72 protein-coding genes (1 of these 72 only partly in view) are annotated in these 56,145 nt (G+C 48.3%); 67 read left to right on the top strand and 5 right to left on the bottom strand.

Annotated features, from left to right (window positions below):
• On the bottom strand, positions 1–1,194 hold the 5' portion of the coding sequence (locus IEY53_RS14860) for an ABC-F family ATP-binding cassette domain-containing protein (RefSeq protein WP_189026431.1). The gene continues 762 nt to the left of window position 1, outside the view; 1,194 of the gene's 1,956 nt are visible here — the first part of the coding sequence; its start codon is at positions 1,192–1,194; its stop codon lies off the left edge, out of view.
• Between the two features lie 289 nt (positions 1,195–1,483).
• Between IEY53_RS14860 and IEY53_RS14855 the strand changes: the two genes are divergently transcribed.
• The 7 genes from IEY53_RS14855 to groL all read left to right on the top strand — a co-directional run bounded on the left by IEY53_RS14855 (position 1,484) and on the right by groL (position 6,791).
• Positions 1,484–2,116, top strand: a complete 633-nt coding sequence (locus IEY53_RS14855; RefSeq protein ID WP_189026171.1) for a 5-formyltetrahydrofolate cyclo-ligase — start codon at positions 1,484–1,486, stop codon at positions 2,114–2,116.
• A 3-nt stretch (positions 2,117–2,119) separates the two neighbouring features.
• Positions 2,120–2,596 (top strand): cyclic pyranopterin monophosphate synthase MoaC, encoded by a 477-nt coding sequence (gene moaC / locus IEY53_RS14850; protein WP_189026168.1) that lies wholly within the window; start codon positions 2,120–2,122, stop codon positions 2,594–2,596.
• A gap of 55 nt (positions 2,597–2,651) precedes the next feature.
• Positions 2,652–3,137, top strand: a complete 486-nt coding sequence (locus tag IEY53_RS14845) for a MogA/MoaB family molybdenum cofactor biosynthesis protein (protein ID WP_020429419.1) — start codon at positions 2,652–2,654, stop codon at positions 3,135–3,137.
• Between the two features lie 131 nt (positions 3,138–3,268).
• A complete protein-coding gene (locus IEY53_RS14840) occupies positions 3,269–3,517 on the top strand; it encodes a twin-arginine translocase TatA/TatE family subunit (RefSeq protein ID WP_189026166.1) in 249 nt (82 codons plus the stop codon).
• A gap of 130 nt (positions 3,518–3,647) precedes the next feature.
• On the top strand, positions 3,648–4,433 hold the full coding sequence (tatC, locus tag IEY53_RS14835) for a twin-arginine translocase subunit TatC (protein WP_189026164.1): 786 nt from the start codon (positions 3,648–3,650) through the stop codon (positions 4,431–4,433).
• 294 nt (positions 4,434–4,727) lie between these two features.
• A complete protein-coding gene (groES, locus tag IEY53_RS14830; RefSeq protein ID WP_189026162.1) occupies positions 4,728–5,009 on the top strand; it encodes a co-chaperone GroES in 282 nt (93 codons plus the stop codon).
• Positions 5,010–5,159: 150 nt separating this feature from the next.
• Positions 5,160–6,791 carry a chaperonin GroEL gene (gene groL / locus IEY53_RS14825; RefSeq protein ID WP_189026160.1) on the top strand — a complete coding sequence of 544 codons (1,632 nt, stop codon included), beginning with the start codon at positions 5,160–5,162 and terminating at the stop codon, positions 6,789–6,791.
• A gap of 79 nt (positions 6,792–6,870) precedes the next feature.
• Here groL and IEY53_RS14820 read toward each other — a convergent pair whose 3' ends face one another.
• The 4 genes from IEY53_RS14820 to IEY53_RS14805 form a co-directional block, all read right to left on the bottom strand.
• Positions 6,871–8,136 carry a tyrosine-type recombinase/integrase gene (locus IEY53_RS14820; protein ID WP_189026158.1) on the bottom strand — a complete coding sequence of 422 codons (1,266 nt, stop codon included), beginning with the start codon at positions 8,134–8,136 and terminating at the stop codon, positions 6,871–6,873.
• Positions 8,137–8,283: 147 nt separating this feature from the next.
• Entirely contained in the window at positions 8,284–9,069 is a 786-nt protein-coding gene (locus tag IEY53_RS14815; protein WP_189026156.1) for an ImmA/IrrE family metallo-endopeptidase, read from the bottom strand.
• An 89-nt stretch (positions 9,070–9,158) separates the two neighbouring features.
• Positions 9,159–9,896, bottom strand: a complete 738-nt coding sequence (locus tag IEY53_RS14810; RefSeq protein ID WP_189026154.1) for a hypothetical protein — start codon at positions 9,894–9,896, stop codon at positions 9,159–9,161.
• Positions 9,897–9,925: 29 nt separating this feature from the next.
• Positions 9,926–10,282 (bottom strand): helix-turn-helix domain-containing protein, encoded by a 357-nt coding sequence (locus tag IEY53_RS14805; RefSeq protein ID WP_189026152.1) that lies wholly within the window; start codon positions 10,280–10,282, stop codon positions 9,926–9,928.
• Between the two features lie 167 nt (positions 10,283–10,449).
• Here IEY53_RS14805 and IEY53_RS14800 point away from each other — a divergent pair, with 167 nt between their 5' ends.
• The 60 genes from IEY53_RS14800 to IEY53_RS14510 all read left to right on the top strand — a co-directional run bounded on the left by IEY53_RS14800 (position 10,450) and on the right by IEY53_RS14510 (position 56,133).
• Positions 10,450–10,701 (top strand): helix-turn-helix transcriptional regulator, encoded by a 252-nt coding sequence (locus IEY53_RS14800; RefSeq protein WP_189026150.1) that lies wholly within the window; start codon positions 10,450–10,452, stop codon positions 10,699–10,701.
• On the top strand, positions 10,702–11,025 hold the full coding sequence (locus tag IEY53_RS14795) for a hypothetical protein (protein WP_189026149.1): 324 nt from the start codon (positions 10,702–10,704) through the stop codon (positions 11,023–11,025). It abuts the gene before it with no gap.
• Positions 11,026–11,153: 128 nt separating this feature from the next.
• Positions 11,154–11,669 carry an XRE family transcriptional regulator gene (locus IEY53_RS14790; protein WP_189026147.1) on the top strand — a complete coding sequence of 172 codons (516 nt, stop codon included), beginning with the start codon at positions 11,154–11,156 and terminating at the stop codon, positions 11,667–11,669.
• A 9-nt stretch (positions 11,670–11,678) separates the two neighbouring features.
• A complete protein-coding gene (locus tag IEY53_RS14785) occupies positions 11,679–11,951 on the top strand; it encodes a hypothetical protein (RefSeq protein WP_189026145.1) in 273 nt (90 codons plus the stop codon).
• A complete protein-coding gene (locus IEY53_RS14780; RefSeq protein WP_189026143.1) occupies positions 11,948–12,223 on the top strand; it encodes a hypothetical protein in 276 nt (91 codons plus the stop codon). The genes IEY53_RS14785 and IEY53_RS14780 overlap by 4 nt, the downstream gene beginning before the upstream one ends.
• Before the next feature lie 318 nt (positions 12,224–12,541).
• Positions 12,542–12,778 (top strand): hypothetical protein, encoded by a 237-nt coding sequence (locus tag IEY53_RS14775; RefSeq protein WP_189026141.1) that lies wholly within the window; start codon positions 12,542–12,544, stop codon positions 12,776–12,778.
• Positions 12,779–12,875: 97 nt separating this feature from the next.
• Entirely contained in the window at positions 12,876–13,106 is a 231-nt protein-coding gene (locus IEY53_RS14770; protein ID WP_189026139.1) for a hypothetical protein, read from the top strand.
• Complete coding sequence (locus IEY53_RS14765) at positions 13,103–15,091, top strand: coiled-coil domain-containing protein (protein ID WP_189026138.1); 1,989 nt, start codon at positions 13,103–13,105, stop codon at positions 15,089–15,091. The genes IEY53_RS14770 and IEY53_RS14765 overlap by 4 nt, the downstream gene beginning before the upstream one ends.
• 259 nt (positions 15,092–15,350) lie before the next feature.
• The gene (locus tag IEY53_RS14760) at positions 15,351–16,427 is read left to right on the top strand and encodes a recombinase RecT (protein ID WP_229696169.1); all 1,077 of its coding nucleotides are present in this window, start codon (positions 15,351–15,353) and stop codon (positions 16,425–16,427) included.
• Positions 16,427–17,134 (top strand): MBL fold metallo-hydrolase, encoded by a 708-nt coding sequence (locus IEY53_RS14755; protein WP_189026136.1) that lies wholly within the window; start codon positions 16,427–16,429, stop codon positions 17,132–17,134. The genes IEY53_RS14760 and IEY53_RS14755 overlap by 1 nt, the downstream gene beginning before the upstream one ends.
• 198 nt (positions 17,135–17,332) lie before the next feature.
• On the top strand, positions 17,333–18,364 hold the full coding sequence (locus IEY53_RS14750) for a helix-turn-helix domain-containing protein (protein ID WP_189026134.1): 1,032 nt from the start codon (positions 17,333–17,335) through the stop codon (positions 18,362–18,364).
• Entirely contained in the window at positions 18,303–18,641 is a 339-nt protein-coding gene (locus IEY53_RS14745; RefSeq protein ID WP_189026132.1) for a replicative helicase loader/inhibitor, read from the top strand. Before IEY53_RS14750 ends, IEY53_RS14745 begins: the two co-directional genes overlap by 62 nt.
• On the top strand, positions 18,616–20,016 hold the full coding sequence (gene dnaB / locus IEY53_RS14740) for a replicative DNA helicase (RefSeq protein ID WP_189026130.1): 1,401 nt from the start codon (positions 18,616–18,618) through the stop codon (positions 20,014–20,016). Before IEY53_RS14745 ends, dnaB begins: the two co-directional genes overlap by 26 nt.
• A 13-nt stretch (positions 20,017–20,029) precedes the next feature.
• A complete protein-coding gene (locus tag IEY53_RS14735) occupies positions 20,030–20,191 on the top strand; it encodes a DUF6906 family protein (protein ID WP_189026128.1) in 162 nt (53 codons plus the stop codon).
• Positions 20,191–20,406, top strand: a complete 216-nt coding sequence (locus IEY53_RS14730) for a hypothetical protein (RefSeq protein WP_189026126.1) — start codon at positions 20,191–20,193, stop codon at positions 20,404–20,406. Before IEY53_RS14735 ends, IEY53_RS14730 begins: the two co-directional genes overlap by 1 nt.
• A gap of 119 nt (positions 20,407–20,525) precedes the next feature.
• A complete protein-coding gene (locus IEY53_RS14725) occupies positions 20,526–20,945 on the top strand; it encodes a RusA family crossover junction endodeoxyribonuclease (protein WP_189026125.1) in 420 nt (139 codons plus the stop codon).
• 25 nt (positions 20,946–20,970) lie between these two features.
• Positions 20,971–22,047: a hypothetical protein gene (locus IEY53_RS14720; RefSeq protein WP_189026123.1), complete on the top strand. Its 1,077-nt coding sequence runs from the start codon at positions 20,971–20,973 to the stop codon at positions 22,045–22,047.
• A gap of 56 nt (positions 22,048–22,103) precedes the next feature.
• Positions 22,104–22,301 carry a hypothetical protein gene (locus IEY53_RS14715; protein ID WP_189026121.1) on the top strand — a complete coding sequence of 66 codons (198 nt, stop codon included), beginning with the start codon at positions 22,104–22,106 and terminating at the stop codon, positions 22,299–22,301.
• Positions 22,298–22,747 (top strand): hypothetical protein, encoded by a 450-nt coding sequence (locus IEY53_RS14710; RefSeq protein ID WP_189026119.1) that lies wholly within the window; start codon positions 22,298–22,300, stop codon positions 22,745–22,747. Before IEY53_RS14715 ends, IEY53_RS14710 begins: the two co-directional genes overlap by 4 nt.
• 647 nt (positions 22,748–23,394) lie before the next feature.
• Positions 23,395–23,667 (top strand): hypothetical protein, encoded by a 273-nt coding sequence (locus IEY53_RS14705; RefSeq protein ID WP_189026117.1) that lies wholly within the window; start codon positions 23,395–23,397, stop codon positions 23,665–23,667.
• On the top strand, positions 23,664–24,020 hold the full coding sequence (locus IEY53_RS14700; protein WP_229696168.1) for a hypothetical protein: 357 nt from the start codon (positions 23,664–23,666) through the stop codon (positions 24,018–24,020). Before IEY53_RS14705 ends, IEY53_RS14700 begins: the two co-directional genes overlap by 4 nt.
• A 159-nt stretch (positions 24,021–24,179) precedes the next feature.
• On the top strand, positions 24,180–24,671 hold the full coding sequence (locus IEY53_RS14695) for a hypothetical protein (protein WP_189026115.1): 492 nt from the start codon (positions 24,180–24,182) through the stop codon (positions 24,669–24,671).
• 275 nt (positions 24,672–24,946) lie between these two features.
• Positions 24,947–25,498 carry a hypothetical protein gene (locus tag IEY53_RS14690; RefSeq protein WP_189026113.1) on the top strand — a complete coding sequence of 184 codons (552 nt, stop codon included), beginning with the start codon at positions 24,947–24,949 and terminating at the stop codon, positions 25,496–25,498.
• Positions 25,499–25,576: 78 nt separating this feature from the next.
• Complete coding sequence (locus IEY53_RS14685; RefSeq protein WP_189026111.1) at positions 25,577–26,254, top strand: hypothetical protein; 678 nt, start codon at positions 25,577–25,579, stop codon at positions 26,252–26,254.
• A 208-nt stretch (positions 26,255–26,462) separates the two neighbouring features.
• Complete coding sequence (locus IEY53_RS14680) at positions 26,463–26,888, top strand: hypothetical protein (RefSeq protein WP_189026109.1); 426 nt, start codon at positions 26,463–26,465, stop codon at positions 26,886–26,888.
• Between the two features lie 160 nt (positions 26,889–27,048).
• Complete coding sequence (locus tag IEY53_RS14675) at positions 27,049–27,435, top strand: hypothetical protein (RefSeq protein ID WP_189026107.1); 387 nt, start codon at positions 27,049–27,051, stop codon at positions 27,433–27,435.
• 181 nt (positions 27,436–27,616) lie between these two features.
• Positions 27,617–28,921: a site-specific DNA-methyltransferase gene (locus IEY53_RS14670; protein WP_189026105.1), complete on the top strand. Its 1,305-nt coding sequence runs from the start codon at positions 27,617–27,619 to the stop codon at positions 28,919–28,921.
• Between the two features lie 69 nt (positions 28,922–28,990).
• Positions 28,991–29,266 carry a hypothetical protein gene (locus IEY53_RS14665; protein WP_189026103.1) on the top strand — a complete coding sequence of 92 codons (276 nt, stop codon included), beginning with the start codon at positions 28,991–28,993 and terminating at the stop codon, positions 29,264–29,266.
• Between the two features lie 185 nt (positions 29,267–29,451).
• Positions 29,452–29,661, top strand: coding sequence for a hypothetical protein (locus IEY53_RS14660; protein WP_189026425.1), 210 nt, complete (start codon positions 29,452–29,454; stop codon positions 29,659–29,661).
• A 328-nt stretch (positions 29,662–29,989) separates the two neighbouring features.
• A complete protein-coding gene (locus tag IEY53_RS14655) occupies positions 29,990–30,508 on the top strand; it encodes a hypothetical protein (RefSeq protein ID WP_189026101.1) in 519 nt (172 codons plus the stop codon).
• A 177-nt stretch (positions 30,509–30,685) separates the two neighbouring features.
• Positions 30,686–31,585: a phage terminase small subunit gene (gene terS / locus IEY53_RS14650; RefSeq protein WP_189026099.1), complete on the top strand. Its 900-nt coding sequence runs from the start codon at positions 30,686–30,688 to the stop codon at positions 31,583–31,585.
• A complete protein-coding gene (locus tag IEY53_RS14645) occupies positions 31,572–32,888 on the top strand; it encodes a PBSX family phage terminase large subunit (protein ID WP_189026097.1) in 1,317 nt (438 codons plus the stop codon). The genes terS and IEY53_RS14645 overlap by 14 nt, the downstream gene beginning before the upstream one ends.
• Before the next feature lie 3 nt (positions 32,889–32,891).
• Entirely contained in the window at positions 32,892–34,370 is a 1,479-nt protein-coding gene (locus IEY53_RS14640; protein ID WP_189026096.1) for a phage portal protein, read from the top strand.
• Positions 34,363–35,193, top strand: a complete 831-nt coding sequence (locus tag IEY53_RS14635) for a phage minor head protein (protein WP_189026094.1) — start codon at positions 34,363–34,365, stop codon at positions 35,191–35,193. The genes IEY53_RS14640 and IEY53_RS14635 overlap by 8 nt, the downstream gene beginning before the upstream one ends.
• A 74-nt stretch (positions 35,194–35,267) precedes the next feature.
• Positions 35,268–35,840, top strand: coding sequence for a hypothetical protein (locus IEY53_RS14630; RefSeq protein WP_189026092.1), 573 nt, complete (start codon positions 35,268–35,270; stop codon positions 35,838–35,840).
• Between the two features lie 55 nt (positions 35,841–35,895).
• Positions 35,896–37,137, top strand: coding sequence for an XkdF-like putative serine protease domain-containing protein (locus tag IEY53_RS14625; RefSeq protein ID WP_189026090.1), 1,242 nt, complete (start codon positions 35,896–35,898; stop codon positions 37,135–37,137).
• Positions 37,138–37,158: 21 nt separating this feature from the next.
• Positions 37,159–38,106, top strand: a complete 948-nt coding sequence (locus tag IEY53_RS14620) for a phage major capsid protein (protein ID WP_189026088.1) — start codon at positions 37,159–37,161, stop codon at positions 38,104–38,106.
• Entirely contained in the window at positions 38,106–38,411 is a 306-nt protein-coding gene (locus tag IEY53_RS14615) for a Rho termination factor N-terminal domain-containing protein (RefSeq protein WP_189026086.1), read from the top strand. The genes IEY53_RS14620 and IEY53_RS14615 overlap by 1 nt, the downstream gene beginning before the upstream one ends.
• Positions 38,389–38,775, top strand: coding sequence for a hypothetical protein (locus IEY53_RS14610; protein WP_189026084.1), 387 nt, complete (start codon positions 38,389–38,391; stop codon positions 38,773–38,775). Before IEY53_RS14615 ends, IEY53_RS14610 begins: the two co-directional genes overlap by 23 nt.
• On the top strand, positions 38,772–39,098 hold the full coding sequence (locus tag IEY53_RS14605; RefSeq protein ID WP_189026082.1) for a hypothetical protein: 327 nt from the start codon (positions 38,772–38,774) through the stop codon (positions 39,096–39,098). Before IEY53_RS14610 ends, IEY53_RS14605 begins: the two co-directional genes overlap by 4 nt.
• Positions 39,085–39,579, top strand: a complete 495-nt coding sequence (locus tag IEY53_RS14600; RefSeq protein WP_189026080.1) for an HK97 gp10 family phage protein — start codon at positions 39,085–39,087, stop codon at positions 39,577–39,579. Before IEY53_RS14605 ends, IEY53_RS14600 begins: the two co-directional genes overlap by 14 nt.
• Positions 39,576–40,052 (top strand): hypothetical protein, encoded by a 477-nt coding sequence (locus IEY53_RS14595; RefSeq protein WP_189026078.1) that lies wholly within the window; start codon positions 39,576–39,578, stop codon positions 40,050–40,052. The genes IEY53_RS14600 and IEY53_RS14595 overlap by 4 nt, the downstream gene beginning before the upstream one ends.
• A gap of 98 nt (positions 40,053–40,150) precedes the next feature.
• Entirely contained in the window at positions 40,151–40,546 is a 396-nt protein-coding gene (locus tag IEY53_RS14590; protein WP_189026076.1) for a VOC family protein, read from the top strand.
• A 98-nt stretch (positions 40,547–40,644) separates the two neighbouring features.
• Entirely contained in the window at positions 40,645–40,890 is a 246-nt protein-coding gene (locus IEY53_RS14585) for a hypothetical protein (RefSeq protein ID WP_229696167.1), read from the top strand.
• Positions 40,871–42,223: a phage tail sheath subtilisin-like domain-containing protein gene (locus IEY53_RS14580; protein WP_189026074.1), complete on the top strand. Its 1,353-nt coding sequence runs from the start codon at positions 40,871–40,873 to the stop codon at positions 42,221–42,223. Before IEY53_RS14585 ends, IEY53_RS14580 begins: the two co-directional genes overlap by 20 nt.
• Before the next feature lie 3 nt (positions 42,224–42,226).
• Complete coding sequence (locus IEY53_RS14575; RefSeq protein ID WP_189026072.1) at positions 42,227–42,670, top strand: phage tail tube protein; 444 nt, start codon at positions 42,227–42,229, stop codon at positions 42,668–42,670.
• 64 nt (positions 42,671–42,734) lie between these two features.
• Positions 42,735–42,872 (top strand): hypothetical protein, encoded by a 138-nt coding sequence (locus IEY53_RS35135; RefSeq protein ID WP_229696166.1) that lies wholly within the window; start codon positions 42,735–42,737, stop codon positions 42,870–42,872.
• A complete protein-coding gene (locus IEY53_RS14570; protein ID WP_229696165.1) occupies positions 42,851–43,144 on the top strand; it encodes a hypothetical protein in 294 nt (97 codons plus the stop codon). The genes IEY53_RS35135 and IEY53_RS14570 overlap by 22 nt, the downstream gene beginning before the upstream one ends.
• A 635-nt stretch (positions 43,145–43,779) precedes the next feature.
• The gene (locus IEY53_RS35745; RefSeq protein WP_189026070.1) at positions 43,780–47,571 is read left to right on the top strand and encodes a glycine zipper domain-containing protein; all 3,792 of its coding nucleotides are present in this window, start codon (positions 43,780–43,782) and stop codon (positions 47,569–47,571) included.
• Positions 47,534–48,226, top strand: a complete 693-nt coding sequence (locus IEY53_RS14560) for a hypothetical protein (protein ID WP_229696164.1) — start codon at positions 47,534–47,536, stop codon at positions 48,224–48,226. The genes IEY53_RS35745 and IEY53_RS14560 overlap by 38 nt, the downstream gene beginning before the upstream one ends.
• Before the next feature lie 13 nt (positions 48,227–48,239).
• Positions 48,240–49,220: an XkdQ/YqbQ family protein gene (locus IEY53_RS14555; RefSeq protein WP_189026068.1), complete on the top strand. Its 981-nt coding sequence runs from the start codon at positions 48,240–48,242 to the stop codon at positions 49,218–49,220.
• A 23-nt stretch (positions 49,221–49,243) separates the two neighbouring features.
• Positions 49,244–49,564: a DUF2577 domain-containing protein gene (locus IEY53_RS14550; RefSeq protein ID WP_229696163.1), complete on the top strand. Its 321-nt coding sequence runs from the start codon at positions 49,244–49,246 to the stop codon at positions 49,562–49,564.
• Positions 49,554–49,994, top strand: coding sequence for a GPW/gp25 family protein (locus IEY53_RS14545; RefSeq protein ID WP_189026065.1), 441 nt, complete (start codon positions 49,554–49,556; stop codon positions 49,992–49,994). Before IEY53_RS14550 ends, IEY53_RS14545 begins: the two co-directional genes overlap by 11 nt.
• Complete coding sequence (locus IEY53_RS14540; RefSeq protein ID WP_189026063.1) at positions 49,991–50,821, top strand: baseplate J/gp47 family protein; 831 nt, start codon at positions 49,991–49,993, stop codon at positions 50,819–50,821. The genes IEY53_RS14545 and IEY53_RS14540 overlap by 4 nt, the downstream gene beginning before the upstream one ends.
• On the top strand, positions 50,818–51,360 hold the full coding sequence (locus IEY53_RS14535) for a hypothetical protein (protein WP_189026061.1): 543 nt from the start codon (positions 50,818–50,820) through the stop codon (positions 51,358–51,360). Before IEY53_RS14540 ends, IEY53_RS14535 begins: the two co-directional genes overlap by 4 nt.
• A 5-nt stretch (positions 51,361–51,365) precedes the next feature.
• Positions 51,366–51,689, top strand: a complete 324-nt coding sequence (locus IEY53_RS14530) for a hypothetical protein (protein WP_189026059.1) — start codon at positions 51,366–51,368, stop codon at positions 51,687–51,689.
• Entirely contained in the window at positions 51,679–54,657 is a 2,979-nt protein-coding gene (locus IEY53_RS14525) for a hypothetical protein (protein ID WP_189026057.1), read from the top strand. Before IEY53_RS14530 ends, IEY53_RS14525 begins: the two co-directional genes overlap by 11 nt.
• A 3-nt stretch (positions 54,658–54,660) precedes the next feature.
• Positions 54,661–55,407 carry a hypothetical protein gene (locus IEY53_RS14520; protein ID WP_189026055.1) on the top strand — a complete coding sequence of 249 codons (747 nt, stop codon included), beginning with the start codon at positions 54,661–54,663 and terminating at the stop codon, positions 55,405–55,407.
• Positions 55,408–55,569: 162 nt separating this feature from the next.
• On the top strand, positions 55,570–55,848 hold the full coding sequence (locus tag IEY53_RS14515; protein WP_229696162.1) for a hypothetical protein: 279 nt from the start codon (positions 55,570–55,572) through the stop codon (positions 55,846–55,848).
• Between the two features lie 15 nt (positions 55,849–55,863).
• Positions 55,864–56,133 (top strand): phage holin family protein, encoded by a 270-nt coding sequence (locus tag IEY53_RS14510; RefSeq protein WP_189026053.1) that lies wholly within the window; start codon positions 55,864–55,866, stop codon positions 56,131–56,133.
• Positions 56,134–56,145: the final 12 nt, after the last annotated feature.

Raw genomic sequence — 56,145 nt, 5'->3', positions numbered from 1 at the left:
ATAAGCAACCTTCACTTTGGTCCCCCAATTGACCGTTCCGGCCGAAGGCTCACGGCTCCCCGTTAAGCATTGCAACAGGGTTGATTTGCCGATTCCGTTCGGCCCGATCAGCGCTGCAGTCTCTCCGCGGCGTAGCTCAAAGGAGGCCCCCCGGAACAATGGCTGCCGGGCTTCGTCAAAAGCGACGGCCACCTCGCGAACCTGCAGCACTTCTTTGCCCGACATAAAATCGGGTTCAAAGGAGAAGCTCGCTTTTTTGAGATCGCCCAGCGGCTTGTCGATACGTTCCATCTTGTCCAGTGCCTTGCGTCTGCTCTGGGCCCGTTTGGTGGTGGAAGCCCGTACAATGTTGCGCTGTACAAAGTCTTCCATTCGCGAGATCTCTTCCTGCTGCTTCTCATACTGCTTCATGCGAATTTCGTATTCAGCAGCCTTCAGCTCCATATAGCGGCTGTAATTCCCTGTATATCTGCGGGACTGATGGCGTTCAATCTCCACAATCGTAGTCACAAGACGGTCTAGAAAATAACGGTCATGGGAGACAACCAGGATGCCGCCGGGGTAACTGCGCAGGTAATCCTCCAGCCAGGTTAGCGTCTCGATGTCCAGATGGTTGGTCGGCTCATCCAGCATCAGGAGATCCGGGGCCTGCAGCAGAATGCGGGCCAGTGCGAGCCTCGTCTTCTGACCGCCGCTGAGCGTGGAGATAGGGGTATCCGGTGCGAATTCGCCAAAACCCATCCCGTGCAGCACACTGCGGATCCGGGTGTTCATTTCGTAACCGCCATGATCCTTGAACCAGTCCGAGCGTTGGGCATACCGCTCCAGCAGCTCTTCATACCGTTTCGGATCTTCGGCCAGGCGCGGATCGGCGATGTTCTCTTCCAGTTGCCGCAGCTCCGCTTCGGCCTGGATCAGGGGGGCGAAGACAGACAACATCTCTTCCTCTATAGTCTTGTCTGATTGCAGGCCGCTGTTCTGGGCCAGATACCCAAGCGTAGTTTCTTTGGATTTATGAATTTGCCCGCTGTCAAATGACATTTCACCCGCGAGAATTTGCAGAAATGTGGATTTGCCGGCTCCGTTGACACCAACAAGCCCGACCCGCTCTTTCTCATTGACCTGCAGGCTGATGCCATCCAGCACGCTTTGTATTCCGTATGATTTCGTAATTCCTGTCGCTTGAAGAAGCATAACGATGAAACCTCCACCCAACGTATTTCGCCATGGCGCAAAGGCCTTGGCCATTTGAATTTCTAATTAGGATACACCTCCTAGTTTACATGAAAAGCGTTTGCGGCGCGAGAGCAGGGGAGGGCAGGGGAGGGCAGGAGGAATATATCGCAGTCTGGGGATAAAAGAGCATAATGGAGTACGGCCCAGAAATAGTGATGCTGAGTGATCTTGGCTAACCGGGGAGAAGAGTGGTAAACTGGACTTACAAACTATGATAGACTAAGGGCAAGATGAGGAGGCGGCCGTCATGAGGGCTAACAGTGCAGGACCCGGCGCCCTCAAACGGGAGCTGCGTGCCGAACAGGCCGCTGCCCGTGACCGGTTGTCCGCAAGCGAAAGAGAGGTTATGTCGGCTTTGGCCTGCAGGCATGCCTGGGAGTGGGTGGAGCAGCAGGGAGCCATTCCTTTCATGGCTTATGCTCCCTTTCGCTCCGAGCTCGACTCACGCCCGCTGCTCCTGCAGGCCTGGAAGGGCCGGCATGAAGTGATATTGCCCCGTGTCGTTCCCGGTACCTGGGAGATGACGCTGCATTCGGTTCGTTCATGGGAGGAGCTTGCGCCGGGAGCCTACGGCATTCTTGAGCCGGCTGCTGCCCATGAAGAGATTAGGCCCGGAGAGCCATCGCTTCCGGCAGCGGTTTTTGTGCCTGGCTTGGCCTTTGACCGGAGGGGCGGCCGGCTGGGTTATGGCAGCGGGTATTATGACCGCTTGCGGGAGGCATGGACACAGGTTCTTCCGGTGTCTGCGGCACCCCCGGTATGGATCGGGCTGGGTTATGGCATGCAATTGGTTGCCGAAGTGCCGATGGATGAGCATGATGCTTTTATGGACATGCTGATTACTGAGAATGGCATACTTCACTGCCGAAAAGGAGAATGAAGCTTGGAGTTAACTCATTTTAATGAGCAGGGCAGAGCCCGGATGGTAGATGTGAGCGACAAGGAAATTACCAAACGGACAGCTGCTGCGCAAAGTATGGTGAAGATGGATTCCGAGACCATGCGTGCAATCAAGGAAGGCCGGATTGGCAAAGGGGATGTGCTCGCTGTTGCCCAGGTTGCCGGAATTATGGCGGCGAAGAAGACGGCCGATTGGATTCCAATGTGCCACCCGCTGCCGCTGACCGGCATTGATATCAGCTTCTCGGATAACAGCGAAGATGAACTATATATAGAAGCAACCGTTACAACCACCGGAAAGACCGGAGTGGAGATGGAGGCGCTGACGGCTGTTTCAGCGGCAGCTCTGACGGTGTATGACATGTGCAAGGCTTTGCAGAAGGACATGATTATTGGTCCGACGCTGCTGGTCTCCAAAAGCGGCGGCAAGAATGGAGATTATGCAAGAAGAGACTCCTAGCCGGCCGGGCTTTGGGTCAATTGGGATATAGTACATAGAGAAGGAGGGCGAACCTATGGCGTGGAAAACAGCAATCCTGACAGCCAGCGATAAAGGGGCCAGGGGCGAACGGGAAGACACGAGCGCCCAGGTGATTCGGGAGCTGGTGGAGGAAGAGCTTGGCGGTGAAATAGTGGAGTACCGGATCGTACCGGATGAACAGGATGAAATTATTGCGGCATTGATTGAGCTGACGGATTATTTCCAGGCGGATCTTGTGCTGACCACGGGAGGAACGGATCTGGCGATCCGCGACGTTACGCCTGAAGCAACACGGCGTGTGATTGAGCGGGAGGTACCCGGACTTTCGGAGGCTATGCGGAGCACGGTCATGCAGAAGAACCGGGCAGTGATGCTGTTCCGCGGGATTTGCGGAATCCGTGGACGGACACTGATCGTCAATTTGCCCGGAACGCCCAAAGGCGTGCATGAGAATCTGGCGGCCATTATGGATCAGCTGCCCGAAGCACTGCTGATGGTCACCGGTCAGTACCGCCAATAAGAAACGGGTTTCCTTGTCTGATGTTTGAACATTAGTCCAGTATAATGCATGGATGTGTGATATAAGTTATGGTATTATAAACTTAACGTCAATCATAGCATGCACGGACAAAGGGACAAGGAGGAATAACAATGTTTAGTGGAATTGGTACTCCCGGGATTATTTTATTGGTGATATTGGCACTGCTGCTCTTTGGTCCGAACAAGCTGCCGGAGCTTGGCCGTGCCGTTGGAAGAACCTTCCGTGAATTCAAGGAAGGTGCGCGGGATATTATGGGCGACTCGGACTCTGCCAAGAAAGGCGAGACACCTGTGCCGCAAGCTCCTGTGCTGCAAAAGGTAACTTCGGATCTTCCGCAGGACAGACGTCTGCCTGAATAGCAGGAATAGGTTAATCATGGGGCTGCCTCTAAAGTCTGATTGCAGACTTCGGGGTACCCCTTTTTTTTGACGCACAAGTGGGACCCGTAGGGTGTACTTCTACATATATGTCATTTGGGATGGTGTCTGCATGTCTCTGGAATCTCAAGAAATGTCGGTGGTCGATCATCTCACCGAGCTGCGCAAACGGATTATTTATGTGCTGATTATCTTTCTCCTTGGATTGGTGGGCGGACTCTTCTGTGCCAAACCGATCTATGATTATCTGATTCAAGCCGATCTGGCACAAGGCTTTGTGCTGCATGCGTTCTCCTTCTGGGACGGGATCGGCATGTATATGAAGATTGCCATGGCTGTATCGCTCGCCGTTTCCGTGCCTTTTATAGCGTATCAATTGTGGGCTTTTATCAGTCCGGGGCTCCGGTCTGAAGAACGGAGCGCCGCGCTGCGTTACGTTCCTTATGTATTTGTGCTCTTTTTGCTTGGGATGGCTTTTGCCTATTATATTGTATTCCCGATGGCGCTTTCCTTCACGATTTCCATTACCCGCAGCATGGGACTGGAAGAAACCTATGGGATTGCCCAGTATTTCAACTTCATGTTCAGCCTGGTGCTTCCGCTGGCTTTGCTGTTCGAGCTGCCCCTGCTTGTCATGTTCCTCACCAAATTAAGAATTCTGAACCCCCTGCGTCTGCGCAAAATGCGCCGGTATGCTTACTTTGCATTGGTTTTTATCGCGGTAGTCATTACTCCGCCTGATTTGATCTCCGATTTCCTGGTGACGATTCCTCTGCTTGTCCTGTATGAATTCAGTGTGTTTCTGTCCGCTTTTGTGTATCGCAAGCAGCTTGCGGCGGATGCGGCGCTGGAAGCACGGTATGTGAAGCAGGAGGAGAAAGAGGAGACGGGTAATTAAAAAAGAGTTGCGGATGTGAACCCGGTCTTAGGAGAGCCCGGGTTTTTGGCACAGCGGAAGTGGAGGCATATTTTGACCGGGAGTGGATAGAATGTAGAAGGGTTGTAACGGACAACCTCCCTCTAAACCATATTTTTGCCAAAAGATATGCGATTTTGTGTAAAAGGACTTGAAATCCGCTCTCAAGTTGAGTATCATAAAAATTGTTGTTAGCACTACGAGCTGTCGAGTGCTAATAGACCCCAATCTCTGTTTTCAAGGTAAACAACATAATTCAAAAGGAGGCTATTTTTCATGATCAGACCTTTAGGTGAACGCGTTTTGGTACTACCGAGTGAGCAGGAGGAAACCACTTCTTTCGGGATTGTGCTTCCGGACTCCTCCAAGGAGAAGCCACAGGAAGGAACAATTGTTGCAGTAGGCAGCGGAGCTTTGAAAGACGGAGTACGCACTGCGCTTGAAGTGAAGGAAGGCGACCGTGTTCTTTTCTCGAAATATGCCGGAACAGAAGTGAAGTATGAAGGTAAAGAATATTTGATTATGAAAGAAAGCGACATTCACGCGATTCTTGACTAAGGGCAAGAGCCGTTTATAAGTTTCAACTCCATTACTTAGAGATCAATCGTAAACGCAAATAAAACTAAGGCGATGCTTTCGAAGCGAGTGTTGTTCGAGGAGACTCATGGAAGCAAAAGCTAAACAAAACTTTGGGAGGTTAATTACACAATGGCAAAAGAAATTAAGTTCAGTGAAGATGCTCGCCGCGCAATGCTGCGTGGTGTAGATGCTTTGGCAAATGCGGTAAAAGTTACACTTGGACCAAAAGGCCGCAACGTGGTGCTGGAGAAGAAATTCGGCAGCCCGCTGATCACCAATGACGGTGTGACCATCGCTAAAGAAATCGAGCTGGAAGATGCATTCGAGAACATGGGTGCCCAACTGGTTAAAGAAGTAGCTACCAAGACCAACGATGTTGCCGGTGACGGTACTACAACTGCAACGGTTCTGGCTCAAGCCATGATCCGCGAAGGCCTGAAGAACGTAACTGCCGGTGCGAACCCTATGGTTATCCGCAAGGGCATCGACAAAGCAGTTAAAGCAGCTGTAGCTGAACTGCAAAAAATCGCTAAACCAATCGAAGATTCCCAAGCCATCGCTCAAGTAGCTGCAATTTCCGCTGCTGACGAAGAAGTGGGCCAACTGATTGCCGAAGCTATGGAAAAAGTGGGCAAAGACGGCGTTATCACCGTTGAAGAATCCCGCGGCTTCCTGACTGAGCTTGAAGTGGTAGAAGGTATGCAGTTCGACCGCGGTTACATTTCCCCGTACATGATCACTGATACGGACAAAATGGAAGCTGTTCTGGAGAACCCGTACATCCTGATCACTGACAAAAAAATCAGCAGCACTCAGGAAATCCTGCCACTGCTGGAGAAGATCGTTCAACAAGCGCGTCCGCTGGTTATCATCGCTGAAGATATCGAAGGCGAAGCCCAAGCGATGCTGATCGTGAACAAACTGCGCGGAACGTTCAATGCTGTAGCGGTTAAGGCTCCTGGCTTCGGCGACCGCCGTGAAGCTATGCTGCAAGATATCGCAGCTCTGACTGGCGGCCAAGTGATCACTGAGAAGCTGGGTCTGGATCTGAAGAGCACTTCCATTGAGCAACTGGGTAACGCACGTCAAGTGCGCGTAACCAAAGAAAACACTACAATCGTTGACGGAAGCGGCGACAAAGCGGACATCAATGCACGCGTTAGTCAAATCCGTTCCCAACTGGAAGAAACCACTTCCGAGTTCGACAAAGAAAAACTGCAAGAGCGTCTGGCTAAACTCGCAGGCGGCGTAGCCGTTGTCAAAGTAGGCGCTGCTACTGAAACTGAATTGAAAGAGCGCAAACTGCGCATCGAAGACGCCCTGAACGCAACCCGCGCTGCGGTTGAAGAAGGTATCGTATCCGGTGGGGGTACAGCTCTTGTGAACGTATATAACGCTGTTGCTGCTGTAGAAGTAACTGGCGACGAAAAAACTGGCGTGAACATCGTATTGCGCGCTCTGGAAGAGCCAGTTCGCACTATCGCTGCAAACGCTGGTCAAGAAGGTTCCGTAATCGTGGACCGTCTGAAAAAAGAAGCTATCGGCATCGGCTACAACGCTGCTACCGATGAGTGGGTGAACATGTTCGAAGCAGGGATCGTTGACCCTGCCAAGGTAACCCGTTACGCGCTGCAGAACGCAGCATCCGTAGCTGCAATGTTCCTGACTACCGAAGCGGTTATCGCTGACAAGCCTGAGCCTGAAAAAGCCGGCGGCATGCCTGACATGGGCGGCATGGGCGGTATGGGCGGCATGATGTAACAATTTTAAAAAAACCCTTGAAGAGCCTGCTATTACGGGCTTTTCAAGGGTTTTTATTTTGCCTGAAATCACGTAGAAATCACATTCCTTGCGGTTTTTCTAGTTTCAGTAGATTTCCAAAGTGAATTTTCAGCTTGTCTGCATCATTTTGTTTCATCTTGTTGGTGACATGTGTGTAGATCTTCATAGTCGTCTTTGCATCGTCATGGCCAACTCGTTTCATGATGTTCACTAGATCCACACCCGCTTCCGTCAGCATGCTAATATGCGTATGCCGAAAGATATGAGGTGTTGCATGTTTGGTTATGCTGGTGTACTTCAAAATCCGGCTCATCCTGTTGATGATGCTTTTCTGAATGTAGGGGTAGCCATTCGGTCTGCAGAATACGAAATTAGCCGCGTGATAATCATCAAACTCCGCCTTGTATCGGGCATGTACTATTGCTTGGCGATCTTTCAACGATTCCAACATGTCGATAATAAATTCATCCATATTGAAATTGCGAATAGAACCTTTTGTCTTTGGGGGCGTCAATTCATATTTTTTCATGTTATTATCAGGGTTGTATAATGTCTTAGTGATTCGGATCTCATTTGTTTGGAAATTAATATCTTTCCATTTGAGCGCACAAACTTCACCGGATCGTGTCCCACTGAATGCGAGGAGATAAAAAGTTTCGAGGTCTCGCTCCAATCCGTGCTCCTTAACTGCATTCAGAAATTCTTCCAGTTCATTACGTTCTAAATATGAGGCTTCCAAGTCTTCTTCTTCGATTTCTTCAACGGTTAATACTTTTTCAGGTATGACTGCCCCTTTGGTTGGATTATCCTTCCGCAAACCTTCAGCGATGGCCCATTCGAATATCATCCCAGCTGTAGTGTGTACTCCTTCAAGTGTTGTTTTGGCGTAGGGCTTGTATACGAACTGTCCTTCGTTATCTTTGTCTTTTACACGATACCCAATCGCATACATATCATTAAGCATTGTCTGATATTGCTTGCGAGATATACTACCAATCAGAGACATACCCATATATCCAGAAATGATTTTTATTTCTTTTTTTCGTACACGAATAGTAGCGCCTTTAACCTTTCGTTTAGAATATACCTCTAGCCATTCCCAAGCTGTAACTTCAAAAGTTGTGACCTTTGCCTTTTTGACATCTATTCCAGCTGCTAAGCGATCATACTCGGCTTGTGCGGCACTAATAGCTTCTTGCTTTGTATCCCTAACGCGAGGTATTTGCTGACGTTTTCCAGTAACCGGATCAAGTGGACCTTCCATAACACATCGCCATTTATAGCCTTGTTTATTTTTGGCAGGAATCTTCTTTATGCTGGCCATGATAAGTCCTCCTTAATAACAGGTGTTTATTGTAACTTTGTGTCATATTTGATTAAAAGTTTACGGCATCGTCAACCGCCTCCATAGGCAGAATCAGCCTCGTCACGTCCTGACCGTGACGCCAGGCAACACGGGTCAAGTTAATCGTCACATACCTCTTTGATCTGGAGGGATGGAAAGATCTCCAGGCAGTACAGTAGCATCATGTCTGGAGCGATAGAAGGACGAATTATGAACCTTATAGTTTCGATCCACATTAAGGAGCAATGGCTCGTCCCAATTAAATCCCTGGCGTTGCTCAATTACTAAGGCATGTGGGCGGGAGAAGTCATCCATACCGTATAAAGAATGAATCCGGGGCTGCTGAAGGTAGTCGAGGCCTGAAGCGGCGGATTCGTTAATCGTTGCTTCATCATTTTTTGGAGCCATGCTTGCATATGTAAAGGTTGATCTTAATTCTGAATCAGTTATCCTATCTTCAATTTGTTTTAGGCGAATCTCAGCAAAATCCGTAAAGGTCTGGAACTCACTGGCTAGGAAGCTTAACACTTCCCTTCTGTTCACTGGTAGCTGTTTCTGTTCAAACATAAAGAACGGGATCATTGCATATAGTGCGAATCGGTTCGCATCATTCTCCTGTGCTTCGCGGAACAGCTCAGGCATCCACCGCTGATCGCCGGAGTGACGGATGACATGACAAAGCTCGTGGAAAAAGATTCTTCGCTGCTCTATGTAGTCGTCGCGACGATCGATAAAAATGACCTTGTCTTCATTCTCGCTGAATGGGCTGTTGTCGTAATAAATTATATCTACTCCGAAGATCATCGCGATCTTATCTATATCGAGATCGATAGGTGTATGTATATCATTTGACTGGTATTGTTCCTCAATCCATTGTTCCAGAGGAGTTTTGAAATAGTTGGAAAAGTTCATGTGATTACCTCCATTTTACGTACGTATGTTCTATTTTCGTGTTAAAAGAAAAGCCATTTCTGGCTTGTAAGATTAATGGAAATATTCTATTATTTTGCGGATCGAGCACCAAATGATAATCCAATCGAAGGTAATGCCAAAACGTAATATTTAATCCCATTTAAAACTGTTGAATTATCAATTTTCGATAAATCTACACCTTTGTCGTAAAAACCTAATTTTCCGATAACGTCATCGCCAAATTCAACAGAAGCATTTGTTTGTGTTGAAGTAATTAACAAAGAAGCAGCTGCAAGTATGTCTTCTGCTGTTTCTGTCGTCCCATCATTTCCTCCTATAATGCCTACCTCTCTTAATTCCCCTGTATTTTTGTTTATTGTTCCTGTGAGAATGAGGGTATCTGTAAAATAGTACTGAAAGGAATCACTGCCAGGCCCTTCATTGGTATCCAAATGAGTTATTCTTAGCTGTGTTTGCATCATTGGTGCCTTTTCATTAAATGTTTTTACAAATTGTTCAACAGAAACACCGATGGAACTATCCAGTTGTTCTTGTATTGTTTCATCAGATGTACTAACTGTTTGATTTGAGTTTACTTCATTTGTAACTACATGTTCCTGTGTATCTTCCATTTTTTCACCATGCTCAGATGAACCGATCTCATATGCACCAATCAAAAATATTGCAAGGAATAAAAATGCAAGGAAAAATTTCTTTTTACTATCGGTGCTCTTTTTTCGCAGTAGAAGCATTCCCATAATGAATGCATATAGAAAGCCCATAATACCTACTGATAGAAACGCATAACCCATTATTAAATACTCCATAATCGTTCCCCATCGGCTGGGGGATTTGCTTATTCTTTTTTTCCTTCAATCTCTTCCCTTACTTTTTCTTTTGTTCTTCTATACCTAAGTAGAGCAGCTTCCATCTCTTCAATTTCATCTGGAGTGTAATTACCTGGCCCCCCATAAAAAGACATGTTAGTTTCTTTGCGAACAGGTGACGGATCGTTGGTTCTCCCAAGAAGATAGTCTCCAGATGTATCAAGAGCATCAGCAATGTTTTTTAATGCTTCAGGATCTGGTTTCCTATCATTCGTTTCATATCGTGACAACTGAACGATAGTGAGTCCGCAAAGCTTTGCCAGGTCTTTTTGTTTGATGTCCTTCTTTTCTCTGAGGTTTTTAATTCTTCCACCAAGAGTAAGCATAGAAACTCCTTTCTAAAAAATAAGGATAAATAATAATGCTATTTTATCATTACCATATTGGTAAATAAACAAAGTTGCCATAATGGTAATAATATCGTTGACATTACCGAAATGGTATTTTATAATCAAATCATGAATTACCTAATCGGTAACTTGGAGGTGGTGAAATGAAAAAAGTTGATTTAGATAAGATGAAGGGTTTACGCAAGAATTCAAGATTATCTTTAGAAGAGATGGCACTGTTATTGGGCTATGAGAGTGCAAATGGTTATTATTACTTGGAGGTTGGTCGAGGGAAGTTCCCAGCTGAAACACTTGCAAAAGTAGCTATGATTTTTAATGTTTCAATAGAGGAACTTTTTTTTGAAGATGGAGTTACCAATACGGTAATTATAAATCAAAAAAAGGAGGTAATCTAAGTGTCTGTAGTCGTAATGGATAGTGACGATCTTGAACACCTGCTCGATAAAGTTGTTTCCCGAGCAATTGAAGCTTATGCCGTTCAAGTTCCAATTTCTTTACCGCTAGTACTGAATAGAGCACAATTCATGGAGCTTCTGGATATCAGTCCTCCCAAGTTCACTGAATTGATGAAGCGCCCTGATTTTCCGGTGAATCGTGAGTTTGGGAATCCCCGCATTCCAACAGGCTTACTGCTCCGCTGGATTGAGAAACATACCGATTGGGTTGAAGAGAACACTGGTGAAGGTTTCAAAGCTAGGCGCAAACATGCAACTGGATAGAAGAAACCCGCCGAGCTGTACCGGCGCCGGCGGGTGGGGAATCGGTAGGGGAATTGCTTAACAACATCATACATCAGGCCTCTGTCCGATAGCATCCCACTAAATTGGACAAAAGAGGTGGAATCAGATTGGCAATTGGACATTTTCCTGGAGCGCTGAAGGATGTTATGCAGCGTAAAGGTGACACTTTGGCAAAAGTAGGACGAGCTGCCCATGTGGACGGCTCACAGATAGGCAAGATCGTTAAAGGGAGCCGTAAGGCTTCCAAGCCAGTGATGAGGTCAACAATTGAGCATTACGATGATGGCCAGCTTTTCCTCGCTGCTGCTGCAGATGTAACAGGTGGTGCATTTGCTCCCTGGCTGGATAATGTCGATCTTCATAGGGCCAGCGTCCTTTTTAAGACGGTGGAGGAAATGAAGGAGGTGCTGGTTGCTTCTGGACAAGTTCCAATCAGTAAGACTAATGAGCAAATCAATGAAGCAGAACGGCATCAAATCAAACGATTGCTGATGGAAACTGTCGAAGCAATCACGGCCCTGAATCACTTGGCTGCTGTCTTATGTAAAGAATATTCCTTTAGTTGGCTCGGTACTTGGAAAGAACACCGAGCCGAATTAAAAGCAAAAAAATATATGAAATGAGGGAACGGAATGGAAAGAAGTGAATTGGTCGCAGAAGCACGGCGGGTTGGTGAGGCTGCACGGCATAATCTTCAGGTGATTCTCCAGAACCCCGAAGCTATGCTGCCGGGAGAACAGGATTTTGCAGAAGGGTACCTGAACAACATGATTCGGATAGCGGAAGCTGAAATGAAAAATGACCGCCGGTCAGGGCAGTCACGTGGTTTGAAATCTCGGTTAGAGAATCTCTTGGTGTTCATTTTAAACCCGAATAGTGAAAAACGCAAGGGGGGAGCAGCTTGACAGCTGAAGAGATCCGGGAATTCGGTGAAGCCCTCGCTGAGCGATTTGTCCAGATTGAAAAGGAGTACCTGTCGGCAACTGAGACTTTAAAAAAAGTGCAGATGATAGAAATTCCAGTACCTATAGAGTTAATGCAAGCAACAAAGAAACTTGATTTTTCATTTGCTCAGTATGAACTGTTTTCTGGAATTATTGATACGCTACCGCTTGATATCAGACTGACGTTTTTAAAACATTGCCAAAAAATAAGAGGAAATAAGGAAGGAATTTGAAACAGGCAAGGGCTTCGGCCCCTGTCTCCCAGCATCGAACCTTAGAAGTAACCTTCCTCCGGTTTGGTGTTGGGAGATGCGGCTGACGCATCCAAGGTGGTGGCAGAACGAGTATGCAGCGCCTTAACCTGCGAAGCGAAATAGGAGTGAAAGTCTCCGGCGCTTATAGGAGTTTGTACGGCACGATCGTGCAGAAAAATGCCCAATCAGCTTTCCGGTGAAGCTCGTCCGAAACATGGCGACTATAAACCAAGATGCAAACCGATGCCGGGTTCAAGTCCCGGCCTACCTTGATTCTACAGAGGAAGGAGGCAACTTATGCAAATCATTCAGAGGTTAACAGTGGTCAGTAATCCGACAAGAGTTTTTGAAGTCGGTACAGAACACGATGGCTGTGAAGTTATTGAAATTCGGCAGGTAGGCGCCAATTACGAGGATCACGTCCATTCTGAGTTCCATGTTGAAGACGAAAATGGTGACCTGATCGCAAGTGTCGAGAACGCCCCGGTGATCGTGGATTACAAACAGATCGCGGTAGACGACAACGAAGAATAGCCCGCGGGAACGGGCTACCAGTGATCTTTGACAATCAAATTTTACTTGCCCCCATTTTAACAGGTGGGGGCGCACTAAACAAGAGGGAGTGCTTGGAATGTCAACTGCCTTTTCTGCAGACATCAGTGGTCAGCGCATCGAGGTTGGAATTAAACCTCCTACTAATTACTCTCCGTCGGTGCTTACTATCCGACAACAATCCGGAACATTCCAACTGCATGCCGATCCTGATCAGCTTGCAGAAGTGGAATATGCTATCCGCTCTTATCTGGAAAGCATCAAATACCCGCAGCCGGTGGCACCGGTAGCTAAGGAGGAAATCGCTTGAAGAGTATCATTCTGGAGCGCCTGACGCTCCGTAATTTTAAAGGTATTAAAGAACTTGTCCTCGCCACTAACGGCGGGGACGCGGATGTTTTTGGCGACAATGCCACCGGTAAGACGACGATCTTTGACGGTTTTGTGTGGCTGCTGTTCGGTAAGGATAGCCAGAACAAGACGGATTTTGAGATCAAAGGGCTGGATACGATCGGCAAGGTGCTGCAGCATAAGCTGGAGCACGAAGTGGAGGGAGTCTTCTTGATTGACAGCCGCCGCCGGACGTTCCGCCGGGTTTATGCCGAGAAGTGGACGAAGAAGCGCGGTGCGCCGGTGGAGAGCTTCGAGGGCCACAGCACTACTTATTATGTGGACGGCGTTCCGCTGAGCATGCGGGAGTACCAGGCCGAGGTCGATTCCATCATTAAAGAGGATTTGTTCAAGCTGTTGACCAGTCCATCCTACTTCAATGAGCAATTGAAGAAAGAGGAGCGTCGCAAGACACTGCTGGAGGTATGCGGAGACCTGTCAGATGAAGAAGTCATCTACGGTAACAAGAAGCTGGAGCTTCTGCCGGCAATCTTGAGTGGTCGGGAATTGGATGCTCATAAAAAGGTCGTTGTCGCCCGCTGTGCCATGATCAATAAGGAAATTAAAGAGCTTCCCGTCCGGATCAGTGAGGTTCAGCGGCAGATGCCAGATGTAGCCGAACTGGACGAGGAATCGTTGAAAGAGGACATCGGCACTCTTCACAGCCGGATAGAGGCGCGAGAAGCTGAATTGTCCCGCATCCTGTCCGGTGGTGAGATAGCAGTCAAGGAAAAACGGCTCCGCGAGATTGAAAGTGAGCTGCTGGACATTAAAAACAAGCTTCAATCTGCTGTGTTGGGTCAGGTGGCAATCAAACGTGACGAAGTCAGTCGGATGCATGTTCAGGTTGACAAGTATCGCCGGACAATTGAGGACAAGCAACAGCGCATTGTACAAAATGAGCGAATGGCTGAGTCGCGGAGACGGGATGCAGACGAGCTGCGGAAAGAGTTTTCTGCTCTGAAGAATCTCACCTTCGAACATCTTGAAGGTCATGATGCTAATTGTCCAGTTTGCGGACAGTCTTTGCCGGAGGAACAAGTCCAAGCTACGCATGATAAAGCCGAGGCTGATTTTAACCGCAAACTGGCCGAGCGTAAGGAGCGGATCAACGCTTCTGGTAAGGCAGCTGTCGCTGAAGCTCAGAAATTCGAGGATGAAATCTCCCGGCTACAGGGTGAAATCACCAGCTTGAAGGATGCACTGAGCATTCTGGAGACGGAAGTCACTACTGCGGATGCTGAGCTGACAGATCTTCGCGCAGGCGTCAAAGACCCTGCTGCTGACCCTGAATATGCAGCCAAGCAAGCAGAGACTACGGACATACAACAGCAGATCGAACAGCTGCGCAATTCCGCAGATTCAGCGGCAGGAACAGTTCGAGTTGAGATCCGCCGGCTGCGGGATGAGGTTGCAGAGATGGAGCAAGACCGCGCCAAGTTTGACGGTATCCGCAAGGCTGAGGCCCGGGTGGCGGAGTTGGAAGGCCAGGAACAGGCCCGGGCTGCTGAGTATGAACGCCTGCAGCATGAATTGTTCCTGATGGAAGAGTTCACAAAGACGAAGGTTTCGATGCTAGATGCCAAGATTAACAGCAAGTTCCGCTTGGCGCGTTTTCGGTTGTTTGAAGAACAGATCAACGGTGGGCTGAAAGAGGTTTGCGACACGCTGTACAAGGGAGTTCCGTATGATGGCGGCTTGAACAACGCCGCACGGATCAATGTTGGCTTGGACATCATTAACACGCTTGGCGAGCATTACGGATTCTCGGCCCCAATCTTTGTGGACAATGCCGAGGCGGTAACCAAGTTGATTGATACTGACGCACAAGTGATCCGGCTGGTGGTAAGTGAAGCAGACAAACGGCTACGTGTTGAGACGGCAGCCATACAGGAGGCGATTTGAATGCACGACATTCAGGAAAGCATTAAGGCGCAGAGAAAGTATTGTGAGGAGCACCAAGATCCTCATTTCGCGCCAAACGATGGCCGCTGTTGGTCGTGTAATCAAAACATTTATGTACCTGGTCACCATGTATGGAAGGGAAAGTCCGATGGTCGCGAGTCATCGGGGATTACTGTTGAAAAAGCAGGTCGGGAGCTTGTTACCGGGTGCCCGCACTGTTTCCGATCTTACTGCGATTAACTTTCAGGAGGCGATTTAATTGAGCACTACAGATCAAGCAAAGCAGCAGACAACTCCGGCAGAGATTGCTAAAAAGGAGCCAACCTCTTCTGAACGGTTTATGAATAAGGTCGTTTCTGAATATGGTTCAGGTGTAGGCGAAGTGGCTCTTACTAATTTCCAGAAACGGCTTGCACAGAATTACTTCATTGCTCTGGATGCCATTCTGAAAACTACCGAGGAGAAACGGCAGAAGAAGGCCGCCAAGTATCAGGACCCGGTTCCGGTTACCTGGCAGCATGTGAATATGGAGAAACTCGCTCGTGATGTGGTGGCGATGGCCCGGGTTGGATTCGATCCTTCCCAGCCTAACCACATTAATCCGATTCCCTACAAGAATAAGAATACCGGAAAATACGATATCACCTTTATTGAAGGGTACCGAGGGATTGAGCTTAAGGCAAAAAAATACGGACTGGACGTTCCAGATCATGTAACGGTGGAGCTTGTTTATTCCACTGACAAGTTCAGACCGGTCAAGAAGGATACCAAGAATAAATATGAAGGCTATGAGTTTGAGATCGTTAATGCCTTTGACCGAGGAAAAATCATCGGTGGCTTCTATTATCACAGTTTTTCCAATGCTCCCGAGAAGAACAAACTCGTGATCATGACGAAGAAGGATATCGACAAACGCAAGCCGGATAAAGCTTCCCCTGAATTTTGGGGTGGTGAGAAGGACAAATGGGAGAATGGTAAAAATGTCGGAAAAGAAGCGGTAGAGGGTTGGCCTGAAAAGATGGCCTGGAAGACCATTTACCGCGCGGCCTATGGTGATATTACTATCGACTCCCAGAAGATCGATGACGATTACCTCCGCCTGAAACAGATGGAGAGTGAATTTGCTGAGGCTGAGGTTGATGAGGAGATCAGGGCTAATGCCAATGGATCGGTTATCGACATTACTCCGACTATCCCTCCGGTGGATGAGCCAGAGAGTCCCCCAGCAACTGCAGCAGAGCAACCAGCAAAGAAGTCTGTGGGATCGCCGCCGGCTGATGATGCTAGTGAATTTGCCGACGATGTTCCTCCCATTGAACAAGAGATGGAATTTTAATGATTGATACCTTACCACTCGGCTCCAGCAGCGCCGGCAATGCTTACCGGATTACGGATGGCCACACCGCGTTGCTGCTGGAAGCTGGGTTTCCTTATAAGTCGATTCAGCGGGCCTTACAGTTCAAAATGTCGGACATTGCTGGTTGCTTAATCACACATGAGCATCTGGATCATAGCAAGGCTGCTCCTGACATCATGAGAGCAGGCATCAACATTTATACCAGTGCCGGTACTGCCGCTGCCAGAGGGCTGTCAGGCCATCGTCTAAAGGTCATTAAGTCGCTGGAGCAGTTTACGATTGGCACTTGGACGATCCTGCCGTTTGACATCCAGCACGATGTAGAGGAGCCGCTGGGCTTCCTTCTATTAAATACAGCGGGGGATAAACTGGTCTTTCTGACAGACACCTATTACTGCCGGCATCGATTCAAGGATCTGACCCACATCATGGTGGAGTGCAATTACTCTCGGGATATCGTCAATGAGCGGGTGGCAGCAGGGCTGCTGCATCCGGCCCAAAAGAAGCGGCTGCTGCGTTCTCATTTCGGGCTGGAGCATGTAAAAGATTTCTTGAAAGCCAATGATACCCGGAATGTCGAAGAGATATGGCTACTGCACTTGTCTGATGGCAACAGCGACGCTGAGCGCTTTAAACGCGAGATACAGGAGACCACAGGCGCGCTGGTGCGGGTGGCAGACCGATGAACGGTCCGTTGGGAGAGCGTATCTGGGTGAGTATGATAAGTGATCGCATTTGGGCGCTCAAGGAGCAAGACCCGGAAGCATTCAAACAGGCAGTAAAGGAACACTTCGCACTAGGTCAACCTGGTTTTACGGTAATCCGTGCAAAGTATCCGCACATTTTCATTCAAGACGATAGAAAGCACTTTAGGGGATGATTTAATGCCCGATGGCAGTTACCCGTTTCCCATGTACTCCGGACTGTTGGAGCCAATACACTACAAAAAAATAGGCAGCGCGATATGGCTTTTCCTATGGTGCGTCAGTTCCACGACTTCTGAGAAGGAACGGGACGGAACTGTCTGGGGCATCGTCCACGGGAACAAGCCATGGAAGCTTTCAGAACTTGCAGAACCATTCGGAGCCACTGAGAAGACCGTAAGTCGTTGGCTGAATACTTTGGAAAGCCATGGTTACATCAAGGTTACCCGCGCTCCCTACGGACTCATTATCAACGTTCATAATTCAAAAAAATGGTCTATTGAGAGATCAGACAAAAATGTCCGATCTGATGAAGAGAACGGACAAAAATGTCCGATCTCTACCCCTAGTGATCAGACAAAAATGTCCGATCTCCAGGACAAAAATGTCCGATCTAATAAAGATATTACAGAGATATTGATTGATAGATGGATTAAAGGCTTGGAAGAAGATGATCAAAAAGAGTTGAGTTCAAGGTCCGGGGTTCTATCCGCCGCTGTGGGTGCCGTCTCCACAGGCCAAATAGACTTTGATAAACCGACAATCGAACAGCGTGTTCTTCAAATCGAGAAGTACTACATGCAGCGCAACGGGTTATTAAGTCCCGCTCCTGCCGATTGGGAACATGTTCGTGAGATTGCGAACGAGGCCATGCCGCTGGATCTCGTATACTTTTTCATCGATCTGGCAATCGCCCGAAAGAAAGCCAAACGGAAAAGGCCTTCAGATAAGATCCGAATGTTCTCGTATTGCAAAACAGTGATTTTTGGCTGCTGGGATGAATTGTCCGCATATCTTGAGCGGTACCTAACTCCCCCTGCATCTTCGCAGCAGGGAACAGTCGCCCTGGGACCCTCAAGAGAGCGTCCAAAGAGCAAACAGCAGCAGGAAATTGACGCTTTAGAAAAATTCATCAAGGAGGAAGAGCTCCGTGAACAAGCTGGAAGTCGCAAAGCTGTACAAGGACATCAAGAAGCGATATGGCAACTTTGACGCCAGCCTTCAGGCGGTGGAGGAAGACCTCGATATGCTGAAGGACATTCCTTACGAGGTCGCCCAATCCAATTTCCGTCAGCACATTATGACCAGTGATTTCCCTCCAAAAATATCGCAAATCCGTGGTCGCCTGGGGGAACAACTTGAACGAGAACGGATGCGAAAACAGACGGAGGAGCTGATGCATGAAATGGACTCATCACGATTAAGAGCTGTTCCACCTCCGCCAGGTCTGAAGGAGGAACTTTATGCAAAACTTAATGGCCGGCATTAAAATGCCCCAAAACCCGGAAGCTGAAACTGCTGTGCTGGGTGCAGTTCTGATCGACAAGGAAGGCGATGCTCTTGAAGCAATGCTGGAGCTGCCGATCGAAGCTTTTTTTAACCCAGAGCACCGGTTCATCTTTGAAGCAATGGAAGAAATCGCTGAGGAGGGGCAGCCGATTGACCTGGTCACCCTGACTTCCAGGATTCAGGATAACGGGCAGCTTGAGAATATTGGCGGAGTCAGCTATTTATCCAAGATCGCTCACAGTGTCCCTACCGCGGCCAATGTGGATTATTACATCGGGATTCTGAAGGAGAAGTATTTGCTTCGAGAACTGATTCGAACTGGACTTGAGCAAGCACAGATGGCCGCAGAAAGCGAAGATCCGGCACAGGTGTTGGCTTCCGCTCAGGTCAATGCATCACGCTTGTCTGATCAGGCGGCACCCAAACAGGAGTTCAAACGAATCGGTGAGGTGGCCGTCGCAGTTTACGAGGATATGGAGCACCGCTCCACAAACAAAGCTGAAAATGGCGTCAGTGGGGTTTCTTCAGGATTCGTTGACCTTGATCGCCTGACAGCCGGTTTTCAGAATAGTGACTTAATCATTGTGGCAGCACGGCCTTCCGTGGGTAAAACGGCGTTTGCTCTGAACGTCGCTCAAAACGTGGCGGTACGGTCAAAAGAGACCGTAGCGATATTCAGCTTAGAAATGTCGGCGCCGCAGCTGGTACAGCGGATGATCTGTGCGGAAGCAAACCTGGATGCAAATCATATGCGAACTGCGGACTTCGCGGAAGACGATTGGCGGAAGGGGGCGGAAGCGATCGGTATTCTGGGCAATAGTGATATCTTTATCGACGATTCTCCAACGCTGACTGTTCACGAAATCCGGAACAAGTGCCGTAGGCTGAAAAAGCAACATGGGCTTGGGTTGATCTTGATCGATTACCTGCAGCTGATTTCAGGAGCTGGGAAGCGTAACGAGAATAGACAGCAAGAGGTATCCGAGATTTCTCGGACCCTTAAGCAAATTGCTCGTGAAATGGATGTGCCGGTTATTGCTCTGTCCCAGCTTAGCCGCGGTGTAGAGCAACGCCAGGATAAACGGCCAATGCTTTCAGATTTGCGAGAATCCGGTTCTATTGAGCAGGATGCCGACATTGTAGCCTTCTTGTACCGGGATGACTATTATGACCAGCAGACTGACAAGAAAAATATAATTGAGATTATCATTGCGAAGCAACGGAATGGCCCACTGGGAACAGCTGAACTTATCTTTATGAAGGAATTCAATAAATTTGTAAACTACGAGCGGGGGCACGCAGCGCCGCCTGAAGCTGCGGCAAAGGACATCGAAAAGCGCAAATGGGCGCAGTAAAGGGGAGATTGGGATGAAGCAGGGGAAACGTCCAACCAAAAAACAGAAAATCATGATCGCAGCGGCAAAAGGCCTGGTGCTTGAGAATTGGCTGGTGGAACGGGAGACACCGTCAGAACTGGTATTGATTCATCGCAAGTCCGGTAAGGCCAAGACGATCCGGAAGGGTGCCTGATGAGCGGGAAGCGGAGTTATTGGCATGTGTATAACCGCATGCGGCGGCATTACATTGCTACTGGATTAATGCCGGAACGGGTGAATCTACTGGCTGAGTTTGCGGATTTGGAGCCGGCTGATGTAGACGAGGGCATCGCGGAATTTGAATTATCCATAGGTCTTCGTAAGAGGGGAGCGGAGCCTGATGGTAAAGCGAAAACGGAAACCGATTGATCCTTTCTTTCAGCGGCGGAACTATTTCACTATTTGGGACGACAGCGGGCGAGTGGCCGGGACAGTCTATGTGCTGGATACGGCTATGATGCCACCGCGACCGAAGGGAGGCAAACAGCATGATCCAATTCACTGTGTACGGCGAGCCCGTCGCTCAAGGTAGGCCGCGAGCTTCTACGGCCACTGGGTTTGTCAAAATGTATGATCCGGCGAAATCCCGTGATTACAAGGATTATGTCCGGTTGGCCGCTCGAGAGTATGCACCGGCGGCACTGTTGGAGGGGCCGCTTGGGGTTGCTGTCACGGCCTACCGCTCCATGCCGAAGTATCTCAGTAAATCTCCTGCCAAAGCTGCAGCTGCTGAGCGGGGCGAGATTTTACCAACATCCAAGCCGGACGCAGACAACTACCTCAAGGGCGTCAAGGATGCACTGAAAGGTGTGATCTGGGTTGATGACAGTCAGGTCGTGGATGCGTTTGTACGCAAGCGGTACAGCGCACGGCCCCGTATCGAAGTCAAAATCAAGGAATTATCATAAATCATAATAGAAAGAGCTGATAAGCATGAGTTATATCAATTTCAAAGGTACTGTTAAAAAAATCAACCTGAAATCTGCCGAGGAAACGGAGATTACAATCAGCATCCCGGCTTCCGAGCTGGACGGCCAATACAATACTCTTCAAAGCATGCTGGAGCTGAAGGTGATCGGTGGATTGGATTCTCAGATTGTGACTTACAAAGTGCTGAAGAATGCAAAGACTGGCAAGCCAATTACAAAGTACACCGTTGATGGCAGTGGGGTAGTATCTACGGCAGAGCCGGAAGGGGAGCAACTCTCATTGGATTTGGGGCTGCCAGCTGAGAAGGTAGAGGTTAAGGCAGATCCAGAGCAAATTGATCTTGAGATTATTCAGGAGTTTATTCTCAGCGGGCTGGCGCCGCGGTTCGACGACATAGATTATGACTTCCATGAGATTACGGAGCGCCTAGCCAGCGGGGACACCTACTTGAAGATCGCTGCTGATATCGGCATGGGAGTAGGCGTGTTTGTGGTCATGGTGGACGAATACCGGAAGCGGGTTGCTCCTATGGCTGCTAAGTGGAACGAATGGCGTGAGGGGCAGGGCCAGCCAGCGCCTGCAGCAGCGGAACCTACTGCCGAAACAGAGGGTGATCAGCCTGCCGCGGAAAAAGAAACAGAGCAAGACGAGGACGAGAAGTCTGACGGTAACGCTGATTTGGAACCGGAATGGCTGCAAGGTGACGGCCAAGTACCTCCTGCAGATCAATCCGAGCAAGAATCAAGAGGGGCTGAGGGCGACGGTTCCTCTGACAGTGGGGAAGCGGGCGATGGTGAAGAGGCTGATGGTACTGATGCCGTCGAAGCTAATGAGGGTGAAGTGAGTAAGGAAGAGCTGGATGCATTTATCCTTGCTGACCGTCCCATTTTTCCGGAGGTCGAATATGATGGCCAGCCTGTTCCATTCCCGGACCTGCTGGAGAAGCGCCTGAAGGAGAACAAGGTCTGGCGGGAAATTGCAAATGAGAACGGTATGACGAGCGGACAGTTGTCTTCACGGTATAGCGTTTACCGCAAGCTGGCGGAAAAGAAAATGAAGGGTGGCGGGGGAGCAGCTTAACAGCTGCTTTTCTCTTACCCAGGAGGTGGCTGCATGCGGTTGCGGGAGGTCATGAAATGAGTGAACCCAACAAACAAGAGCAAGAGCAGATTGAGTCCACTTTGCAGCAATTGGAGCGACTTCAGAAATCAACAGATTCTCTTTATCGTCGGATGGCCATTAATGGTCGGAGCCAGGAGTATTATTCCCCGATCCGCAAAGTTTCTGAAGGATTGAGCAACTTATCCGATCTTTTGTGCAAGAAAGGAATGTGAGTGAAATGGAAGGGGCATTGGAACTTATCGAATTACATTTGAAGAATAAACGCATTAGCGAATTTCAGGCAAAGTTGCTGCGAACGTATGTGGCTTGTGACGGAGATGTACGAAAGACTGCTTCACTTTTAGAATCGTCATACGATTCTGTATATACCGTACTCTCTCGGCTCAAAGGATCAGGAGTTTTAGAAAAGGGCGGCCAAAACCGCCCTTATATAATCCGGGACGGATCAGCCCACGAGCAGGCAGAAAGGGCAGCAAATAGACGGAAGCCTGGCCTGCTGCAGGAGTTAATCATTACTGATCAAGAGCGGGAGTGGATGTTGAAGAACTATCCAAGCTATAAGCATCGCCGTGGAGCGGCTGCGGCTGCTATGGGGTGTAATCGATGGCGGGTCTGCCAGTTGGCAATAGCTCTCAAACTGGACAAGAAGAACGCTTGATAAAGGTCTTAGTTCAGCCGGGGAAGCACATCGTTAGCAACGATAGCCCGGAATGTAGGAGTCACTACCGTCCGGGCAAACGCCTTGTCTTCAATAGAATATGTTAGGCCCTTTCGGGCTTGTACTAACTCAAAAAGAAACACAGCAGATTCATTACCTGATAGAAATGCTTGTACGAGTGGAGATTTACGAGAATGAGCAATTTTGTGAACATAAAAACACCGCCTTTCGTTCTTAGAATCTTATATCATAGGTGTTTTTGTTTGAGATATTCCATAGTAGTTGCTCTATCAACTTTTAAGAGGGCATAGGCCCATAAGGAGAGATAAACGATGGATGTGGTAAAAACGTATTTATGTATTTTTTTTAAAATGGAATTAAAAAGAACGCTCAAAAAGAGCGCCCTTTTTAATCATTTTAACAATGCCAACGACGCTTCTTATGCTTACAAATGACAATCGCTTTTTGACCAGGGTGCAGTTTTACGACAATTACTTTTTTTCGTTTCGGGCACGAGCACGACATAGTAGTTGCCTCCTTCTTGTTTGACATACAGACAGATTATGATCCTCAAAACAATATTGATTGGACGTAAGGAATGTGAAGTGAATAATGGGGCGGGTTAACCACCCTCTCCCCTAAACCCTATGAAGGAGCTGATAAGTGTGGCGAACGTGGAAGGCATGAAAAATAAATTTTGCGGAGTAATCAAGCATGATGATGCTGTTAAATACCTGAATGATAAAGATAAAGCCGATTTCAATTATCTTTGCAATAAAGTGGAGTGCGGCCGCCGGAAAGATGGGAAACGCCCTGTAAATGCTTATCTGGTCATCAACACAGATGAACCCTATGCAGATGAGGTAATTGAAATTCTCAAACGAAACGGCCATTGGGGCAAAGGGGAGGCACAGCCATGACACACGAACATCCATATGCAGGGCTCTCTGGATTCCTGGCACCAGATGGCGTATTTCATTCATGTGAGTATCAAGAACACCGCCATCTGGCGGTAAAACTGGTTAAGCAGTACGACGTTCAATTTTTCGACGGTGACAGCAACAAGGTTCCAAATTTCATCAAGTTCGGATGCTTCCCCTGGGTGGATAAGATAGGGAATTCCGGATGTCATGCATTCGGACACGACGAACCAACTGATGAGCAAGTGACTTGGCTGCTCTCTAACCTTGATCGTATGACCGATATACAGCGCCGCCAAATTCTCCGAGACTTGAATTCGTGGGATATTGACCTTTCGGGAGTGGAGCCATGACACAGGTACAGGCTATGACAAACCAGGCTCTTAATCGGGCGCTGGCGGAGAATGGTGATAGACATGCAAAGACCCCCATATCCTTGGCCGGGGCGGGGGTCCTTAATAGAAAATCATTCCTCTTGACATTATAACACATGAAAAAGGGGAATGAGGGGAATGGCGATGGCATACGAACAAGGGGAATTGTTCGCAGAAGCATCTGAGGTAGAGATTACTGAGACCGAGTTCTACCTCGAACGATATAAAGACATGATATTGTTCATGGATGATTTCGATAAATTTGAACAGGAGATGGCCCAGGTGGCTGTTGATGGTGAGTCAGCTCGCAGGCTGAGTGTGGCCGAACTGCATGCAGATAAGACAGCCAATGCGGTTATTCTGAATGAGAAGCAGAAGTGGATGTATGAGCGGTACCGCGTTTATACATACATGATTATTCGGGCGTTCAACCTGATACGAGATCCGGAAGTTAAGGAAGTAATGCGGGTTCGCTTCATCCAAGGGCATAGCCGGAAAGAAACGATTCTGTTTACTCGCCGTGGTACAGCAGCCAGCACCGTGGACCGGTATATTGAGAAGGGAATCAAGATGATTGCAAACTCCCTGCACCAGATGGGTTTCTTCGAGGAAATTCTGAAGAGAAACTGACGACAATATGAGGACAAATCGGGGAATGTTGACGACCACATGGGTATTTTCCCGTGGTATATTGATAACGTGGAAATCAGGCGAGAGTGACACGCACGGCTGCAGCAATGCAGCATTAACCGGGGCGTACCTCCTCTCGCTATTTGGTGAATAATTGTCGAAAAAGAAAGCTTTATAGGAGAAAAATATGATAATAAGGAACTATAGGATTTTCTGTAAAAATGTGTAACAATAGTAACTGTAAAAGAATAACAAATAAAGAGGAGATGATTTACGTGTTAAAATTTAAAGGTAAAAGTTTATTTTTAAGTTTAATCTTGCTCTTAATCTTTGCTGTCCCAGCCAGCGTTTACGCTGATGAAGGAGTTTACATAGCACCTGACTATGTGGATGTATCAGGTGGAGAAGTCCTTGCTTCATACGTTTTGCCAGTTATACTAAATGAAGAAACTAATGAGGTAACTATTCAATCTCCTAAAGATGAAAATGTTGCTAGTAGAGCTCCTCTAAAAGATGGTATTCATGTTGCTGATGTGAATGTTACTGTAATAAAGCAAGGGAACTATATATATGGAGATTTTAAAATAACCACCATCTCTATTTATGGGGGAATATTGTCTTATGCATTTGATGCCGCATGGTCTAATGGGTTCAACGATCCTGTTACAGGTTTCGGTGGAGGATTAAAAACAGTTCTTGACCAATCTCAAACAACATTTAATACAGCAGGAGCTCATACTTTAAATGTATGGGGATGGACTCTTCTGACGACAGGTTACAATGCAACAATGGATGAGCCACTAATTCTTCCCTTCACAACAGATTAATATTTAAATGAAAAAGGGGGAGACTACCTAAATAGTGTTCCTCCTTTTTAATCTAATACTTATAAGGAGCTTTTGCTTATGACTATATTTAAAGAAATCACTGTAGATGAGTTTTCAAATGTGAAAATGAAGCATATGAATATGACGGATAGTTCAATTGTAACAATAAATCACGATTTGGATCTAAATCCTTTAATAATGACGAAAATCCCAAGATTCTTTATTGCTCCTGTAATTTATGGAATAACTGATATGCTTTATCTACCAATAGATGTTGAGGAAACGTATAGGTTGGTAATTCAAGAGATTGCACCGCATTTTGAAGAGATCAAAGAAATTAGCAATGAAACATTTCGTAATTTATCTTTAAAGAAATTAAAACCAAAGTCGAAAGAAATCTTTGCTGAAACTAAAACTGAAACAAATATTGATCTTGTAATCAAAGAGCTATACGGTCAGAAAACCGAAAAAATAGAGGAGATTCAAAAGACAGAAAAAAATAATATTAAATTTTATGAGGTGAACCTTCAAAAAATAAATACTGTCAATGATAATGATTTCGAATTATTATGGAATTTTATAAAATCGGCTTATGTTAATCGACAAGGAGAATTTTATATTACTCCAGTGAATTGGATATTTAATGAGGAAATAAGAAATTACTTATTCGTACGCATGTTATCTAATGTATGTAATTCGTTGAGAATTTCCGTTAATGATGACTCCGGAACTATCACAAGTCTAATACTTGATTAACAACTAATTAAATTGTGCGAAAATGCAAGGAAACTTGAGAATATTTATTATTATTGCATATAAAGTAGGTATACTCTATTTGACTTCAATATTACGCCAATTTAAAATGGTCTTGTCCACCTTTGTAACAAAGTCCTAAAGATTTTAAGCAAAGAGCGTAGCGCATTTGCTGCGGACGCTTAGCGGACGCCAGCCTTTAAATCTTTATATGTACATATTCCAGTCGAAGTCGCTCATTATTGGGCGGCTTTTTTATTATGCGGAAAGGGTGATTTCTGTGGAGGTAGCAGCAGAACTTGATGATCTTGAAATGACCTGCGAAGAGGTGGCCGAAACACTGGCAGGACCATATAGGCTTAACAAGAAGGAGCAGCGCTTGCTTGCTTATCTGCTGGATGATAACAAAAGCAAGAATATCAGTGATATCTGCAAAGCGCTTAAGACCACAACCTGGACGCTTCTCAGTAAGACGAAGCCCGAACTGGAGCGGAAGATTGATGCCGTTGGTTCCGAAGCATGGAAGCGAGACCTGGAAGCTGCGCTTAAATCCAGCTCAGTATCCAAGCGTGAAATGAGCCAGTGGCTTTATTTGTATTCACGAAAGGATAACGATCATGGCGAAAAAACAGAATAGCATCCGTCCTCCACTTAAGGAACCATCGAAACAGCCAAAGAAATGTACCGGTTGTTTGGGGCGAATGGACAGGAACGAAGCAGTTTTGCTCCAGAGTGAAATGCCAGAAGGAAAAACCTTCCTGAATGTCGAAATGTGATGTCGAAGGGAGATGCTAGTTATGCAAATTAAAGAGGCAATAACAACGTGTGAGGCGCATGTTAAAAAATTAGAGAACCAGTTGAAGGGCTTCTACACTGTTAACATCGCACGAAACTACCGTGAGGGAAGTGTTGAAGAAGAGGCAGATATTCTTGATGAAATCGCTAATTGCAAATTGTTCATTTCTATTTATGATGTTCTTGAAAATGAAGGTGTGAAAGAAGGAAACACATACGATGAGTACAGCGCTTATTTGTCGAAAGCTAGAGAACATTTAATTGAACATGAAAAATTGAAGGATGAAATTGAATCAAAAAATGCAAGTGAGATTAAGAATATTAACCTGCTTTTGAAATCATTCAATAAGCAACTACTTGAATTGAATATTAATAACTTGGCACCTTAACGGGTGCTTTTTTTATGTCCATAAATGGCCTTCTGTAAGCTGTTCTGAGGCGTTTAATATAGGAACGTGCGTTTGTTAATGGTAAGTAGGAAAAGAGCAGGGTGGCATGCTTCTGTTGGTCTGTGTCGAAATCTGCGCCGGCCCAAGATGAAAAACCAACTCAACTCAAAGGAGGGTCCTCATGGACATTAGAATAATACCGATTGAGCAGCTCAATGCAGCTGTCTATAACCCCCGCGTCGACCTTCAGCCGGGAGATCCGGAGTATGAGAAGCTTCGCCGCAGCCTGGACGAGTTTGGTTATGTGGACCCGATCGTATGGAATGAGCAGACCGGTAACATGGTTGGTGGTCATCAACGCTACAAGGTGCTGGTCAATGAGAAGGGATGCACGGAGCTGGCCGTATCGGTAGTCAATCTGGACCCGGAGCGGGAACGGTTGCTGAATCTGGCGCTTAATAAGGTGTCTGGCCGCTGGGATGATGAAGCCCTGGCGCAGCTGCTGGGTGAGCTGCAGGAAGGCGGGGCGGATCTGACGCTGTCCGGCTTTGATTCAGAGGAGATCGGGGAGTTGATAGCTGAGTTTGTCGGCATGCCAGATACTGAGATCGAGCAGCCGGTTGTTGAGGATGACTTCGACGTCCAGGGAGCACTTGATCAGATCAAAGAGCCAGAGACGCAGCGCGGGGATATTTGGCAGCTTGGTCGGCATATCCTAATGTGCGGTGACTCAACGTCTGCAGAGGATGTAGCTAAGCTGATGGACGGGGTGAAGGCGTCACTGGTTGTGACGGACCCGCCGTATAATGTGGCGGTGGAAAGTGATTCGGCCCGCTTAGCTGAAGCTGGCACCAGCTCAATAATGAACGACGATATGCCCGCAGAGAAGTTTGCGGGCTTTTTGCATGCTGTCTTTGAACAATATGCCGTGGCCATGGACCCGACTGCAGCAATCTATGTCTTCCATCCATCATCATATCAGCGGGAATTTGAGGACGCGATGAACGCCGCAGGGATTACGGTACGTTGCCAGTGCGTCTGGGTCAAGAACGTGGCCACCTTCGGCTGGGCGCAATACCGCTGGAAGCATGAACCGGTGTTTTATGCCCATAAGAAGGGCAAGGCTCCGGCCTGGTATGGCGATCGTACGCAGACTACGGTCTGGCGGTCCGGCTTGCCGGCGGATGATCCACTCCCGGAGACGGTGTGGGAGGTTTCGAAGGGGGATGTAACTAAGTATGTTCATCCTACGCAGAAGCCGCTGGAGCTCTTGGCCATTCCGATCCGGAACAGCAGCCGGCGCGGTAACACCGTTGCTGACTTCTTTGGTGGCAGTGGCTCTACCATGATGACCTGTGATCAGCTTGACCGCTCCTGTAGGACAATGGAGCTTGATCCGGTATTTTGTGATGTGATTAAAATGCGGTTTCAGCAGTTAACCGGCATTGAGTCTGTTTTACTTCATTGTGCTGATCATACTGCTTAAGAAACAGGGAGAATGTTGTGGTTTTAATCCTTTGATTATAGTAATATTTTGTAAATGAGGAGGCGTTCCATGAAGGTGTTAATTAAGAAACTGAGCCTTTGGTTGCCAATATTATCATTACTAGTTTGTCTCCACAATCTATCAGGAGACGATGATAAAAATTTATTACTCTTTCTGACGAGTCCTTTGCTCTTGTGGCTTAATCCACAATTGACAGATTTGCATTACTCAATGAAAAATGAACTTTTGTGGCAGTTTCTTCTGTACGGGATTCATTTTTTCTCTTGGTTATTATTTGGAATTATAATAGATTGGGTATTTTCAAGATATAAAGCCAAATCCTAAACGTAGTTTAAAATAGCCGCCAATCCCAGGCGGTTTTTCTTTTGCCCAAAATAAAAGGAGGACGCGCGAACGTCCTCCCCGACAACCAGGGTATCCCCCGGCTGAGACAGCGGCGCGCCACGCGTGGCATTCTCAGTCATCCGCTGTCTCGTTTCCAAATATACACGGAAGCCGAGGGGAACGCAATGGGAACAAAAAATGAACTTTTATTGCAACATGAGCTCGAAATTATGGCCGGTATCCTCGAAAGCAAGGCGCAGTACCGGAAGATCGTAAAGGCCGGCATAGCCAAGTGGGTCAAGGACTTCCAAGACGGTCGGATTGAGATTAAGACGGTGGACGATCTGAAGAAACTGATTGAGATAGATATCGAGCTGCAGAAAGATGAAATTTAAGAAGTTGTGAACATGTCCTTATCGCGTACTTCGATTCCTCTTAACTTCCCTTCAAGCAACCGAGAAAAGAGGGGGGGATTCTTTATATAAGTTTGAAGACAGAGTAAATTCATCATAAATATGAAGAGATTCTTAAATGATGTACTAGCATTTAATTTTCCATTCTCCTATTATATGCTTACTTACTTTTAGAACTGAAATGGTATAAAATGACAAACAAATGTAACAATTTGTATTTATGGGCAATACAAAATAATGGTAATATAGTAAATGTAAGGATTAAATAGAATCCTGTGCTACTACTTAAACATGGAGGGATTGGATTAGGATGAAAAAGAAGATTATGCTTTCCTGCTTGACTGCCGCAATGTCGTTAGCGGTAGCTGTACCATTGGCATTTGCTCAAGATGCCCCAACTACGGATAGTTCTGATGCTGTTACGCCTTCGACTCCGTTTACTACCGTTAAGGTAGTGGAGAACGATGGAATAGAGGTCACAACGATCACTGGTTCGATCTTCCAGCCGTTCGCGTCTCATCAACCCGTAAATCAAGCTCTTACTTCGTCGACCGGTTCTCAGACCGTCGAATTTTACCCAGATAACACGTTTGGCTACTATAGAGTCTGGATTGCTAATTACAGTACTGTACGCTATAACTCATTGATGACAGACATGAATAATGCTTACCAGGGCGAGTTTTATATTCTACCCGGTCAAACTAACATCATCAAAAACACCAACAAAGCAACTACAGGTAGACGCTTTAGCGTAACTTCATCTGATGGCTCCAAATTGAACGGTTCGATTGCCGTGAGATTAGCAGAGACAGCTGGCGAGCTTGATTAAGCAGTAAATATTTCTTTCAAAAAACCTGCGCACCTGATACGCAGGTTTTTTTGTATTGTATTTTTACTTAGAAATAGTCAAAGGTTGTTTTATTAAAATGAAAATTTTCGTGTAATTGTTTTATAGATTAAAGAATCCTTTAATTGGAACATTTTTTGGGGGTGGTGATTGTGTAGCATGGCCAGAGAACGCAGTCCCGAGCGGGACAAAGCAAAACAGATGTGGCTCGAGAGCGGCGGAACGATGAAGCTTAAGGACATCGCCACCGCTCTTTTTGTTGGCGAAAATAAAGTCCGTAAATGGAAGTCAGTTGACCGTTGGGAGGATGAGCTCAAAGGGAGCGTTCCAACTGAATCCAATGGGAACGTTCCATTTGAAACGAAAGGGAGCGCTCCACAACGCGGCGCTCCCAAAGGGAACAAAAACGCAGTCGGTAATCGCGGAGGTGCTCCGTCGGGCAATAATAATGCCAAGGGGAACAGCGGCGGGGCCGGTGGGCCGCCTGGCAACAAGAAGGCCGTCACAACCGGTGAGCATGAAACTATCTGGTTGGATACTCTGACCGATACGGAGCAGCAGCTCATCGATCAGGTGGACACTGATCCGATTATCCAAGCGAATGAATCCCTTTACCTTCTAACTATCCGGGAGCGACGCATGATGCAGCGCATCAAAGCCCTGATGGACGGGCTCTCTGAAACTGAGCGTAACGTGTTCTATGAGTTGAAAGCTATCAAGGAAGTTACCGAGATTCACGATGAGAAATCCGGCATCACGAAGAAGATCCCGCATAGCCGGAATGAGATGATGGAGTCGAAGATCGAGGAGAAGGGCTTCCGTAAGCTGGACGACATTGTGAAGCTGGAGGAGGCGCTGACCCGTATCCAGGATAAGAAGATCCGGGCCATTGAGCTCAAAAATCGTTTGACTGACGACGAGAAGCGCATCCGCATCGAAACCATGGAGTATGAGCTGCAGATGCTGAGGGGCGGGGGTAAGGAAGACTTCGAAGATGATGGATTTATGGACGCACTGAAGGGTATGGTTGCAGGAGTGTGGAACGATGGCGAAACTTAAACTCAAACCTCCGGCGTTTAAATGGGCTCCATTTTCCAATAAGCAGTTGAAAGTTTTGACCTGGTGGATGCTGGAGAGTCCCCATCGAGACAAGGATGCAATCATCTGTGATGGTTCGGTCCGGGCTGGGAAGACGGTCTGCATGTCCTTCTCATTCATTGCCTGGGCCACCGACACCTTCCGTGGAGAGCAATTCGGCATGTCTGGCAAGACAATCGGTGCACTCCGGCGTAACGTGGTCGGGCCACTGAAGCGCATGCTGGCAAGCCGTGGGTATCATGTGCATGACAATCGATCTGAAAATGTACTGACCGTTACCCGGGGGCTCATCAGCAACCGGTTTTTCTTGTTCGGCGGAAGAGATGAAAGCTCGCAGGATTTGATTGCCGGGATTACACTGGCCGGCATGTTCTTTGATGAAGTGGCATTGATGCCGAAGTCCTTCGTTGATCAGGCTACCGCTCGTTGTTCCGTAGACGGAGCGAAGCTGTGGTTTAACTGCAACCCGGCTGGCCCGTATCATTGGTTTAAAATGGAGTGGCTGGACCAACTGCTGAAGAAACATGCGCTACACCTGCACTTTACAATGGAGGACAACTTGTCTCTTTCTGAACGGGTCCGGGAGCGGTACCGGCGTATGTACAGTGGGATCTTCTATCAACGGTACATTCTGGGGCTTTGGGTCATGGCTGAAGGAGTTATCTTCTCCAAGTTCAATGACGCGGTCCATAAGAAGGCGCGGGACTGGTTCCCGGGCAAGTTTGACCGCAAGTTCATTTGTATCGACTACGGTGCCAATAACCCAACGGCATTCCTAAAGTATGGGGTCCGCGGGAACATCTACTATGAGCTGGATGAGTACTACCACAACATCCGCCGTAAAGGTGAGAAAACAAATGGCGAATATGCCGATGACCTGGAAGCCTTTCTTGACGGTGATGAGTATGCAATCTTCATCGACCCGTCAGCAAAGGCTTTTATTATTGAGTTACAGAAGCGGGGCATTGTCAACATCCGGGCTGCCGTGAATACGGTGCTGGATGGGATTCAAACGGTGTCTAACCGGTTTCAGAACAATGAACTGTATATTTGCTCTGACAACACCAATTCCCTTCAGGAGTTGGTGTCTTACGTATGGGATGAAAAAGCAGCCGAACGAGGCGAGGACAAGCCCATTAAGCAAAATGACCATACCTGTGACGCGCGCCGCTACGGCATCCATACGGATTACCTGCTGCAGCGTGTGAAGCAGCGGAAAAAGGACAGGGAGGAGCGATCAGATCATGACGTGGGGTGGGTGTAATGCATGAGCGGTGAAGCACAGTGGTTCCAGATATCTAAAGCAGAGGACCGGCATATCCCTTCCAGCGCGCAGCTGCCGGATAGTTTTGAAAACCTCTATGATCAGCACGGGCTGCTGCCTTTCCCTCCTGGCAACGACCCTGCTTCCTGCAAGCTGCTGGTAAAGAACAGCAACATTATTCCTCAGTGCATTGAGGCATACAAGCGTAACATTGCCGGCTACGGCATTGCTTTGGAGTACATTCCGGGGGAGAGCGATCAGACGGCGCAGGAGGAATGGAACAGGGCCGACAAGTTTCTGGAGACCTGCAACCTGGAGGATACGCCGGATGAAATCATCAGTTCTCTAATTGAGGATATTGAGAGTAGCGGGAATGCAAATGTGGAGGTTGCCTGGCCTGCCGGCAGCGAATTCCCGACACTCTACCGGATGAATCCCAAATATGTACGCTGCACACGAGAAACTGATAAGGTGACGATCAAGCGGAAGCGGCTGATTCGGTCATCGAAGAAGGTCGAGGAGTTCTCACAGGACATTTACGCGCGAAAGTACGCTATGAAGCGCGGGCAGTCTGTGGTATGGTTCCGACCATTTGGAACCGAGGGTGAGGGCAATCAGATCATCCCCTTGAAGCTAGGAAGTGACGGACCATATGGGGAGCCCCGTTGGTTCGGGAATGCGCCGGGAGTGGTCGGCAGCCGGGAGGCGGAGGAGCTAAACGTTTCTTATTTCTCCAATGGCCGCATGCTTTCCATGCTGCTGACCGTGACCAATGGCCGGCTGACCAAGCAATCGATGGAGCTGCTGCGAAACGTCAAGGGATCGCAATCCCAGGGAGGCATCTTGTACCTGGAAGCGATCGGGGAGGAGACCGGTGGGCCGCTGGATGAAAAGGTCGAGAAGGTGGCCATTAAGCTGGATAAGTTAAACGATCTGCTTCAGCAAGATGCACTGTTCCTGGAATACGGCAAAGAGAAGAAGGCAGACATCCTGTCTCCGTTCCGGCTTCCACCCATTTTGGTTGGTCAGAGTTCCGACTACAACCGAGCGACGGCTCAGGCGGCGCTGCAGTTTGCTGAAGAACAAGTATTTGAGCCGTACCGCAAGTGGATTATGGACGAAATCTTTAACAAACGTCTGTTTCCAGCTATGGGCATCTTTCGTGTGAAAGTGACCCTGCGGGGGCCGCGCATTATCGATCCAGAGAACCGCAAGGCGCTGCTGGACTTTATTGCTGACAACGGTATTATGCTGGTCCGGGATCTGATTCCTATTGCAGAAGAAGTGCTGGATACTACCATTGATGAGTCCAAGTACAGCACCGAATACCTGGATACACCGATCGCACAGCTTGTGAACAGCCAGTCGGCTATAACCGTGCCTGAGCCTGACTCCGATGTGAACGACCTGCAGGAACGTGTGGCCACCATTGCCAAGCGCCTGCTGCGGCAGAGTCATGATGAGGTAACCGGCCATGTGTAAGGATTGCTGGGAGCTAATCGCAAAAGCGGACGACACCGAGTTCCTGGACAGCCTGGAACTGACCCATGCTGAGCGTGCGGTCCTGGAGGAGCTTTACAAGCAGGGGGAGATGCGGATTGTCGAGATCCTTGAGCTGCAAGGGAAGGAACTGCACGATGCCATTCTTGAACTCAGCGAGGATTTGCTGATTGATATTGGAGAACTGGGTAAGGTGCTGGTATCGGTACAGACCGGAGAGCTGTTCACGATCCAATTCGAGCAGGCGGTGTATGATGCTTTTCAACCGCTTTATCATCTGGCCGGCGAAACGGAACTGATAGAGCTTGATCCTGACAAAACATGGTCCGTCAAAAACAAGGCCGCTTCACGATTTGCAAAGAATCTGCAAAAGCTGGTTCCAGACATGAACGGAACCAGTGCGGACGTTATGACCAGGGCATTCCAGAAGGCCATCAAGGAGGGCAAGACACCTTCCGAAAGGGCACTGCTGGTACGTGAGATCAGCGCTGCGGCAGCTAAAGGTGATGCTGGCCCGTTCAACATGGAACGGGCCATTACCGTTTCCCGGACCATGAGCACAGCAGCTGCCAATGGTGGGAAGCTGGAAGGCTGGAAGCAGTCGGATGTTGTCACCGGTAAGAAATGGCGTTCTTCCAAGGGCGACCGGACCCGGAAGACACATAAGAAGGCAAATGGACAGGTGCAACCGCTGGACAAGCCCTTTGAGGTCGGTAAGAGCAAGCTTATGTTCCCCGGGGATCCTTCAGGACGACCGGAGGAGATTATCCAGTGCCGGTGCACGATGCAATCTGTTTTACTATAACGTTATAAATTTAATAGACTCCCGAGAAATATTGGAATATGCTTTGTTTATTTCAATATATTCAGGAGGTCATCATGAAAATTAATCAATTTGAGTTTAATAATTTGTATGCTTTTCAAATACGAATAAGAAACAAACATGGATTGTGGCTGGACTATCCAGGAGGTCGCATTTTCCCATGCAATATCTATTCCAAAAGAACGGGTATATATGCTCTAGAGAAAGATGCTTTTTATATAAAAGATTGGCTCATCGGTTTAGGCCATTCAATTTTAGTAGTAACTAATGACAATAGGGTAGGCTATTTAAGACGTAGAGAAGTTAGTCATATTGATGGCCCCTTTGAGATTGATGAGATGAAAAGGATATCAAAAATGGAGGCCTCGATTAGATGGGGTATTAGCCTCCGAACAATAAATAAGTTTCGTGAATTTAATGAAGAGGCAACGATTCCTTATAACCTTGTGCAAAAGTATTTCGGAGCTCATGGTGGTATCCCTGATAAAGAGAAGTATCGATACACCTCAATAGTTAGGGATTTGAGAGAAAACGGTCATTCAGGAACAGAGTATTGGGGCGAGGATGAAGCGGAAATCAAAAAAGAAGAACTTATAGCATTTGATATTTATATGTCAAGTAATCATTAAAACTTGAAGTCGCAAAATAGCGGCTTCTTTTTTTGAGAGGAGGTGAGAACATAACATGACTTTTAAACTGAAAGACGCTAAGATCACGCACATCTCTTTGGTAGACAAGGGCGCCAACGGCGTACCGTTTGCCATCATCAAGGCTCAGAAAGCCGACCAAGCCGGTGCCATCCAGAAGCAGGTTCAAATCGCCAAGGTTGACGAGGCCAAGCGGGTTGTAATCGGTGTCGTATACCAACCTGATGTAGCAGACGCTCACGATGATCAAATGGATGCTGAAGAGATTGAAAAGGCAGCCCATCTATTTATGGAAAAACAGCATACCTACAATATCGACAAACAGCATGATCTGGACGCTGACAAGGGGTATGTTGTTGAATCTTACATTGCTCCTTGTGACATGGAAATCGGGGAACAGGTGATCATCAAAGGTTCCTGGGTTGCTGGTGTGAAGGTGACGGACGACGACACCTGGGAAGATATCCAGAAGGGCGAGATTACCGGCTTTTCCATGTGGGGCGTCGGTAAGCGGGAAGAGATTGAGGAGGAAGAGGAGGTATCCAAGGGAATCTTGAGCCGGATAGCCAAAGCACTGGGTGGCCTGATTGAAAAAGGCGCAGTTGCTGACAAATACAATAAGAACCGGAAGAATCGAGAATTTTGGGCGGCACAGGATGCCCTGAACTCGGTTCTTTTTAATTGGGACAGCTGGCAAAGTGGAATGGAGACTGATCCGGAGACCATCCGGGAAGCCCTTCAAGATTTTGTGGACATTGCTGAAGATGTACTGACCAAAGAGGACATTGTGAAAGCCATTGGCACGCCACCGGAGCAGATTGCCAAAGCCGGCAAGAAGATTTCCGCTGGCAACCTGAAACACGTCGACGATGCTATTGCAGCTTTGACCGAACTGAAGAATAAAACGGCTCCCCAAGAGGAAGAGCCCAAGGAGGAAGACGATTTGAAAGCTGAAGATATTGCCAAGGCTGTAACGGCCGCGTTGGCTCCGATCGCTAAGCAGGTGGAAGGCCTGACGGCAGAGATTGCGGAGCTGAAGAAAGAAGAAGGTGTCGAAGGTGAGCAATCTGCAGGTGATGCTGCTCCAGCTGCTACCGCAGAAGAGACTGCAATTACCGACGCCATTGCCAAGGCTCTTGCACCGCTGAGTCAGCAGATGCAGACGCTGGCAGCTGACGTGCAGTTGGTAAAGAATAGCCGTGGTGCATCGGCTCAGGGAGACGAACAAGAAGAAATCAGTAAATCAGAAGGCGCCGTTAGTTTCGGACGCTTTCTGTAAATTGAAGGGGGAATGCAGACCATGAGAACAAACGGGAATATCGCCAGAACCAGCATCCAGAAATCCACCATCGTTACACCGATGGACCAGAATGCTCTGAACTATGAGGAAGTCGAAGCCTTCACGGATATGGCGTATGAGGCGAATAGCTTCCTGAAAGGAATTCGTCATGAAAACCGGAAGAGCTCCAAAGGGACCATCGATAAAGTCGGTGTTCGCGGCCGGAATATGCGTAGTAAAAAAGAGAACATCATGGCAACCAATACACCAGGGCTGACCTTCCCACAGATTCCATATTCGGTAGTGCCTGTAATCGTTCCGTTCGACATTACGGAAGAATTCATTCGTCAAACGCAGCGGGTCCGTGGCCAAAACGCTGAAGATATTATTATGCGTGCGATGGCTAAGAATTACGGGGAAAACATGCAGGATATTGGCTTCAATGGTGATACCGCAACCCCTAATACTGACCCGGATTATGAGTTTTTGAGTATCAATGACGGGTGGCTGAAGAAGGCCCGTACCACGGGGCATTATCTGGACTGGACAACACTGTCGGCCGCTGAAAAAACTGGCGTTCTATTCGAAGTGGAACGTGCAATTCCAACCCGGTACCGGGCCGGGGGCATATTCAAATATTTCATGCATCCGAACACTTTTAGCAAACGGCTGCAGAAACTGGCTGAGAAGGACACAAGCGCGTCCATTCAGTTGCAAATCACCGGCGGCGTCAAGAAGGTCAATGCCTACGATGTGGAAGATGTATGGAGCATGCCGGAGGGAGATATTCTTTTCACTTATCAACCGAACTTTGCTATGGTCCACACTTACGACATGCAGATTCGCAAAACGACAGAGGGCAAGGAAGCTATTTGGACGGATAAGCGTTTCTACGCCATCCACTCCGACTTTGACTCCATTTTTGAAGAGCCGCAGGCTCTGGCCTATGTGAAAGGGGTGGAGTTTTAATGCCATATGTAACCTACCGAGGCAAGAACGCCTCCCTTCGGCTGCATAGCATTCGGTTTGAACCTGCCAAGCCGGTACTGGTGGACAATGAGGCGGCGCTGAAGCATTTGCGGGAGCACCCTGATTTCGAGATCAACGAGGAAAAAGTCATCCCATTGGAGGATCTGACTGTTGTCCAACTGAAGGACAAAGCGAAGAGAGTCGGCATTGAAGGTTTCGCAGACATGAAAAAGCCGGAGCTGATCGCCGCCCTGAAGGCGCTGGAAGGCGGCGGTGTGCCGGATGCTGACAACGACACTCCTTAAGTCCCGCAGCCGTGTCAGTGCCGTACAGGAGGCGACAGCAGAGCAACTGGATCAATATATTGATGATGCGCAGACCCGGATTGAGCTGTATCTGCCCGTTCCCTTCCCGGTGGTGGCGGACAAGCAACTCATGCTGGCTTGGGTCAAGCTGGCTGAGTCCCTCGCCCTGCAGGACAGTGAGGAATACCTGGCTTCGGTGGCCCGAGGCTATTCAGCGGAAAGTGATGGAGCTTGGACATACACCCGACAGGCTGTCGAGGGGAAGACCACGGGCAATGCCGATGTGGATTCGATTCTCTTCCTGTGGGTCAAAAAGCAGCAGTCCGGGCCGGATGATGGGAACATAACGGCCTATTTGTTATGAACCACCGTATGAATACCCCGCTGGCGGTTTACCGGGTTGGCCGTCAGCAGGATCCGGATAACTTGTTTAGTGATCGGAAATCCGGGAAGGTCGCGGACCTGAAATGTTTTGTTGTTAAGACGCAGACTGATGCCAAGGCAGACGCCACACCTGTCATATACATTGTCAAAAAGACAATTGGTGTTCCAAAAACAGCGGACGTCCGGATTAGTGACGAAGTGTTAATTTTCGGACGTAGGTATCTGGTGATTGACTCCATCCCGCGCCGTTACTGGCGTGAATTATTGGTGACTTGCGAGGTGAAGGGTAGTGATCATTCATGACTTTGACGGCTTAGCGAAGAAATTCAAGAAGCTGAGCGATGAGGGGATAAATCAAATCCTTCAAAACATCGCGGAAGCCGTTGGCGAAACGCTGCTGAACCTCATCATCGATGAAATCGACAAGCAGGACCTCATCGACACTGGCACCATGTGGAACTCCTTCACCCGCGGTGAAGACGCAAATGTATGGGAGTGGGATGTGGACCGCAATGCTATTTCTATTGAAGTGGGTTCAAACCTCCCCTATGCACGACATCTTAATGACGGTTACACCATCCACAAAGCTCATTTTGTGCCGGGATTTTGGAGAGCGAACGGCCAGTTTGTGTACGACCCTGCTGCAAGGACTGGATTTATGGCGCGGCCCCGTTCCTTCATCGGCCGTCATTACTTTGACATCGCCCTAGAGGAACTGGAAGGCGGCATGAACGCATTGATCATTAAGCGGCTGGAGAAGGAACTGGGGAGGATGCTGTCATGATGGATGTTGGATTGAAAGCCTGGGCAGAACTCGTGCAGCAGGTCTACCCGGATCTTCCGATTCTCCGGAATCGCTCTCGCTGGCTGGCAGGTCAGTTTGATCGTCCGAGCGTGTTTATTGAGACGGACCTTGTCTCGGATAAGGCACATACACCGCGGGCAGACCGGATCATTGAAGATGTGGGTCTTGTCTTTCATTATGACATCGACCGTAGCGGGACGGAGGAAGCCGGCGAGCCGATCCCCTATGACTTATCCCCATTCTTCCTGTACCTTCGTCAGCAGCGGTTTTGTGTCGCCTCTCAGCGCTTTGGCATCATGATGGTAATTGAAACCCCGCGCACGCGACCGTTGAATGACCGGATGGAAGTCACCTTTCGGCATTCATACCTACTGCATGTTCCGAAATCAATGATCAAAGATGACGGGCAGCCGATCCAGAAGATCAATGACTTTTTTATTGAACCAAGTTGAACATAATTTTTGATTCTGTTTTTAAGCTGACGGGCAGGATAATGCAATAGCCACCTTGAAATAAATTGGAAATAAATTTATGACAGGGGCTGAGTAGTATGGTAAATGGGAGTATTTTGGGAATTGCATATAATGTAATTCCAGTTAAAAATGCAAAAAAATCTGGAGAATGGTTCGTCAGTCACTTTGGTTTTAACATCAGAAACGATAGAGGGAATTATATAAGTTTATTCAGGGATAACCGCCCAATAATTGATTTAATTGAGTCTGATAATGACACAAGAGCAGTTTTTGAAGTAAACGGACGGTCAAGGTGGGTTGTAACATTTTTTACAGATGATATTGAATCATTACACATGAGACTAACATCTGAGGGAGTTACAACTAGACCAATTAGCAATGAAGGCATTTACGGCAAGTTTTTTGTTTTTGAGGACCTAGATGGAAACTTATTTGATGTATGGGAGCATAAAGATTGTGAGTTAATCTTTTAAGACAGCAGTCTAAGCTTACGGAATACGATTGTGCGACATTAACCGCCTAAGGAAAGGCGGTTTTTCTTTTGATCATAAGAGGAAGGAGAACTTAAAGCATGAACATAAAAAAACAGATCCGACAGCATGCAGATGTTATTCCAAATGACCTGAACAAGCGAAGCAAGCAAGAATGGATTGAGAGCGCAGTGGTTTTGAAGCGGGAACGCTTTGAGATTGCTGGCGCTCTTTTTGATTGTGCGGATGATGCCCTGCTCTCACAGCAGGAAGTTATTCAAAAAGTAGACGCCTATTTGGGCCTGACAACAAAGGAGGAAACAGTGAATGTCGATACAACGGAGTAGACCCGGGGCGTATGTGGAGTTGCATGCGGTTGCGAAGTCGCGTGTCTTGTCGGTATCCGGACGCGTGCTGGTGCCATATCAGGCCGAATGGGGCCTGCCGAACAAAGCTGTGGATATGACGGATCAGTCAGAACGCTTCAAGGAATCCGGGCTGCTGGTAGATGAGCTGGAACTGGCAGCTGAGAGCGGAGCAACCGTAATCGGATACCGGGTAACAAACGGGAGTGAAAAGGCGGCCGCGGCCGCCGTGGAGGACAGCTACACCATCGAAGCCCGTTACCCTGGGACACGGGGCAATGATTTCGAGTACATGGTACGTGCTGCTCTGGTGGACTCCAGCAAAAAGGAGATCGTTATCCGGGATAGTAAGGGCATTTTTGATACGGAAACGTTCTTGGTGGCCGATAAGGCCGTTTCAGTCGAAACACTCAAAAAGTCCAACATGGTTCGCTTCAAGGACACCGGAGCTACTGCGTTGGCCGATGTGGCTTACACGAAGTTGGCTGGTGGAACCACCGGTACCGCAGCGATTACAGCCGCGAACTGGAGCGGCATCTTTAACCGGATTGACGGTCTGGTGTTTGATGTAGTGTATCTGCCATCCCCTGACGCTGCGGTGCAGGCCGCTGCCAAGCAATGGCTGCTGGACCGCAGAAATAAGGCACGTAAGCTGGCACAACTGGTTATTGCTGGTGCTACAGCATCGGATAGCGATATTGAGGCTCATAATGCACGCAGCCGTGCAGCAAATGCCCGCTTTATCATAAATTGCTCCTTAGCCGGTGAGCACACCAACGGCAAAATCTATACGTCCCTGCAATGGGCGGCTTGGGTGGCGGGGTTGGCAGCTGGCACACCGGCGATTAAGTCCTTTACTGGTGTAAAGGTGCCGATGACTGAGGCACAGGTGGACTGGAGCCATAGTGAGGTTCTGAAAGGTCTTTCCGAAGGCACACTTATGGCCACACGCGACGGCTACGACTATATTATCGAGTCTGCTATTAATACGTTGACCACGCTGGGAGCCGGTGAACGAGAGGATTTCGGAAAAATCCGAGTGTCTATGACGATTGATCAGGTCCTCAACGACATTTACGCTGCTGGCAAGAAGAACAAGGCTAAGCTGGATAATGATCCAGAAGGCCGCGGCTTGTTTATCGCGGCCGTGGTGGGATACCTTAAAATCCGCGCTGAACAAAAGGCGATTGGCTCAGAATTCACCTTTTCTGAGCATCCCACAAAGAAAAGTGAAATGGATTTTGCTTACTTCTCCTTGTCGGCCAAACCGCTTGATGCGATTGAAATCTTTAATATTGATTGGGAGGTGGCGTAGTAAATGGAACGCGAACTGATTGGCCGCAACCTTTCTGTCCAGGACGATAATGGCGATCCACTGCAGACGGTGAAGGAAATCGAAGTGTTGTTGAAGCCGGAAACGCTGGATATTATCCGGGCACGGAAAATGTCTAAGACAAAACAAATCGTGGGTTATGAAATTACTGTGAAGTTGGTCATGTCCAAGCTGGAATCCCGTCTTCGTTATCGGCTGCTGGATGATTTCAAAGCCGGGAAAACGATGTTCCTTGACCGGATCACGGGTTCCCTCGAGGACCGGCAGACTGGGAACGTTGAGCGGGTTATGATCTCTGGCATCCATATCCACGATGAGATGGATATTCTGGTGGCTAAAATCGACGAAAACAACGGCATTGACATTACACTTTCCGGGACCGCAAATGACTTTGACTTCATCGAGAAATTCCCGGATTACATGGTTTAAAGGACGGGCAACCGTCCTTTTCTTCATCTAATAAAAAACTAAAAAATATACGGAGGGTTAAATCATGAGCGACAAATTACAAAAGTACTTGGCCAAAGGTAAAGAAGGACGTAAAGACGATACAATCACTATTCCAGTGGACGGCGAAGACTGGTCTGTCCGCCGCCTGACCCTATTGAAGTGCGCCGTTCCTACGAACTAGCCTATGACGACAATGGCGATCCTAAGGAATCCTATAACGAGATCGACGTCATGATCGTCAAGGCTACGGAGCATGAATTTGATTGGAACAATGCCGAGCTGCTGAAAGCCTTCAAATGCATCAGCAAATTTGAGCTTCCGCCGCGCTTGTTTGATAACCCTGCTGATTATACGGAGCTCAGCAAGGCTGTGAACAAGTTTCAGGAGACGAAAGATGAGCTGCTGAAACAAGCAAAAAACTCATCAAGCAAGACGGAGAAGCAAGCTGGGTAGCGTCCTTTTGGATAAACCAGAAACGGCTGCCGGCTGAGATCCTTCCTTATGAGGTGGACAAGCAGCGGCAGTATTACTTTTGTCTTGCGGCTGGGATGGTCGCTGAAGAAGAAACCAAACGCCTGGCCAACAAGAAATAGGCGGAATGGGGGTGAATGATTATAGCGGCTACAACAAAGGTAACGGTCCCATTTGAAGCACGGGACCTTATTTCCGGTGCCGTCCGGAATATGCGGACGGCACTCCGTGGGGCGACCAACGATCTACTTGACTTTCGAAGAGCTGCAGGACAAATGGGAGACAATCTCATTTCTGATCTTAGACGATCTCGGAGTGCTGTGGATGATTTGGGCAGACGTATAGGTGGTGCTGCAGATGAGACACGTAGGTTAGGCCGTGTCAATGTAGATGATTTGTTCCGGCGTGCCCGTGGCGGAGCGGATGATCTCCGCAGGTCTGTCGATCGTGTCGATTCGGAAATCCGGGGCATGAGCGACTCGAAAGTGCATCTGAGAGCACAAGATGATGTAAGCCCTGTTTTGGATGGTATAGCATCCAAAATGACGACCATAGCTGCGACTGCTGGGGCCATGATTCTTGGGAGCAACATAAAAGACGCTATGTTTGGAAGTGTGATGGATTATAATTCTGCGGCCGCACGTAGTGCAGCATTTCTTCCTGCAAATGAAAGAAGCAAGGCTTTGGCCACAGTGGATAATCTTTATGCTCAGGGAATTATAACTGATCGGACGCAGTGGGTTGGCAATACGGCGGACGCAGCAGCCCTTGTTAGAGACAAATCGATGACCAGTGATCTTGTAAGTCAATCTGCTAAAATTAACTACATCCGTCCAGATTCGGGTGTAGAAGAAATTAGCCGTGCATTGGAACAGTCTTCAAATACTTTCAAGGAAAGTTATGCTTCCGTTGCAGACAGCATGATGTACGCATACAAAGAGGTTGGTGATCGCCAACAAGACCTCTTCGATACTTTTTGGGAATATTCCGGGTATTTCAAAAACTCTGGTGCTAATTCCGGGCAAATGGCGAACTTTCTCACACAGAGTGTGAAAGAGGGCGCATTTAACTTTGACAAGCCTGCGGACTTTTTCAAGGAAACGTTTGGGGTTAAGGCACTTAACACCGGAGATATGGCAAATTACTTTATCTCCCGAGGAGCAGGGAAAGACGAAGCACAAAAGCAAGCTACGGCTTTTACTTCAGACATAAATTCTGGCGATAAGCAGCGTGCTCAAGGGGCCATCATGGCACTGGTAGCTGACCTCAGGAGTCAAACACAAAGCCAGCTTAAAGAGTCTCTTGTGACTATGGGGTCGGGCGCTGCGGAGGATAGCGGTACCGCAATTTTGAAAACATTCCCTGTACCCTTCCAACTTGCTCCAACAGAAATTGTTGGGACAACGGACAGAATGGTCAAAGCCCAGCAGTCTGCCAACCCGATGCAGGAAATGATTCAGACTCGTGCAAAAGTCGATCAGCAAATGCAGGATTTAGGAATGAGCATTACAGCTGCTGCTTTGCCTGCATTGAAAGAATTTAACACTCTCATAACTGAGAATAAAGACAGTATCCAAGAACTTGGCACTAAAATAGTAGGCGTAGTGAGCAAGATTACGAGCTTCTATAACGATAATTTCAATGCAATTAATAAAGGTTTGCTCCTTATTGGAGGGAGCATTTTAGCAATCAAAAGCATTAAGTTTGGCAAGGGCCTCATCGACGACACTGCTGCAGGGGTAAATAAAGTGCGTGGCTGGTTTACCAGGGGGAATTCAGGGTCACCCCCGGATCCTATTGAAGAGGTTGGAGAGCCAACAAGGCGACGCCTGACTGCCCGTCGTGGTCGGTTTGGTAGTGGTGGCAGGGGAGCCGGGGGTACTAGTTCGGTTGCCTCCATGACTATAAACGCAAGCGTTGTCTATCTCAACGAAGCTGGAGGGCTTGGAGGACAGGATGGCGGGGGGAGAAACCGACGGGGCGGACGGGGACGCAACGGGCGTCGTGGTAGATCAGGCGGAAGAGGTGCTGGAGGAAATAACAGAAATGCACCACGTGGCGGCCGTAATCCAAACGGATCAATTACAGCGCGCCGTGGCACAAGATCACCGAACCCACCTGACATTGATACTCCGGATGCAGGGCAGAGGCGCACAGGTCGAGTAACCTATCGCAATGGCAGGAGACTTCCACCTCCTGTACCAGATGTAATTCCGGACCCGCCACCAGCCAGGGGCGGGATCAGAAGCCTAATTAAGGGAGGAAAGAAGGCTCTCAAAGCAGCCGGGGTTTTAGGGACAGTAGCTGGACTTGGTTTTACCGGGTATGACCTTTACCAAGCCTCTAAAGAAGGTGATTTGAGGGAAGTGGCTTCATCCACAGGTGGATCAATGGCGGGAAGTATAGCTGGAGGAACGATTGGTGGAATTGCCGGCTCATTTCTTGGACCTCTTGGTACGGCTGCTGGTGCAGCTGCTGGTGGCTGGTTTGGTGAAAAGTTAGGGTCATTGGCAGATTCCAGCGGCATCACCAAGTCAGTTGTAGATGGAGTAGTGTCGGCAGCTGGCGGTATTAAAGATGCGGCAATGTCTATAGGTGGATGGCTCGGCATCACCAAGCAAAAGGAAGAGCAAAAGCCAGTGGTCACACCTCCGCCTGAAGCCAAGGTTACCTTTGGGAATTTGACCCCTGAGCGGGAAAAGGCACTGCAGGAGACCTTTAATGTTTTCCGGGCCAACGTGGCTAAAGATGGTCTAAAATCAGCCCTTACAAGTGCTGTCAGTGAGAGTGGTGTAAAACAGACAGTAGATAAGCTGAAAAATCAGTTTACAGGGGTTTGGAAAAGCACCGAATCATCCAAGGCTCAGCAAAACGTGCAGGCTGTGGGTGTTGCCGCCCAAAAGACATCAGGACAAGCAGCAGCCCTTGGTGTAACCACTAAGAACAGTACAGCGGGTATCATCCAAGGAGCCAATGCCGCAGGTACAAGTATGCAAGGGATTGGTGCCTCGGTAGGAATTGCAGCCAATGAGACCAAGCAGCATCTAATGTCCATACAAACGGTGAGCAGCAAAGGTGAGAGCTGGGGAAGTAATTTGATGGACCTTCTTACTAAGGGTTTGCGAAGTCGTTTCCCAGGTCTAATCGCTGCTGCAAGTGAAATAGCCAATATTGTAAAGGGAATTGCTTCGGCTTCATCGTCCGCTGGTTCTTCTACTTCCAGCAGTGGGGGCAGTGGGAACGGAGGTGGGAATAGTTCTCCCCAATCAACCAGCGTGACGCCTCATGCTAACGGTGACATCGTTAACCGGCCTCACCTTGGTTTGGTGGGTGAAGCTGGCCCAGAAGCGATTATTCCGCTCTCCGCGGGGCGCCGTAAACGTGGCGTTGAATTGTGGGAACGTGCAGGGCAAATGCTTGGAGTACGTGCCTATGCCAATGGCGGCATTGTTGGAGCACAACAACTACGGGCTACAGGTAAGCAGGCTAGAGCCTTTATTGATGACAACAACGACAATATTGGGTACGGGGCTGGTTATGCAGAAGGGATACATGGGTCCCTGGAGCAGACAAAGCGGCGTGGAATAAAACGCTACAATAAGTCCATGAGTAAGGCAAGCACACTGACGGATGCATACAAAGCTCGGGCAATGGGTCACAAACTACGCAGACAGGCTACCAAGCTGCGTAAATTTACTAAAGCCAGTAAGATGTTGAGCAGAGTGGTACGCCCCATCGGTTATGCCATGGATATCTGGGATATCGCTTTTGCAGGAAAAGGGAAACGTGGCCGTCAAACAGCCAAAGTACTCGGTGGGGTCGCTGGCGGCATGTTGGGTGGTGCTGCCACTGGTGCAGCACTGGGCACGTTATTCCTTCCCGGAGTGGGTACAGCAATCGGTGGTGCCATCGGTGGCCTGCTGGGAACAATCGGCGGGGAGAAACTGGCAACCAAGCTCTATGACGGTATAGCAGGTTTCTTTGGCCGCCGCAAGAAGCGGAAGAAGAAGAAATATGCCTTTGGTGGACTGATCACTGATCCTCATTTGGGATTGGTAGGTGAAGCTGGTCCCGAAATGATTATTCCTTTATCTGCAGGCAAACGGGGCCGGGGACTGGATCTGTGGGAGCAAACCGGAAAACTGCTAGGTGCTCGACCATATGCAGATGGTGGTGCGGTAGGGATGAAATCCTCTGCCGGCAATCCGGTGGCCAAGTCACTAGCTCAAGCACCAGCTGCCATGCGGGACATCATCATAGAGAACATTAACATCAATTTTGGTGAGATGGCTAAGGGAATAACAAACTTTGCGGAATTTGCCAAGATGCTGGCCAGCCCACAGGGGCGGGCACTGTTCCGAAAGATCTTCGGTGAAGAGTTGTATAAAGCATTGGAGAACGGGGGGTGATCTTATACTGACGATGATCCGCGACAAGAACCGTTTTACTTTCCCCATTACACCAGCTGAGATTCAAATCACCAGCAGCAACGAAATTGACTCTTTTACAGTGATTACAGGCCAAGAGAAGACGACAAAGAGACTCACATCGAAATTGATGCGGGTCTCTTTTTCTGCCATCTTCCCTCGCGCCTGGGAGGAGCTATGGGAAACGGGAAAGGAAACGGTGAAGTATCAATCACCTGAGCAAGCTTGGAAGCTCATGGAGCAATGGAAGGCGAAGCCGGTGGTTATTAACTTTGAATCGCTATTTAGTCAGACTATGTGGTTCGAAAGTATGGAGGCGACCTACAAAGAAGGCCAGGCGAACCTGCATATTCAGTTTCAGTTTGTGGAGTTTGATCCGGTGAAGATCGTTTCTTACTCTAATACCAAGCAGCTGCTCAAACCGGGTGTGATCATTACGAAATCATCCAAAAGCCGGCCGAATACAACTGGCAAAACGGATAAAAAGAATGATAAAAAGAAAAGCGAGAAATCGAAAAAAGCAGATGAAAAGCAGAAAAAAAGTGAGGAGAAGGATGCAGCTGCTAACGCCAAAGGTAACTTCGATTATTTAGCTCAGAAGGAACGTATCTTGGATAAAACCTCCAAGGTGAAGTAAAGGGTGGGATTAGATGGACAATTTTGCGGTCATTTACGGAAAGGAGAGTAATCGGCAGCTGCTAACGGATGAAACTGTGGAATTGTCCTGGTCTTCGGCCCGGGATGAGATCGCTCGAAGCGCTACGGTGAGACTCCGCAACGCTACTGATCTGAAGGTAGCCGGTATGCTGATGTGCTTTTCGCAGCGACTGAAAGGAGTGGGAGTGCTTCACCACAAAAATCAGTTCTTCCACGGCCCCATTATTAAATTTGAACAAAATGAGTTCACCGATGAATGGGAGGTTGAAGCTCGGGAGATCAGCTGGTATTTGGCGAAGAACAAAGGTGTTCGTCCGTATCTCAAAGGTGTGGCCGGTGCAGAACTGCAGCGCTACATCAAGACCACCGGTATTGATTTTCGCTGCCCTAAACTGGGGTTTAACATCGATGAACGTTACGGAACGATGTTCCATTCAGAAGTTATTTTGGATGTGCTGCAAAAGGCATATGAGCGCAGCGGCTACCGGTATCATGTCGATGTATTCCGGACAGATCAGAGTTTTTACCTACAAGTTGTCCGGGAAGGCACCAATACTCTTGTGCCCATATTTATTCCGGATCAATTGGAGGCGAGCACTGCGGGGTACACCATTGATGAGACATACACGGTAGTGACGGCTCAAAAATATAAGGACGACAAGATCGCTTCTTCCGTGACCAAGACGGCAGCGGGGGCTGTAAAGGCCATGGGGCGGATGGAAGAGATCATAGAAGTCGAAGAAGATGAAGATCCGACCTTTATAGCTGAACAGCGCTTGAAGGCACTCTCACAGGCCAAACAAATGAAGAAGATCACGGTCAAGCATGAAGACCACACACTGTCGGGGCTGCGGGCTGGATGGATGGTGCTGATCAAGACGGACCATACCTCGAAATGGATAGTAGAGAGTGCGGAATCCAGCTTTAAAAATGGGTTATATACCGTCAAGCTGGAGCTGGAGAGGAGAGAATAACCGTGCTGAATGATGCTCTTAAAATGTTTCGGGATAAAACAGCGGGTCACATCGATGCTCGAGATACGGAGCGGGCGACTCTGCTTAGTTGGCCAGCAAACCCGAAAATTCAGGTCGATGAGGACCCGGAGCCGTATCCGGCGGATAAGCTTGTTTTTGCTGAGTATCTGCAGGAGAGACGCATCGATGCAAAGTTTGAAGTATCGCAACCGGAGTCAGCTACATTAACCGGCATTCTTACTATCCCCAGCCCCCTGATGGCTGGGGACCGGCTCATTGTATCCCGTATGACTGGCCAGCGATATTACGTGCTTGGAAAGGATGTGAGCGGTGATGGCGGATGATAGTTTGTTTCCTGACCTGGACATTTCCGATATTGGAGAAGTCGAGCTTACGGAATCGGTTCTATCGGCTACGAAATGGACCTATGTGATCGATTACCGCAACCGGAGCGCGGTCCTCACTGAGGATGGCTATCCGAAGAAGACCAGTACCTATGAGGAATACCTGATACAGACGGCACTCAAACTCTTGAATACGGAGCGCTTTCGGTATGTTTTATACGGTGAAGAAGTTGGTGTTGAACGCTCCGAATGGTCTACCTGGGAGGATATTGAGATTAAACGAGATATGGAAGAAGCGCTGACTGCACATACAGAAATTGTACGGGCTGAGGTGCGATCGATGGTAAGGGAAGGACAGGAAATGCATCTTAGTATATTGATAACCGGCCTGGTGGGTCAGGCGGAGATGGAGGAGGCGATTAGTGTATGACCATTAAATTGAGTGATCTGCCGGCGCTTCCATACATGCCTATCCTTAATGAGGAGCCGGAGGATATTTATCAGCGTTGGGTGAACCGGGCCATTGCTTTGGCGCTCGAACGAGGACTTCCACCTCCACCAACAGGGGAAGGGGAATACTTTTATGATCTGTGGTATCCCCTAGCGTTGGAGCTTGCCGAGCAACAAATGCTTTGGACGTATGGATTTCTCCAGGGTTTCCCGATTTGGGCGGATTCCGAGTATCTTGACGGTCACGGTTGGTCTGCAGGCCTTACCCGTAAAGATGGGGAGAGCGACGATACTTTTCGGCTGCGCATGCTTGAGCGTGCCGCTACTGAAATCGGCAGCGGACGGCGGAAGGATTACGAAACTTGGGCGTTGGAAATGGCTGGGGTTGGTGGAGCAATTGCGCGTGAGAAAGAGCGGCATGATAATTCCATCGATCTATACTTAACGAACCTGGACGGACAGCCTATTACAGAAGAATTCGCCGAGACGGTCAAAGCCTGGATGTGGGAGGATCGGCGGATCGCTGGGCATGACCTACTGGTTCATCCGGCGCCAGTCTTTAACGTACGTCTAGAGACCCGCTTGCTTACGTCCAGCGGTACGGATTTGACTGTGCTGGCGGCTACTATTCAGCAGCGTGTATTGGATTATGCGAGTGGCCGCTCAAAACTTATTTACAATTATGTGGCCGCGCTACTGTTGCTGCCTGGTGTGGATGATTACGAGAGCCTGACCCTCAATGGCGATATGGAGGATATTGTTCTTCCGCTGTCGTCTGTTTTGAGAGTGGAAGTGGTCCTGTTATGATCCCGCTGAGATATCGTGAAATGCTGCCACCATACTGGTATGAGATTGATATGGCAGACCAGCATTTTTCAGTTTTTGAAAAGGAAATGGACGACCGCTTACAGATGATAGACGACCTGAGTAATCAGTTTATTCTCCGGAGATCCACCTGGGCTCTTTGGATTTGGGAATGGATGTACTTCCGGAAGACTCAAGAGGGTAGTGATGAAGAACGTAGGGAGGCGATACGCCGGAAGCGTTGGGGTGATCGGCCCTTTAAGCTACCTTTACTGCGGGAACTGGGGAATCAGCACGGTAAGCTGATGAATGTTACGGAGGACTTTTTGTCAAAAGAGATCCACTTTGAATTTTCACTTGTTCAACCGTTTAACATGGCTGGGCTGCAGGCTGATTTTGAATATGTGCGCCCGGTCCATATTCGCCGGGCAGTATTCAGTTCAGCAGTTCCAACGCAAATCATTAATATAAAGGGTACTTGGTACTCACATGGAGTTGACTTCCCGATTTGTGGGTATGAGATGCCGGTTGAAGGAGTGTGATTCATTTGGCGGATATTGTGCAACCACTGCTGCTGGATAACCTGATCCGTGGTTTAAGTGGCTATATTACTGGAGCACGAGTGAAAATTGATGGAGAGCAGGTAGACTTTCCCATTCAAAAAACCGTTATTTCTGGGCTGTCAGTCCGGAAGTACATTTATATTACAGAGACGCAGGCTGTTGGCCAGCAACTTTTTGAAGCGTCATTGCTTGATCAATATGGCAATGCTTTGGCAGTTCAACCCCTTACCGTGATCAAAAACGATAAGGGGTTTTTGATTGCCTTTGAGTTTGTTTTGAGATTGGAGGCGAGTTCTGGTGGCATATAACAAACAGGCTTGGAAGGATGAAATTCCGGATCTAACCAAGCCAATTAAAGACGCTTCCGGCAAGCAAAAGACTGATCCACAGACAGGGCGTCCGCTTTTTGAACTTGTCCAGGAAGGAACACGGATTACCTCCGCGCGACTCAATCATATGGAGGATGGGATTGATTCTGGACACGAATCAATCGATGTCTTAGCCACCGAATTAGCGACCAAAGAAACGCCTGCAGGTGCACAACAAAAGGCTGACACCTCTCTTGCATCCGCTAAGTCATATGCTGACACGCAACTGCTTGCCAAGGCTGATAAAGCAACCACATACAGTAAGGATGAGACAGATCAGCGTATTCAGGCTGTTGTGGGCACTGCGCCAGATGCCCTGGACACACTTAAGGAGATCGGTGATGCACTGAACAATGATCCGAACTTCGCTGCGACTGTAACGAATCAGCTTTCTGGAAAAGTGGATAAGGTGGCCGGTAAACAGCTATCAACGGAGGATTATACAGCTGCAGAGAAAGCAAAACTTGCCGGGCTTTCATCAGGAGCAGGAGCAGCAGGGAGTGCAACGGACACGGTAATTGGTAACCGGACCATTACGGATACTGAAGCCCCAACCGGAGAGACTGGAGCACCTACCAAGCTCTGGGGCTGGTTGGCCTACATGATCAAGTCAATAACAGGTAAATCCAGTTGGCGGACAGCTCCGGCAACAACCCTGGAGGCAGCCAAGACTCACGCAGACGACACTATCCGTCACCTGACAGCGGCAGAGCGCACCACATGGAATGCAGCTATTCCGAGTTCACAGAAAGGTGCTGCGGGTGGGGTGGCTGCACTGGATGCACAGAGCAGGGTAGTTGCAATTGGTGAAGTCCTCAACGGGGCTGTGACAAGGCAAGTTCTATACCCTGAGGCATTTACGGGCACTGCTGGACAAAAGATAGATATTTATTTCTCTACCGGGCTATCTGTGCAAGGTTATATCGAAGTGACGGTAACATCGGCCTGGGGGAGCGCTAACGGAGCGGGTAAGCTAACAAAGTTATTCGACGTTGTTTTGACCCCCTCATCGGCAGCACCAACGTGGCAGAAAGCAAGATACACCGAAGTAACTGGAAATACACCTGCGTGTTACGCTATCTCAGACGTAACGTTTGATGCGACCAACTCCCGTTGGCGGTTTACGATAGAAGCAAGGGTAGCAACCACTAACAGGGTTTCTGTCGAGGTGAGATATCAAACGGGAAATAACCTACCGCCTCCTACATTCAGCGCATCAGATGTTTATGCCGGGTTGGTAACGCTCCCGAAGCCTGTACAGGTTATACCGGATGATACAGAAACCCAATCGGGATATGAGATTCAAAAGCATAAGTTGACCGACAATGACGGCACTGCCACTACTTATGGTGCGAGTTTGGACAATTTGGTGACACCGGGAAGATACTATGCAATAACTGCTACAACGGGCAAGCCTTCAGGTTTTATTTATGGATTGTGTGAAGTTGATAGGCTGACTCCAACGGTAAACGCCTATGTACAACAAAAGGTGACCGACGCTTTAAGCCAGCGTGTATTTACTAGATACGAGATAGGCATTGGAAACTGGGCCCATTGGGTGGAAAATGAGAACGTCAGCCGCAAGAACGTATCGGGTGGATATCTGGGTATCGCCACGGACGGAACTGTCATCATGCCAGGCGCGTCAGTAAGGAAATATGATGGCCCTATTAAAAGAGCTGAAAACGCCGTTGCGTACAGAGGGGGGGTGTCCGTAACTGGGGCACTAAAAATCTTGCTGCCGTTCGCGTGGACTAATACAATGATGCGGATTAGAGTAGGAGGGTATAACTACACCCCTGCAACGGGCGCGTGGGAGGTTCTGCTGGGTGGGTACAACTTTAGTGGAAATCCTACGCCTGGCTGGGTGAATGCCTCTGCTTCAACCACTGGAGCCCCCCCATTTTCAAGTGTGCGATTTGCTTATGATGGAACGTACTGCTGCATCCTTTTAGGTACTCTTACAACGGTATGGACTTACCCTGTAGTAGAGATAAGCGAGTTTATAGGATTTGATAACGCTACTTTTGAAACAGGAATAGGCATCTCCATAATCACTTCCGAAACGGGGATCACCAGCGTAAATACGCCAGTTTTTAATGCAGGAACCAGTGTGGAAACGGCTGACAAGATAGACGGGTTCCATGCTTCCGTAGCATCAGCAGCAAACACAGCATCGGTCCGGGATTCCTCCCAATACCTTGCAGCCGAAGGGTTCACGATGGGGCAAAACGGAAGAATCGTTTCAGGGAACGCCATGGCTGCTGGAGCTGCTTCCGGGGGTATCTTGCAGCAAACGTCAGACACTGCCAACGGATACGGCCTTTGGCATTGTACCAACTGCTATTGGGACGGTACAAACTGGAGGCAAGTCCGTGGAGATAATCCCTCTTATGCGTTCGGGGTTATCTTGCAAAGAGGCTATGTCTTCAAATATGCCGCCGCCGGCGGCGCAAACGCCGGGATCATAACACTGGTTGATGTAGCACATTTAACAGCAGCTTCCTCCACGAGCGCCACGGCTGGAAATATCGCTGTCAGAGACTCCACCGGGAAGCTGGCCCTTGTTTCAGCGACGCGAAACAGGATGATAAACAACCAGGTATCCGCCACAACCGAAACCCTGCTGTTTTCGCATACGCCAGCGTCCCGGTGCTTAATGACCTATTCAATTAGCCTACGGACAACTGCCGCTGTCACGGTCACGTTGAGGGCAGAGTATACAAACCCGGAAGGAACGGTAGCGACATCTACAAAGCTCCTGGACGCGCAAACCCTTGCCGCCAATACGGATTACTCTCTAGTTCCGTTTTTCGCTGCATCGGAGCAAGCAAAGGCCGTCCGCCTGTACGTCACCAGCAGCGTTGCAAATGTTCTATACATCACAGGCAAGCTGGAGGAGGATTAAACCGTGGGACAATACCTATTTCCCGGTAATGCAACGCCTTCTGATGTTTTAACCGGAAAAAAATTCAGCGCGGGTACTTTGTACAACGCTAATGGCACTATAATTAACAAATCGGTTGAAAATCATCACATGCCATCTACACAAAGTACAGTTTGGGCTGGTGACAGAGTGTTTTTACAACCACCTGAAGGCTACTATAATGGGCAGACATGGGTAACAGTACCCGCCCCAAACTTAAGACCGGAGTATATTTTGTCCGGTAGAGGATTTAGCGATATGGCTGGGACAGTGCCCGTTATCTCTACAGGGGATGATGTGGCGTTGAGTGCTGGGCAATGGTCTAATGGAGATTTAGCTGTTTACCCGCGTGAGGGATACCGCAAAGGTGGTGCCGGAGCCGGTGAGATTAAAGTCACGGTAGCACAAATGCAAGCTGCTGGAATTAATCCGTTGCGCAGGTATGACGCGAACGTCACGGTTCCCGGAAATGGAGGGGTTGATGTCCCGGTCCCCATAACCACGATGAAAAGCGCACATACGGTGGTTGTTTTATATCAGGGAAAAGTATCGGTGAGTTTGGCTCAGATTGATGGGAATTACTATTACACTCACGATAGTGCCACAGCCCCTATGTATATCGCCAGTGCCGGAATGGAGAATGGGACTGCGATGTATCCAGTAACTATTTTTCTCAAAAATAGAAGCCAGCTAACTTTTACAGTGACAGTTGTATTTTTCGGGACACCATAAATTAAATTAGGGATTGAAGACGCTGGAGCAGGTGCCGGGGATCATCCGGGAGGAGGTAGCCTTGTTGGTAGAGGATAAATAGAGATTTCAGGTAGCGCCTATAGAGGCGTTTTTATTTTGCCCTCGGATCCCCGGGGGCTATTTTGTTGAGGGGGAACGGGAGTGGAGATAACGACATTAATAGCAATGCTTGCGGCTATCAGTGGAATTGCATTGGGATGGGTAACCCGGACGTCTGCCTATAAAAAGGATGTCGCTCAGGAGGCCGGGACTGGAGCGGCGCTGCGGACAGATGTGGAGTACATCAAACGAGGGGTAGACGATATCCGCGCAGATGTCCGGGTGCAGGGTAAACGTACTGATCAATTGGCTGAACGAGTCACGCGGGCTGAAGAGAGAATCAATCAAGTTCAAAAAAAGGTAGACAAATTGGAAGAATAGAAGGGAATGGTTTGTGTGGAGTGGAATGCAGTTGCTAATTTTATCAAACCGGAGCTATTGGTTATTGTGGCCGCGTGCTGGGTTGTTGGCGTTATCCTTAAACAGACACCGAAGGTACCAGACTGGACGATTATTTATGGGGTTACGGTAGTGGCCGTTGTCCTGGTGTCGCTGACAATGGGCTTTACCCCTGAGAGTATCCTACAGGGCATTTTGTGCGGGGCGGTGGCCGTATACGGTAACCAGTTGGTCAAGCAGACGACCAAAAAGAGCGGTGATGAGTAATGATCTACCGTA

Origin of the sequence: Paenibacillus albidus, from assembly GCF_014644435.1 — a bacterium.
Taxonomy (GTDB): domain Bacteria; phylum Bacillota; class Bacilli; order Paenibacillales; family Paenibacillaceae; genus Paenibacillus_AQ; species Paenibacillus_AQ albidus.
The sequence above is the reverse complement of the archived record's forward strand: the minus strand, read 5'-3'. Positions and strand labels throughout refer to the sequence as shown.

Bases quoted from the DNA above. Each gene is read 5' to 3' on its own strand.
- groES (WP_189026162.1), top strand. From the start codon at position 4,728: ATGATCAGACCTTTAGGTGAACGCGTTTTGGTACTACCGAGTGAGCAG.
- IEY53_RS14750 (WP_189026134.1), top strand. From the start codon at position 17,333: ATGCCCGATGGCAGTTACCCGTTTCCCATGTACTCCGGACTGTTGGAG.
- IEY53_RS14715 (WP_189026121.1), top strand. From the start codon at position 22,104: ATGAGTGAACCCAACAAACAAGAGCAAGAGCAGATTGAGTCCACTTTG.
- IEY53_RS14645 (WP_189026097.1), top strand. From the start codon at position 31,572: ATGGCGAAACTTAAACTCAAACCTCCGGCGTTTAAATGGGCTCCATTT.
- IEY53_RS14840 (WP_189026166.1), top strand. From the start codon at position 3,269: ATGTTTAGTGGAATTGGTACTCCCGGGATTATTTTATTGGTGATATTG.
- IEY53_RS14665 (WP_189026103.1), top strand. From the start codon at position 28,991: ATGAAGGTGTTAATTAAGAAACTGAGCCTTTGGTTGCCAATATTATCA.
- groL (WP_189026160.1), top strand. From the start codon at position 5,160: ATGGCAAAAGAAATTAAGTTCAGTGAAGATGCTCGCCGCGCAATGCTG.
- IEY53_RS14685 (WP_189026111.1), top strand. From the start codon at position 25,577: ATGACTATATTTAAAGAAATCACTGTAGATGAGTTTTCAAATGTGAAA.
- IEY53_RS14585 (WP_229696167.1), top strand. From the start codon at position 40,645: ATGAACATAAAAAAACAGATCCGACAGCATGCAGATGTTATTCCAAAT.
- IEY53_RS14680 (WP_189026109.1), top strand. From the start codon at position 26,463: ATGTACATATTCCAGTCGAAGTCGCTCATTATTGGGCGGCTTTTTTAT.
- IEY53_RS14755 (WP_189026136.1), top strand. From the start codon at position 16,427: ATGATTGATACCTTACCACTCGGCTCCAGCAGCGCCGGCAATGCTTAC.
- IEY53_RS14545 (WP_189026065.1), top strand. From the start codon at position 49,554: ATGGCGGATGATAGTTTGTTTCCTGACCTGGACATTTCCGATATTGGA.
- IEY53_RS14735 (WP_189026128.1), top strand. From the start codon at position 20,030: ATGAAGCAGGGGAAACGTCCAACCAAAAAACAGAAAATCATGATCGCA.
- IEY53_RS14800 (WP_189026150.1), top strand. From the start codon at position 10,450: ATGAAAAAAGTTGATTTAGATAAGATGAAGGGTTTACGCAAGAATTCA.
- tatC (WP_189026164.1), top strand. From the start codon at position 3,648: ATGTCTCTGGAATCTCAAGAAATGTCGGTGGTCGATCATCTCACCGAG.
- IEY53_RS14540 (WP_189026063.1), top strand. From the start codon at position 49,991: ATGACCATTAAATTGAGTGATCTGCCGGCGCTTCCATACATGCCTATC.
- IEY53_RS14610 (WP_189026084.1), top strand. From the start codon at position 38,389: ATGCTGACAACGACACTCCTTAAGTCCCGCAGCCGTGTCAGTGCCGTA.
- IEY53_RS14625 (WP_189026090.1), top strand. From the start codon at position 35,896: ATGACTTTTAAACTGAAAGACGCTAAGATCACGCACATCTCTTTGGTA.
- IEY53_RS14675 (WP_189026107.1), top strand. From the start codon at position 27,049: ATGCAAATTAAAGAGGCAATAACAACGTGTGAGGCGCATGTTAAAAAA.
- IEY53_RS14615 (WP_189026086.1), top strand. From the start codon at position 38,106: ATGCCATATGTAACCTACCGAGGCAAGAACGCCTCCCTTCGGCTGCAT.
- IEY53_RS14535 (WP_189026061.1), top strand. From the start codon at position 50,818: ATGATCCCGCTGAGATATCGTGAAATGCTGCCACCATACTGGTATGAG.
- IEY53_RS14695 (WP_189026115.1), top strand. From the start codon at position 24,180: ATGGCGATGGCATACGAACAAGGGGAATTGTTCGCAGAAGCATCTGAG.
- IEY53_RS35135 (WP_229696166.1), top strand. From the start codon at position 42,735: ATGAGCGACAAATTACAAAAGTACTTGGCCAAAGGTAAAGAAGGACGT.
- IEY53_RS35745 (WP_189026070.1), top strand. From the start codon at position 43,780: ATGGATTATAATTCTGCGGCCGCACGTAGTGCAGCATTTCTTCCTGCA.
- IEY53_RS14770 (WP_189026139.1), top strand. From the start codon at position 12,876: ATGTCAACTGCCTTTTCTGCAGACATCAGTGGTCAGCGCATCGAGGTT.
- IEY53_RS14720 (WP_189026123.1), top strand. From the start codon at position 20,971: ATGAGTTATATCAATTTCAAAGGTACTGTTAAAAAAATCAACCTGAAA.
- IEY53_RS14815 (WP_189026156.1), bottom strand. From the start codon at position 9,069: ATGAACTTTTCCAACTATTTCAAAACTCCTCTGGAACAATGGATTGAG.
- IEY53_RS14575 (WP_189026072.1), top strand. From the start codon at position 42,227: ATGGAACGCGAACTGATTGGCCGCAACCTTTCTGTCCAGGACGATAAT.
- IEY53_RS14595 (WP_189026078.1), top strand. From the start codon at position 39,576: ATGATGGATGTTGGATTGAAAGCCTGGGCAGAACTCGTGCAGCAGGTC.
- IEY53_RS14805 (WP_189026152.1), bottom strand. From the start codon at position 10,282: ATGCTTACTCTTGGTGGAAGAATTAAAAACCTCAGAGAAAAGAAGGAC.
- IEY53_RS14730 (WP_189026126.1), top strand. From the start codon at position 20,191: ATGAGCGGGAAGCGGAGTTATTGGCATGTGTATAACCGCATGCGGCGG.
- IEY53_RS14810 (WP_189026154.1), bottom strand. From the start codon at position 9,896: ATGGAGTATTTAATAATGGGTTATGCGTTTCTATCAGTAGGTATTATG.
- IEY53_RS14580 (WP_189026074.1), top strand. From the start codon at position 40,871: ATGTCGATACAACGGAGTAGACCCGGGGCGTATGTGGAGTTGCATGCG.
- IEY53_RS14660 (WP_189026425.1), top strand. From the start codon at position 29,452: ATGGGAACAAAAAATGAACTTTTATTGCAACATGAGCTCGAAATTATG.
- IEY53_RS14550 (WP_229696163.1), top strand. From the start codon at position 49,244: ATGTTTCGGGATAAAACAGCGGGTCACATCGATGCTCGAGATACGGAG.
- IEY53_RS14855 (WP_189026171.1), top strand. From the start codon at position 1,484: ATGAGGGCTAACAGTGCAGGACCCGGCGCCCTCAAACGGGAGCTGCGT.
- dnaB (WP_189026130.1), top strand. From the start codon at position 18,616: ATGCAAAACTTAATGGCCGGCATTAAAATGCCCCAAAACCCGGAAGCT.
- IEY53_RS14590 (WP_189026076.1), top strand. From the start codon at position 40,151: ATGGTAAATGGGAGTATTTTGGGAATTGCATATAATGTAATTCCAGTT.
- IEY53_RS14845 (WP_020429419.1), top strand. From the start codon at position 2,652: ATGGCGTGGAAAACAGCAATCCTGACAGCCAGCGATAAAGGGGCCAGG.
- IEY53_RS14725 (WP_189026125.1), top strand. From the start codon at position 20,526: ATGATCCAATTCACTGTGTACGGCGAGCCCGTCGCTCAAGGTAGGCCG.
- IEY53_RS14640 (WP_189026096.1), top strand. From the start codon at position 32,892: ATGAGCGGTGAAGCACAGTGGTTCCAGATATCTAAAGCAGAGGACCGG.
- terS (WP_189026099.1), top strand. From the start codon at position 30,686: ATGGCCAGAGAACGCAGTCCCGAGCGGGACAAAGCAAAACAGATGTGG.
- IEY53_RS14670 (WP_189026105.1), top strand. From the start codon at position 27,617: ATGGACATTAGAATAATACCGATTGAGCAGCTCAATGCAGCTGTCTAT.
- IEY53_RS14705 (WP_189026117.1), top strand. From the start codon at position 23,395: ATGAAGGAGCTGATAAGTGTGGCGAACGTGGAAGGCATGAAAAATAAA.
- IEY53_RS14655 (WP_189026101.1), top strand. From the start codon at position 29,990: ATGAAAAAGAAGATTATGCTTTCCTGCTTGACTGCCGCAATGTCGTTA.
- IEY53_RS14605 (WP_189026082.1), top strand. From the start codon at position 38,772: ATGAACCACCGTATGAATACCCCGCTGGCGGTTTACCGGGTTGGCCGT.
- IEY53_RS14620 (WP_189026088.1), top strand. From the start codon at position 37,159: ATGAGAACAAACGGGAATATCGCCAGAACCAGCATCCAGAAATCCACC.
- IEY53_RS14635 (WP_189026094.1), top strand. From the start codon at position 34,363: ATGTGTAAGGATTGCTGGGAGCTAATCGCAAAAGCGGACGACACCGAG.
- IEY53_RS14700 (WP_229696168.1), top strand. From the start codon at position 23,664: ATGACACACGAACATCCATATGCAGGGCTCTCTGGATTCCTGGCACCA.
- IEY53_RS14630 (WP_189026092.1), top strand. From the start codon at position 35,268: ATGAAAATTAATCAATTTGAGTTTAATAATTTGTATGCTTTTCAAATA.
- IEY53_RS14775 (WP_189026141.1), top strand. From the start codon at position 12,542: ATGCAAATCATTCAGAGGTTAACAGTGGTCAGTAATCCGACAAGAGTT.
- IEY53_RS14785 (WP_189026145.1), top strand. From the start codon at position 11,679: ATGGAAAGAAGTGAATTGGTCGCAGAAGCACGGCGGGTTGGTGAGGCT.
- IEY53_RS14820 (WP_189026158.1), bottom strand. From the start codon at position 8,136: ATGGCCAGCATAAAGAAGATTCCTGCCAAAAATAAACAAGGCTATAAA.
- IEY53_RS14555 (WP_189026068.1), top strand. From the start codon at position 48,240: ATGGACAATTTTGCGGTCATTTACGGAAAGGAGAGTAATCGGCAGCTG.